At 53.6% G+C, this 57,671-nt stretch carries 45 protein-coding genes and 1 CRISPR repeat array (2 of these 46 only partly in view); of the genes, 22 read left to right on the top strand and 23 right to left on the bottom strand.

All coding sequences use genetic code 11. The features are described from left to right. From folC to F1E05_RS13035, 11 genes are all read left to right on the top strand, one after another. Nucleotides 1-74, top strand: partial view of a bifunctional tetrahydrofolate synthase/dihydrofolate synthase gene (gene folC / locus F1E05_RS13085; protein WP_150049151.1) — the 3' portion only. It extends 1,198 nt beyond the left edge of the window; 74 of the gene's 1,272 nt are visible here — the last part of the coding sequence; its start codon lies beyond the left edge, outside the window; the stop codon is at nt 72-74. 5 nt (nt 75-79) lie between these two features. Then, complete coding sequence (locus F1E05_RS13080) at nt 80-838, top strand: SPOR domain-containing protein (protein ID WP_150049149.1); 759 nt, start codon at nt 80-82, stop codon at nt 836-838. A 42-nt stretch (nt 839-880) separates the two neighbouring features. Next, nucleotides 881-1,399 carry a CvpA family protein gene (locus F1E05_RS13075; RefSeq protein ID WP_232056650.1) on the top strand — a complete coding sequence of 173 codons (519 nt, stop codon included), beginning with the start codon at nt 881-883 and terminating at the stop codon, nt 1,397-1,399. A 22-nt stretch (nt 1,400-1,421) separates the two neighbouring features. Next, complete coding sequence (gene purF, locus F1E05_RS13070; protein WP_150049147.1) at nt 1,422-2,921, top strand: amidophosphoribosyltransferase; 1,500 nt, start codon at nt 1,422-1,424, stop codon at nt 2,919-2,921. 12 nt (nt 2,922-2,933) lie between these two features. Beyond that, nucleotides 2,934-4,115 carry an O-succinylhomoserine sulfhydrylase gene (locus F1E05_RS13065; protein WP_150049145.1) on the top strand — a complete coding sequence of 394 codons (1,182 nt, stop codon included), beginning with the start codon at nt 2,934-2,936 and terminating at the stop codon, nt 4,113-4,115. Between the two features lie 392 nt (nt 4,116-4,507). Next, complete coding sequence (locus tag F1E05_RS13060; protein WP_150049143.1) at nt 4,508-8,107, top strand: hypothetical protein; 3,600 nt, start codon at nt 4,508-4,510, stop codon at nt 8,105-8,107. Further along, nucleotides 8,104-10,365 carry a LamG domain-containing protein gene (locus F1E05_RS13055; protein WP_150049141.1) on the top strand — a complete coding sequence of 754 codons (2,262 nt, stop codon included), beginning with the start codon at nt 8,104-8,106 and terminating at the stop codon, nt 10,363-10,365. Before F1E05_RS13060 ends, F1E05_RS13055 begins: the two co-directional genes overlap by 4 nt. Before the next feature lie 224 nt (nt 10,366-10,589). Next, nucleotides 10,590-11,897 (top strand): ComEC/Rec2 family competence protein, encoded by a 1,308-nt coding sequence (locus F1E05_RS13050; protein WP_150049139.1) that lies wholly within the window; start codon nt 10,590-10,592, stop codon nt 11,895-11,897. Nucleotides 11,898-11,988: 91 nt separating this feature from the next. Continuing rightward, a complete protein-coding gene (locus F1E05_RS13045; protein WP_150049137.1) occupies nt 11,989-16,656 on the top strand; it encodes a DUF6603 domain-containing protein in 4,668 nt (1,555 codons plus the stop codon). Nucleotides 16,657-16,687: 31 nt separating this feature from the next. Next, on the top strand, nt 16,688-18,532 hold the full coding sequence (locus F1E05_RS13040) for a hypothetical protein (RefSeq protein WP_150049135.1): 1,845 nt from the start codon (nt 16,688-16,690) through the stop codon (nt 18,530-18,532). A gap of 920 nt (nt 18,533-19,452) precedes the next feature. After that, nucleotides 19,453-20,391: a hypothetical protein gene (locus F1E05_RS13035; RefSeq protein ID WP_150049133.1), complete on the top strand. Its 939-nt coding sequence runs from the start codon at nt 19,453-19,455 to the stop codon at nt 20,389-20,391. Nucleotides 20,392-20,485: 94 nt separating this feature from the next. On the opposite strand, the gene F1E05_RS13030 is transcribed toward F1E05_RS13035, so the two are convergent. Next, nucleotides 20,486-21,442 carry an FHA domain-containing protein gene (locus F1E05_RS13030; RefSeq protein WP_150049131.1) on the bottom strand — a complete coding sequence of 319 codons (957 nt, stop codon included), beginning with the start codon at nt 21,440-21,442 and terminating at the stop codon, nt 20,486-20,488. Between the two features lie 604 nt (nt 21,443-22,046). Between F1E05_RS13030 and F1E05_RS13025 the strand changes: the two genes are divergently transcribed. Both F1E05_RS13025 and F1E05_RS13020 read left to right on the top strand, forming a co-directional pair. Continuing rightward, nucleotides 22,047-22,895, top strand: a complete 849-nt coding sequence (locus tag F1E05_RS13025) for a helix-turn-helix domain-containing protein (protein WP_150049129.1) — start codon at nt 22,047-22,049, stop codon at nt 22,893-22,895. A 44-nt stretch (nt 22,896-22,939) separates the two neighbouring features. Continuing rightward, nucleotides 22,940-23,806 (top strand): sugar phosphate isomerase/epimerase family protein, encoded by an 867-nt coding sequence (locus F1E05_RS13020; RefSeq protein WP_150049127.1) that lies wholly within the window; start codon nt 22,940-22,942, stop codon nt 23,804-23,806. 67 nt (nt 23,807-23,873) lie between these two features. On the opposite strand, the gene F1E05_RS13015 is transcribed toward F1E05_RS13020, so the two are convergent. Together F1E05_RS13015 and F1E05_RS13010 are read right to left on the bottom strand one after the other, a co-directional pair. After that, nucleotides 23,874-25,880: a M13 family metallopeptidase gene (locus F1E05_RS13015; RefSeq protein WP_150049125.1), complete on the bottom strand. Its 2,007-nt coding sequence runs from the start codon at nt 25,878-25,880 to the stop codon at nt 23,874-23,876. Between the two features lie 450 nt (nt 25,881-26,330). Continuing rightward, nucleotides 26,331-27,419 carry an IS5 family transposase gene (locus F1E05_RS13010; protein WP_150046768.1) on the bottom strand — a complete coding sequence of 363 codons (1,089 nt, stop codon included), beginning with the start codon at nt 27,417-27,419 and terminating at the stop codon, nt 26,331-26,333. 327 nt (nt 27,420-27,746) lie between these two features. Further along, nucleotides 27,747-28,795: a CRISPR direct-repeat array (repeat unit 28 nt; unit sequence GTCCGCCGCCGCACAGGCGGCTTAGAAA). A gap of 145 nt (nt 28,796-28,940) precedes the next feature. On the opposite strand from F1E05_RS13010, the gene F1E05_RS13005 reads away from it, so the two are divergent. Then, complete coding sequence (locus tag F1E05_RS13005) at nt 28,941-29,504, top strand: RebB family R body protein (RefSeq protein WP_190303135.1); 564 nt, start codon at nt 28,941-28,943, stop codon at nt 29,502-29,504. 145 nt (nt 29,505-29,649) lie between these two features. Here F1E05_RS13005 and F1E05_RS13000 read toward each other — a convergent pair whose 3' ends face one another. The 3 genes from F1E05_RS13000 to F1E05_RS12990 form a co-directional block, all read right to left on the bottom strand. After that, nucleotides 29,650-30,630, bottom strand: a complete 981-nt coding sequence (locus F1E05_RS13000) for a tachylectin-related carbohydrate-binding protein (protein WP_150049121.1) — start codon at nt 30,628-30,630, stop codon at nt 29,650-29,652. Between the two features lie 411 nt (nt 30,631-31,041). Next, on the bottom strand, nt 31,042-32,796 hold the full coding sequence (locus F1E05_RS12995) for an RCC1 domain-containing protein (protein ID WP_150049119.1): 1,755 nt from the start codon (nt 32,794-32,796) through the stop codon (nt 31,042-31,044). A gap of 424 nt (nt 32,797-33,220) precedes the next feature. Continuing rightward, nucleotides 33,221-33,922, bottom strand: coding sequence for a hypothetical protein (locus tag F1E05_RS12990; protein WP_150049117.1), 702 nt, complete (start codon nt 33,920-33,922; stop codon nt 33,221-33,223). Between the two features lie 498 nt (nt 33,923-34,420). On the opposite strand from F1E05_RS12990, the gene F1E05_RS12985 reads away from it, so the two are divergent. Then, nucleotides 34,421-34,654: a hypothetical protein gene (locus F1E05_RS12985; protein ID WP_150049115.1), complete on the top strand. Its 234-nt coding sequence runs from the start codon at nt 34,421-34,423 to the stop codon at nt 34,652-34,654. A gap of 335 nt (nt 34,655-34,989) precedes the next feature. Here the strand turns inward: F1E05_RS12985 and F1E05_RS12980 are convergent, their stop codons facing one another. Both F1E05_RS12980 and F1E05_RS12975 read right to left on the bottom strand, forming a co-directional pair. Continuing rightward, a complete protein-coding gene (locus F1E05_RS12980) occupies nt 34,990-35,502 on the bottom strand; it encodes a hypothetical protein (protein ID WP_150049113.1) in 513 nt (170 codons plus the stop codon). Between the two features lie 311 nt (nt 35,503-35,813). Beyond that, a complete protein-coding gene (locus F1E05_RS12975) occupies nt 35,814-36,203 on the bottom strand; it encodes a hypothetical protein (RefSeq protein WP_150049111.1) in 390 nt (129 codons plus the stop codon). 114 nt (nt 36,204-36,317) lie between these two features. On the opposite strand from F1E05_RS12975, the gene F1E05_RS20915 reads away from it, so the two are divergent. After that, nucleotides 36,318-36,629 (top strand): REP-associated tyrosine transposase, encoded by a 312-nt coding sequence (locus F1E05_RS20915; protein ID WP_408631318.1) that lies wholly within the window; start codon nt 36,318-36,320, stop codon nt 36,627-36,629. A gap of 184 nt (nt 36,630-36,813) precedes the next feature. Here F1E05_RS20915 and F1E05_RS12965 read toward each other — a convergent pair whose 3' ends face one another. The 6 genes from F1E05_RS12965 to F1E05_RS12940 all read right to left on the bottom strand — a co-directional run bounded on the left by F1E05_RS12965 (nt 36,814) and on the right by F1E05_RS12940 (nt 39,443). Continuing rightward, nucleotides 36,814-37,062, bottom strand: coding sequence for a hypothetical protein (locus F1E05_RS12965; protein ID WP_150049108.1), 249 nt, complete (start codon nt 37,060-37,062; stop codon nt 36,814-36,816). A 253-nt stretch (nt 37,063-37,315) separates the two neighbouring features. Beyond that, entirely contained in the window at nt 37,316-37,594 is a 279-nt protein-coding gene (locus F1E05_RS12960; RefSeq protein WP_150049106.1) for a hypothetical protein, read from the bottom strand. 592 nt (nt 37,595-38,186) lie between these two features. Beyond that, a complete protein-coding gene (locus F1E05_RS12955) occupies nt 38,187-38,519 on the bottom strand; it encodes a type II toxin-antitoxin system HicB family antitoxin (protein ID WP_150049105.1) in 333 nt (110 codons plus the stop codon). Then, a complete protein-coding gene (locus F1E05_RS12950) occupies nt 38,516-38,770 on the bottom strand; it encodes a type II toxin-antitoxin system HicA family toxin (protein WP_150049103.1) in 255 nt (84 codons plus the stop codon). Before F1E05_RS12950 ends, F1E05_RS12955 begins: the two co-directional genes overlap by 4 nt. Before the next feature lie 138 nt (nt 38,771-38,908). Next, nucleotides 38,909-39,211, bottom strand: a complete 303-nt coding sequence (locus tag F1E05_RS12945) for a BrnA antitoxin family protein (protein ID WP_150049101.1) — start codon at nt 39,209-39,211, stop codon at nt 38,909-38,911. Beyond that, nucleotides 39,165-39,443, bottom strand: coding sequence for a BrnT family toxin (locus tag F1E05_RS12940; protein ID WP_150049099.1), 279 nt, complete (start codon nt 39,441-39,443; stop codon nt 39,165-39,167). The genes F1E05_RS12945 and F1E05_RS12940 overlap by 47 nt, the downstream gene beginning before the upstream one ends. A 129-nt stretch (nt 39,444-39,572) precedes the next feature. Between F1E05_RS12940 and F1E05_RS12935 the strand changes: the two genes are divergently transcribed. Further along, nucleotides 39,573-39,833 (top strand): hypothetical protein, encoded by a 261-nt coding sequence (locus F1E05_RS12935; RefSeq protein WP_150049097.1) that lies wholly within the window; start codon nt 39,573-39,575, stop codon nt 39,831-39,833. A gap of 47 nt (nt 39,834-39,880) precedes the next feature. Further along, nucleotides 39,881-40,411, top strand: coding sequence for an REP-associated tyrosine transposase (locus tag F1E05_RS12930; protein ID WP_150049095.1), 531 nt, complete (start codon nt 39,881-39,883; stop codon nt 40,409-40,411). A 181-nt stretch (nt 40,412-40,592) separates the two neighbouring features. Here the strand turns inward: F1E05_RS12930 and F1E05_RS12925 are convergent, their stop codons facing one another. From F1E05_RS12925 to F1E05_RS12900, 6 genes are all read right to left on the bottom strand, one after another. Next, the gene (locus F1E05_RS12925) at nt 40,593-41,588 is read right to left on the bottom strand and encodes a DUF262 domain-containing protein (RefSeq protein ID WP_150049093.1); all 996 of its coding nucleotides are present in this window, start codon (nt 41,586-41,588) and stop codon (nt 40,593-40,595) included. Further along, entirely contained in the window at nt 41,572-42,198 is a 627-nt protein-coding gene (locus F1E05_RS12920; RefSeq protein WP_150049091.1) for a hypothetical protein, read from the bottom strand. Before F1E05_RS12920 ends, F1E05_RS12925 begins: the two co-directional genes overlap by 17 nt. A gap of 222 nt (nt 42,199-42,420) precedes the next feature. Then, entirely contained in the window at nt 42,421-42,837 is a 417-nt protein-coding gene (locus tag F1E05_RS12915; protein ID WP_150049089.1) for a type II toxin-antitoxin system VapC family toxin, read from the bottom strand. Beyond that, nucleotides 42,838-43,089, bottom strand: coding sequence for a FitA-like ribbon-helix-helix domain-containing protein (locus tag F1E05_RS12910; protein WP_150049087.1), 252 nt, complete (start codon nt 43,087-43,089; stop codon nt 42,838-42,840). It abuts the gene before it with no gap. Nucleotides 43,090-43,444: 355 nt separating this feature from the next. Continuing rightward, a complete protein-coding gene (locus tag F1E05_RS12905; RefSeq protein WP_150049085.1) occupies nt 43,445-43,768 on the bottom strand; it encodes a type II toxin-antitoxin system VapC family toxin in 324 nt (107 codons plus the stop codon). A 272-nt stretch (nt 43,769-44,040) separates the two neighbouring features. Beyond that, nucleotides 44,041-45,204 carry a Fic family protein gene (locus tag F1E05_RS12900; RefSeq protein WP_150049083.1) on the bottom strand — a complete coding sequence of 388 codons (1,164 nt, stop codon included), beginning with the start codon at nt 45,202-45,204 and terminating at the stop codon, nt 44,041-44,043. A gap of 268 nt (nt 45,205-45,472) precedes the next feature. Between F1E05_RS12900 and uvrB the strand changes: the two genes are divergently transcribed. The 3 genes from uvrB (at nt 45,473) to F1E05_RS12885 (ending at nt 51,638) form a co-directional block, all read left to right on the top strand. Then, nucleotides 45,473-47,572: an excinuclease ABC subunit UvrB gene (gene uvrB, locus F1E05_RS12895; RefSeq protein ID WP_150049081.1), complete on the top strand. Its 2,100-nt coding sequence runs from the start codon at nt 45,473-45,475 to the stop codon at nt 47,570-47,572. 237 nt (nt 47,573-47,809) lie between these two features. Then, complete coding sequence (locus F1E05_RS12890; RefSeq protein ID WP_150049079.1) at nt 47,810-50,206, top strand: phosphoketolase family protein; 2,397 nt, start codon at nt 47,810-47,812, stop codon at nt 50,204-50,206. A 526-nt stretch (nt 50,207-50,732) separates the two neighbouring features. Then, complete coding sequence (locus F1E05_RS12885; RefSeq protein WP_150049076.1) at nt 50,733-51,638, top strand: TOBE domain-containing protein; 906 nt, start codon at nt 50,733-50,735, stop codon at nt 51,636-51,638. A gap of 255 nt (nt 51,639-51,893) precedes the next feature. On the opposite strand, the gene F1E05_RS12880 is transcribed toward F1E05_RS12885, so the two are convergent. From F1E05_RS12880 to F1E05_RS12870, 3 genes are read right to left on the bottom strand one after another with little or no spacing between them, the layout of a single operon-like run. After that, nucleotides 51,894-52,787, bottom strand: coding sequence for a tungsten ABC transporter permease (locus F1E05_RS12880; RefSeq protein WP_190303133.1), 894 nt, complete (start codon nt 52,785-52,787; stop codon nt 51,894-51,896). A gap of 8 nt (nt 52,788-52,795) precedes the next feature. Beyond that, nucleotides 52,796-54,862 (bottom strand): TonB-dependent receptor plug domain-containing protein, encoded by a 2,067-nt coding sequence (locus F1E05_RS12875; RefSeq protein ID WP_150049074.1) that lies wholly within the window; start codon nt 54,860-54,862, stop codon nt 52,796-52,798. 13 nt (nt 54,863-54,875) lie between these two features. Next, complete coding sequence (locus F1E05_RS12870; RefSeq protein ID WP_150049072.1) at nt 54,876-55,769, bottom strand: hypothetical protein; 894 nt, start codon at nt 55,767-55,769, stop codon at nt 54,876-54,878. Between the two features lie 786 nt (nt 55,770-56,555). Between F1E05_RS12870 and F1E05_RS12865 the strand changes: the two genes are divergently transcribed. Then, nucleotides 56,556-57,671, top strand: the 5' portion of a protein-coding gene (locus tag F1E05_RS12865; RefSeq protein WP_150049070.1) for a hypothetical protein. Its footprint extends 351 nt past the window's final position; the window shows 1,116 of its 1,467 coding nt (coding positions 1-1,116); the start codon lies at nt 56,556-56,558; its stop codon lies beyond the right edge, outside the window.

Genomic DNA, 57,671 nt, shown 5'->3' with positions numbered 1-57,671 from the left:
CCGGCGAGCTGGTTCTGATTTTCGGATCTTTTTTTCTCGTATCGGAATATTTGTCTCAGTTTGATCAGAGGTGAGGACCATGGATCAAGAGCTAAAGCAAAGATTGATAGGCGCGGCGGTCATTACCGCGTTGGCGGCCATATTCGTGCCGATGTTGTTCGACGATCCGGTCGACGAATCGGGCAAAATCGTCAACGAATTGAAAATGCCGGAATTGCCGGGCAAAGCGCAGGATGTGGAAATCATGCCGTTGCCCGAAAAGGTGGAGGACGTGGTGCAAACCCCGCCGGCTCCTGAAGCGTCCGTAACCGAGCCCAAGCCACCGGTATCTGATAACGAGTCCGAAGAGGACGCTGAAGAAGGATTCGCGCCAAGGCCGCAGATTACCGCGAACGATACCAAACCGGCACCGCCGCAAAAGCCGAGCGGCGAACCCGCGCCGCGCTGGGTGGAACCGTCCGAGGACGACGATGTGGCCCCTCGCCCGCAACCGGAAGCGGTCAAACCGGCTAAATTGCCGCCGGCAACAGAAAATGCCAAGCCGGCTAAACCGGCGATTGCGGAGCCGATTGCCAAACCGGCGCCGGTTCAAGTCGAAAATGCTGCGGTGCGCTGGTATTTGAATGCCGGAACGTTTGGCCAGAAAACCAACGCGCTGGCCTTACAAGATAAATTAAAACAGCAAGGTTTTGCCGCTACGCTCAAAGAAGTTGCCGGCGAGAAGGGCACTGTTTATAAAGTGCGGATAGGTCCGATGCTGGATAAGGCCAAGGCGCAGGAAGTGAAAGCCAAGCTAAGTCGCATCAACGTCAACAGCTTCGTTTCCGGCGAAGAATAGGCGTGCATGGTAGTTCCTGCGGTGTCGCTTACGGGGGGAGTCATGCCGCAGCTGGCTATGTTCGAACAGATGATTTGGGTGGATTATCTGATCGCCGGTTTGATATCGGTTTCGGCCGTGATCGGCTTGATCCGCGGTTTTATCAAAGAGGCGTTTGCGCTGTTTACCTGGATGGCGGCGGTCGGCGTTGGGGTGCATTACAGCAGAACGTTCGCCGTGCTGTTGGAAAATACCATCAGCTATCCGTCGGCGCGTATAGCCGGGGCATTTGCCTTGTTGTTTTTCATGACCTTGCTGCTGGGTGGGGTGATCAGCTACATCTTGGGACAGTTGATCGAGAAAACCGGATTGAGCGGCACCGATCGTTTGATAGGCATGATGTTCGGGATACTGAGAGGCTCGGTATTGGTCGCGCTGACGGTGATGCTGGCCGGAACTACGCCGTTGCCCGAAGATCCTTGGTGGCAGCGTTCGCTGTTGATACCGCCGTTCCAAGCGCTTGCCCTATGGCTAAAAGGCCATATTCCGCCGGATTTGGCGGGATATATACATTTTCACTAACTTGCTGACAGCTCCAAATAGTATGTGTGGTATCGCCGCAATAGTATCCAACCAAAACGTAAACCAAGAGCTGTACGACGCGCTCACCGTCTTGCAACATAGGGGGCAGGACGCCGCCGGCATCGCGACTTGCGACGGCTCGCGCCTGCATTTGCGCAAGGAGAACGGCTTGGCGCGCGACGTGTTTTCCGCCAAGGAGATGCTCAAGCTCAAGGGTAATATGGGCATCGCTCATGTGCGTTATCCGACCGCCGGTTGCACCAGTTCCGAAGAAGCGCAGCCTTTTTACGTCAATTCTCCGTTCGGCTTGACGCTGGCGCATAACGGAAATCTGACCAATACCGAAGAGTTAAAGATTCAGGTGTTCGTCGACGACCAGCGGCACATCAACACCGATTCGGATTCGGAAGTGCTGTTGAACGTGTTTGCCCACGAATTACAGCAAACCGGCCGTCTGACCTTGACCGTGGAAGACGTATTCAAAGCGGTGACCATGGTGCATAAACGTTGCCGCGGTGCCTATGCAGTGGTGGTGATGATCGCCGGCTTCGGCGTACTGGGTTTTCGCGACCCGCACGGCATTCGGCCCATCATATTCGGCGAGCGCAAAAACGAGGAGGGCGGTTCGGACTACATGATAGCGTCCGAAAGCGTGGCGCTGGACGTGCTGGATTTTCGCTTGCTGCGCGATATTTCGCCCGGCGAAGCGGTATTCATCGAGGCTAACGGCAAGCTGCACGTCAAACAATGCGCGGAAAAAACCAACCACAGCCCTTGCATTTTCGAATACGTCTATTTTGCCCGCCCGGATTCCATCATCGACAATATTTCCGTATACAAGGCCAGGATGCGGATGGGTAAAAAACTGGCAAAAAAAATTCTTAAGGATTGGCCCAATCACGACATCGACGTGGTCATCCCGATACCGGATACCAGCCGTACCGCCGCGCTGCAAATCGCCCACGAACTAGGCGTTAAATTTCGCGAAGGTTTTATGAAAAACCGTTATATCGGCCGTACTTTCATTATGCCCGGACAAAAAATGCGTAAAAAGTCGGTCAAACAAAAGCTCAATGCGATTTCCTTGGAGTTTGCCGGCAAAAACGTATTGCTGGTGGACGACTCGGTGGTCCGCGGCACTACCTCCGAACAAATCATTCAAATGGCCCGCGACGCCGGGGCGCGCAAAGTCTATTTTGCCTCTGCGGCGCCGCCGGTGCGCTACCCTAACGTGTACGGCATCGACATGCCGGCCGCGCGCGAATTGATTGCCCATGGCCGTAGCGAACTAGAGGTTTGCAAAGCCATAGGCGCCGATAAACTGATTTATCAGGATTTGGAGGACTTGATCGATGCGGTCGGCAAGGGCAATCCCGGCATACGCCAATTCGATACCTCTTGTTTCAGCCGCGAATATGTAACCGGCGACATCGACGACGACTATTTGGCCCGCATTGAAGCGTTACGCAACGACGGCGCGCAGGAACTGCGCAACGGCTCCAACACGATTGCTCAAAAATAACGGCGGTAAACGATGACAGAATTCGAATGGCAAGATTACGCTCTGGAAACACAGGCAATTCGGGCCGGTCAGCGTCGCACGACGGAAGACGAACACAGCATTCCCATCTTCGCTACTTCCAGTTACGTATTCGACTCGGCCGAACAAGCGTCCCTGCGCTTCACCGGCAAGCAGCCGGGCAATATCTATTCGCGCTTCACCAATCCGACGGTATCGGCCTTTCAAGAGCGTTTGGCGGCGTTGGAGCAAGGCGAACGCTGCGTGGCGTTCGCTTCGGGCATGGCGGCCATCATGGCGGTAGGCATGGCCTTGCTGAAAGCCGGCGATCATGTGGTGTGCTCCCGGTCGGTATTCGGCAATACGGTTTTGTTGTTTCAAAATTATTTCGGCAAATTCGGCGTCGAAAGCGATTTCGTCGATTTGACAGATCCGTCTGCCTGGGAAGCGGCGATCAAACCGAATACCCGGTTTTTATTTTTGGAAACGCCGTCCAATCCGCTGATAGAAATCGCCGATATTCAAGCATTGGCCGACATTGCGCACTGCCACGGTTGTTTGTTGATCGTGGACAACGTATTTTGCACCCCCGCCTTGCAGAAGCCTTTGACCTTGGGGGCCGATTTGGTCGTGCAATCGACGACCAAATATATCGACGGACACGGCCGCTGCGTGGGCGGTGCGGTCATCGGCAGCGCCGAGCTGATCGACAAAGAAATCTACCCCTATCTGCGTACCGGCGGCGCGACCATGAGCCCGTTTCACGCCTGGGTATTCTTGTCCGGTCTGGAAACCTTGGCGCTCAGGATGCAGGCCCACTGCGACAACGCCTTTCAGCTCGCCAAATGGTTGGAGCAGCAACCCTCGGTGGCCAAGGTTCACTATCCGGGGCTGGCCTCGCATCCTCAGCACGCATTGGCGAAGCGGCAGCAAGGCCATTTCGGCGCCGTGGTCAGCTTCGAGCTAACCGGCGGACAAGGCCACGCCTGGCGCCTGATCGATTCCACCAAGCTGCTGTCGATCACCGCCAATTTAGGCGACGTCAAAACCACCATCACCCATCCGGCGACTACCACCCACGGCCGCCTGAGTGCACAAGCTCGGGCGCAAGCCGGCATCAAAGATAGTTTGGTCAGAATTTCGGTTGGACTGGAACATTTGGACGACATCAAAGCCGATTTGCTGCGCGGTTTGTAATGCCAGGCCGGTACAAAGTGGGCGCATCGCCCGGAAACTATAACCTTGCCGCTTTGTGCCGAACCAAGGGAAAGACAGCCCGGTAAAGTTTTTGTCTATTGACTAAGCGCACCCTTCTGGGGCCAAATATGTGCTGCTTATCCCGACTGTGAAGCGCTAGACAAAACTTTCCTGGTTGCGGGCCTGCTACTTGCTTGAGGCTGCGAATGCCGTTGCGGAAGCGAACCGGATAGTCGTTTAGGTTTGCACCGGAAAGTGAGGAACAAGCGCCGTTCGTGGAGGCTAGTTGCGCTGGTCCATAGTGTCGTTGCATGCGAGGCGGATGGCTACAGCGGGTAGCCGGCCTTGGTTTGGGTTTTCTGCGCAATGTGTTGCAAGGCGGTCTTTTCCGAATGAGAACAGTCGTTCTAGTCCCCATCCACCTGGATGCGCTTTACGTCAAGCAAGGGCGCCGAGTCGCCGAGCCGGGCGCCGATTTTTCCCGCTTGCCGTATTTCGACGGCACGCGCGACGTCAACAGTTCGATTGCCTGGCTTAGCGAAGCCGTCGTGACTCAACCTTTCCAGGACCGGCATTTTTTTCTGGAAAAAGGCATACACCTGCATTGGGCGTTTCCGGCGGCATTGACCCGAGGCGCCGACGGCGGCGGATTTCCGGCGTTGCCGGATCGCTGGCTGATTACCCAAGGCCGCGAACGCGGTGGACGTAGGCAAATCGAAAGCCAGTGGATCGTGGAGAGCAACTATCTGTTCCCCGAGGACGATTCATCGCAAGACCCTAAGCATCGCAGCATCGCTTACCCGTTTTGGAGTGAGCAAGACGCGCAAGCAACTCAGCAGCGACCGTTTCGCCGCATGGGCAGAGCGATACCGCTCAAGCAATGGCTGCAGCAAGACAGAAGCCGCAACGACTATCTGAATCCTCCCCCTAGCGCCGTCGGTTACGGCGAGCCGAGTTTCGCTGCGTTTTACCCCAACTGCCACAGCGTGTTCGGGTTTTACGATCCGCGCTTCGCCGCCGGCATGCCTGACGGCTTGTATTATCAAGTCATTGGTTGGTACGACGATGGCCGGCACGACTACTTGCAAATCTTGCTGCAGCAGGCCAGAGCCGGGCGCTCGCAGGACGAAACCGGCAAGGATTTGATGAGCAAGGTGCTGCGCGACAAGCTGGATTGGACGGTCGGCAACGACCCGCCGGCCGACGCCTTGCTGGCCTGTTGCGGTCAGCTGGATTTCAGACCGGACAAGGAGCAGGAGCCGGTGTGGACCCCGCAGCTGGCGGACCCTAAAGTCAATTTCGGCGCGACGCTGAGCGAAGCCTTATCCTGCTTCATCGCCTCCGAACTCGGGCGAGAAGAAAGTCAGGACCAACGGCCGTTCGACGCGATTAAAGCCGAAATCGAAGACCAGCTGGAAGCGGCGATGCTGGCGCCGCAGTTGGATTACCGCAAACTGGATTTGGCTGCGAAGTTTGCCGAAGCCCGCCATGCCGGCGGCTTTGTAGGTGTGCATGCCGGTTTCCATTGGTCGGTCAGGCCGCAATCGGCAGCGTCCGCCGCTACCGGTAACGACGAGGTGCAACCGGTAGCGCTCTGGCCGGACGTTGCCAGTAGCTTGGCCGAGTTAAACACTCTGCAGCGCGCTTACAACGCCGCATGTGACGAAATAGATGCGATGCGCCGGCAGTTGTATGCCGATTGGTACAAATACATGCTGAGCGTGTACCCGCCGGAGAACGACGAAGCCGATTATCCGCCCATCGCGCAAATCCGCTATTACATCGAGCACCAGTCCTTGCCGGCGCTGGAAAAAAAACTGGCGCAAACCGGACAGCTCGAGTTCGACAGCCAGTCTGCGATGCCGGTTAGAGCGAGTGGTGCACCGCACACCATCGCGATTCGTATACAACGGGCCGTTCTGGGTTTGATACAGCAACTGGCCGAACACCACGACACCAATCCGCAATCGCACTACGTGTTGCAACCGATTGCCGACCCGCGTTATTGGCGGCCGACCGAGCCGGTAGTACTGCTGACCGGGGAAATGGTGGATACCGAAGACTGGCATGCCCGTAGCGCCGAGTTGGATAAAGATAACAAACTGATCTGCCACACCCTGGACATCGGCCGGGAAACTTTGGGCGAAGTGGTCGAACGCCTGGCGCAAGACCTAGACGCCAGCGGCAAGTTGAAACCGGTCATTTGGAGCGAGCAGCCCTGGCATCCCTTTATGCTGCATTGGGAAGTGGAGCTGACGCCGTCCAAACATCTGGGTAATTTGACAACCTCCGGCAGAAATTATGCCCCTGAATTCATCAGGCGCAATTACACGCTGAAACGCAACGCACCCGATCTGACCCCTAAAATCGACGAGCCGGCGCTGGCGCAAGGCGCTTATCTGTATAGCGGCGCATCGCTGTTAACGCCCCAGGCTATCGATTTGTATGTGGAGCGGCTTAAAGATTATCTGGACAAGTTGGACCAACGCGAGCGCCGCGGCGAACTCGGCCGCACCGCGCTGACTAAGGCCACCCGCGACCGCTTGCACAATGCCATGGACCAGCTGAAGGCGCAACGATTTTTATGTCTGGCGCAATCGCTCAGCGGGTTTAACGACGCGTTGCTGATGCACAAACAAACGCTGCAGTTGCCGATAGACGATCCCATCGGTTTCGCAGATCAGCGCCGGTTTGCGGCGCGGGTTAGAGCGGCGGTCGGCGATCAGATTTTCAGCGCGCCTCAGCCTTACGACGATTTCAGCCCCATCCGCAGTGGCGAATTAAAAATTAAACGCTTGCGTTTGATCGGTACCTTCGGGCGGATCAAGGATTTTGATTGCACGGAATGCGGCAGCGCCAATGCTATGCCGGCCAAAACCCGCGACCGTTACGCCAGCATCGTTTTGCCGCCGCGACTGGTGCAGCCGGCCCGCCTGCAGTTTCGCTGGCTGGCGGCGCAAGACGGGCAAATGGAAACGAATGCGCATCCGGACAGCTCGCCGATTTGCGGCTGGGCCTTGGCGAATACCTTGGATAGCAGCTTGTTTTTCTACGACGCCGAGGGCAAGGCGCTAGGCTATCTGCAGCGCGACGCCAGCCGTTTCGTGCGCTGGCGTTCGGCGCCGGGCCTGCAGCCGGCCGTCGTGCAACTAGAGCAAATCGGCAACCCCCATTTGCGGCGCTTGATCGGTTTTTTGCTGGCGGCTTCGCCGGCTTTTTTCGATCAGTTGCTGACCGATCTGGTCAACGCGCAAATGCTGATCGAACCCGAACAGACCGCCGACGCCTTGCTGCTGGGCCGGCCCTTAGCGTTGGTACGTGCCAGCTTGAGCCTGGAATTGCAAGGGCCGTCGGCCACCCATCAAGGCTGGAACGAGTTTCGCACCAGCCTAACTCAGCACAGGCCGATCGACGACCAGTTTACCGCCGTTAAATTCCCGATCCGCTTGGGCGAGCAAGATCAATTGAACGACGGCCTGACCGTGTACTGGCTGGAGGACGAGCAGGGCGGTTATCAAGACAACGCCTACGTGATTCCGGTTTACGATCCGGCGACCGCGCCCGGTTCCGCACTTAAGTGCGATTTTTTGTATCAATCGGTAAACGACGTGCCGCTAACCGTCGGCATGCTGATCGATCCGCGCGGTCTGGTGCATGCCAGCAGCGGTATTTTGCCGGTCAAAGCCATCCAGATTCCGCCGCACCAGTATGCCGCCGCGCTGCAGCACATCGAAACCATGCTGTTGAGCGCGCCGGTGCTGGTCGATCAACGGGCGGACGCCAGTCGGCCAATAGGCTTGCCGGTGTCGGACGCGCCCGGCATCACTTGGTCGTGGATAGACAAACAAGGCCAGGATTGGACTAGCGTACCGATCAGCGCCGGTGGTTTGTACACGCCGTTTACCGCCACCCCGGAACTGCGCGAGGGCTGGCTGAAATTAACTCCCCATCCCACTGACGACGAAAAAACCCAAGGAGCTGAGCAACCATGACCGACCTGGATTTGTTGTTGCATTTACCGTTGGACGAAATTCACGGAACGGCGCTTTACGATACCACCGATGCCCGTCGCAACGGCGTGGTGCATGCCGCAGCCACGCTGACTGATCCGGAATTCGGACTGTGCCTGGAGTTGACCGGCAATCGCGACTGTTACGTGGAATTGCCGGTTCTGGGCGACGTTGCAGCCGCCAGTGAAGCGTTAACCTTGATGATGTGGATCAAGCCGTTGGCTGTAGAAAAAAATTTGTGTCTGCTGCAGATGCCCGATCCATTTGCCGGGCCGGACCGCATCTGGGCATTTAGCCTTAAGCGATTGGCGGACGGTGAATTGATGCTTTTGGCATTCGACGGGGTTACCGCTAAGGGTAGCGGCATCAGCGACAGCATCTACGACGTACGCATCAAGACCCGCGACTTCGAATGGATGCACGTAGCCTGGGTCAGAGCGCGCAACGGCGACGTCAGAGCGTATTTGAACGGAATCTCCGCGAGCGATTTGCAAAGCCAACGCTCGAATTTCGAATGGCAAAGCGCTGCGCCAGACGGCAGTGTTGCTAGCAAGCAGCCCGGCATGCTGGCGCGATCTACGCCGATCAGCGAACAGATTGGCGATGCCTTCGTCGGCCGCATGGCGCAGTTCCGGGTATACAAACGGGCCTTGTCGGCTGAGGAAATTAACTGGGACATGGAAGCCGACAGGCCGGTGGCATACCGTTACCGCATCACTCACCCGTTAGATTTCGTGCTGGAAAATCGCGATGCCGACCCGACCCTGTTCATGGACGATCATCCCGACGGCCAAAAAATGTATTTGCGGGTGCAAAACGTCTCCAGCGCCGAATTGCATTTGGTTCCGCTGCTGTCGGATGTGCCTAGCGCAGACAACTGCCACTTCGAATTGACTTTTCGCCCCGGCGCTATCGCCCCCGGCGAATTGGCCAAGATTACGTTGGAGGGCAATCCGCCGGACTGGAAAGTCGGCTACAAAACCTGGACCAGTCCAACCGACGGCGATTCGCTGTATTTTTTGTGCACAAAACCGGGGCCGATTCCGAAAGCCGGTTTGATACTGGGTTTGGAGCACGTACAGGCGGATTTTCGTTACGGCACCCGCAGCACGCTGGTCGACTTCGGCTACCGTAATTTGCAAAGCGGCGGCGGGGAAACCGTCGCCGGCGGAACGCAGCAAAACCTGAATTTGGTCAACCATTTGGGGCGGCGTAACATCCCACTGCACGTCGGTTTCGCCGGCAGCAACGTATTGCTGAACAATAGCGGCAGAAGCCAAACGCCGTTGCGCTTGCGGGTGACCAACGTGGTGCCGGATCAAGCCTTGTTCGACGACGCTCGCCCGCGTCCGGGCAGCGGCGTGATGCGCTTCGACGCAAATTCGCAATTCATACTCTCCTTCGACGAAGCCGAAGGCACCGATTGGGCGCTGACTACGCCGGACAAACTAGGCGCCATCGAGGTGCGCTACGACAAGGGCAAGGTCGGCGAGCAGTCGCCTATGGCGCAACGCATCGCCGGCTCGCAGCAAAAGCCGTGGCAATGGCTGTTGGATTTGGCCGATTTTCAACTGGAGCCGGGCGAATATTTGGAAATCCGCTTGGACAATGTCTCGGCGACCGGTGCTTACGGCCATTCCAACCTGTATTTGGATTACCGCAACATACCCGGCTATTGGGACGGCCGCTTCACCTGCGTCATCGATAAGGCGCCGTTCGCTTGGGTGGATAACAGAGTCGGCATAGGCGTGACCCCGCCCAGCGCGGAACTGGACGTTAAAGGCACGATCAAGGCGGACAATTTGTTCATTTCCCGCCGGCCACCGTTGTCGCCGATGCAACTGGAAGCGGGCTGGCAAATTGCGGACGAGCAAAAACCGCAGTATATGGTGGACGCATTAGGCATGGTGCATCTGTTCGGGCAGGCTTTTTATCAGTTGCCGACGAATTGGCCGGAAAAAGAGGAGTGGTTGAGGAAGTGGCAGAATTGTCTGACGCTGCCGGGGTTGTGCGCGCCGGGGCCCAACCGGCAATTGCGCTTTCCAAACCGGGTGCAATGCGTGATCGCCGGTAGCCCGACACCGACGCAAATATGGAGTCTTTTGTATTTGAACGGCGATCCGTTGCGGTCGGCAAGCTTGGGCGTCAGCATTAACTCCGTATTTTCACAGGCAATGCTCAATGCCATGTATCAAGTGCATGTGTTTTTAGACGGCATTACTTACCCGGTTGCGGGTTGAACCCCGATTGCGCAAAGGCCTATTTAGACGACTGATACCAAGTAGTGAGTAAGCGGATAATGAAAAGAAGTTATGACGACGGTGATGATGATAACTCGCAAGACAATCCTTACAAGAAATTTAAACCTCGCAGCTATAGTAAAACTGACCGATCTGCAAAACCGACAGGTATCAATCCTGCCGACTTAGGAACAGCGGACCGCGATGTTTATGACAAGCTTAAATTGGTAAACAAAGATCACCCGCTATGGACTTGGTTCGACGGTGATGGCAGAACGGCGCTTAACAATGTGGTAACGGATACGGTAGATGCCGACACGTTCAATAATTTGAAAGCCACTTATGTGAGAGCACAACAGGAAAAGGATGCGCGCGATGTCATCAAAAAAGCCAACGAGGATGTAATAAAGGCCGCTTTAGCCCGCAGTTCGTCGCCGAAAGCTAACGACAAAGACAGTTTTATCATCGCCTTCATGAGCATTGGTTCGGGCGATTGTATTTTCATGCGCACCCCGGCTGGAGATACGGTAGTCATCGATTGCGGCCAACGCAAATCGCCGTCAGATCCGAATTATCAGACCACGATTAGCGATGTGTTGGTTGGCCCGAATTTTTTGAATGGTCGGAAGAAAGAATTGCATACTCTGATCTTAAGTCATCCCGACTTGGATCATTACAACGAAGTAACGAGGATAATAGAACCGGTGGTCAGCAAGGTAAATAATTTATTTTTCACCATAAAGAAGAGCGATTATGCTGAAAATAAAACCTTCGACTATATGGACAAGGCCGGTATCGTCAATCGAGTGTCTATTAATACTGCTCAGGTCAGTTTGGAATCGAGTGCCGGAGACGACTGGAAAAAATTGTATCCGGTAACCGGAAAATCGATCCGAGTCGTCAATGAAAGCAGTTGCAGCATCGATTTGTTAAGCGGCGAGGTGGTCAAGGCTTATGCCGACACCGAAGCCAATGCCGCCAGCATCGTTACCTTGGTACAAGTCTATGGCCGAAAAATTTTGTTATGTGCGGATGCGACTTACTCCACTGAAGATTTTCTGACTGCAAACCATACCAACTTGCTTAAGAATGTCGACCTTATGGAATTGGAACATCACGGTTCCGGCACCGAGCACGCAGGGGATAACTTTGTGAAATTAGTGAATCCTTATTTGGCCGCTATTAGTTCCGGGCCGCACGAAGGCGATACCAACCCGCGTTGGAAGACCGTAGAAAAGTATGTAAACGCGACGAAATTGAGCGGCAGAACCACAGCGTATCGTTTGTGCAACAGCATGGATGAACACGATATCAAATGTGGAGGAGATGACGGCTGGCTTGACATGGCGGGTAGCGAATGGCGCAAAACCTATAAAGCCTTCGGGGTTTATTCAACCGACAGCAACGGCCATTTGTATTTCACCATCAATTCCGCCGGCGATTTGATCAGGGAAGTGACCGAAAAAAAGACTCGGACTATCTATAAAATTTCCAAAACCGGGGCGTTTAGCAAGGATGTCGTCAACATATGAGGTTGACCGGTCGAATGCGCGTTTGTAGCCGGGGTGTATCGACTCATCCCGACTCTATTTCATCGATTCGCGGCTGCCGCCGGGAGCGCTTATGAATACCGAGGAACTTTACCGGCGTTTGCTCGCCGACGGTAAATTGCCGGGGGGAGAGGCCAGCTTAACTTTGGACAAAGCCTATCTTGCCGGCTTATCCAGCGCGCAACTAAATACCGATAAAGTTCGCGATAGCGTCGCCGGCTATTTCCCGCGCGGTACGTTGCGTCTGAGCCGGCTTGCCGTCGTCAATCCGCCGTCGACCGGCGGGCGCATCAGCCTGCAAGGCTGGGGCAGCGAGCCGCCTGTAAACGGTATGGCAGTTAGTTTTGAACTTTGGTGCGAGCCGGTCGGCGGCGGTTACGAATTGCATTTGTCGCTGACCGCCGGTTTAAAACCGGAAGACAATTGGACCTTGGCCGGCGGTTTCCCGTTCTATCTGAACTCGCTGTTGGCCGATCTGGAATTTTCCGCGCCTAACCAACAATTTCCGTTTCTGGTGTTGAATTCGCACGATAACGACGAGGCGAAACGCCCGGCCGGCATGCTGTTCAACGGCTTGTTGGCGGCGGACTCGGTCAAGGGCAGCAATCCCCGCTTGTTTTTCAGTTCGGCAGCCGAGGGCAAGTACTTGCCTCTGTTCGGCAGTATCGCCGCGTTCGCGGAGGACGAGGACGTTACGGTTGTCGCGCCGTACGTGTCGTTGTACGGCGGCTTGCCGCAAGCGCCGGATGCGCCGCTGGGCGGTTTGTTTGCGGTCGAGAACGTGCAATACGTGCTGAAAGCCGCGCCGCGCTTCAGCACTGCGACCGGCCAGCGGGAGCCGTCCTGCAATTTGACCTGGACCGCCGATTTAGTGGTTGAGGTGCCGGCCGGCAATGGCGGCGAATCCCACCGTTATCAAATTCCGCTCGGTGCGGAGGTTTATCAGGCAGAAGGCGCGCTGCGTTTCTGGTCCGATCTCAGTGAAGGCATGGACTTGGCCTGGGACGTGGTGGCCGGTTTCGTGCCCGGTTGCCGCCTGTCGTTGCCGACCAGCGATTTTCAGCCAAAAGGCTTGGTCACTCTGACCAAATTGGAACTGTTGGCGGAACACAAAAGCGACGGAAGCTTCGAACTGGATTGGGTCAGCCTGAATATCGAAACCAACCAGGACACTAACCGCTGGGTATTGGTGGACAACGTGCTGGCGTTGAACGCCATCGACATCGATGTGGTGATCAGAAACCCGGCCACCCGGCCGGGGATTAATCTGGCCTTGTCCGGCTTGTTCGGCATAGGCAAAACCGGGGTGTTGCGCCTGACCGCCGATTTCGATTATGCCGGTGGGGAGACCGATTACGGTTTCAGCGGCCAGTTGATCGACAACAGCGAAATCGACATCATCGAAATTCTGGATCATTTCGTCGGCCAAAACCAACATCCGCAATTGGAAAAATTGGCGGTGCGGGATTTCGCCTTTTCGGTACGGCCCAAAGCCAAGCTCTATCAAGGCGAAATCCAACTGGAAGGGGTCTGGACTATTCCCGAGCTGCCATCCTTCGCCTTGCGCGGGGTGTTTTTCAAGCTCAACCACGCCGGGGAAACCCACACCGAATTTCAGGCCGTCGGCTCCTTCGATTTGGCCGACGCCCGCTTGTTCGTGGAGGCGGATTACGTCAGCAACGGCAGCGGCTGGAGCTTTGCCGGCGGTACTTACCAGCAGAGCAAGATTCCGGCCGGCCAATGGTTGGTGGGAATAGGCGAGCTGTTGAAGCTACCCGATGCTGCGCAGTTGCCGGGGCCGGTGCGAGAATTGCAGCTGTACAACTTGGGCGTCAAATTCAACACCGCAACCCAAGATTTTTCATTTCACGCCACCGCACAATTCCCGATAGACGGTCAGGTGGGTAGCACTAGTTTGGCCACATTGACCGTGCGCGCCGATCTGACCAAAGTGCCGGAACAAACCGCGCACAACTTGACCTTCGGCGGATCGCTGCACGTGTTGCAGCGCGATTTCGAAGTCGGCTTCGGTAGCTACGCCGATGGTACCAGCCTGCTGGTGGCGTCTTACAGTAGCGCCGGTGCCGATAAAGTGTATTTGCGCGCCTTCGTCGCCGAAATTTCCGAATCCGTCTCCAAGCTGATTCCGGCCGACATTCATATCGGTCTGGATCACGTGCAACTGGCTTTCGGCAAAACCGGCGAGGTCAGCAAGTTCTTGTTCGGCATGGAATTGCAAGCCGGCTTGGAGCTGTCACAGTTGCCGCTGGTCGGCGCCGCGTTAGGCCGTAGCCAAACCTTGAATGTGGTGTTCCAGCTGTTGGCTGGCAGCGCCGATTTCGAGGTCGCCGAAATCCAGCGCATCAACGCGCTGAGTGCCGATACCGCCACCAAGCTGGCGGAAACCAAGTTCGATACCGCCAGCGGCAAGGTCAAAGTCAATGCCGCCTTGCGGATGGGCGAGATTTCCGAGCAATTGGATTTGCCGCTAGCCACCAACATCGAGCAAGCCGCCGCCAACGGACAACCGGCCGGCTCGACCGCGCCAGCTATCGCGGCTAGCGGCGCGCAAGCGCAGTTGGTGGTTAAATGGTTCAATCTGCAAAAGAATTTCGGGCCGGTGCATTTTCAGCGCTTAGGCATAGGCTTGTCCGGGCAAAACCTGGATTTTCTGCTGGATGCCGCGCTGATGGCCGGCGGCTTGAGCATTAGCTTGCAGGGCTTGGCCGCCGAGTGCGCGCTGAGTGCGCTGAGCAGCGGCGAGTTCAAACCGACCTTCCATTTGAACGGGCTCGGCGTGGATTTCAGCGCCGGCGCCTTGAAAATAGGCGGTGCGTTGCTGCGTATGGCAGAGGGCGAATACGACGGCGCACTGAGCATAGGCTACAACAAACTGGCTATCGAAGCTTTGGGCGCTTATCGTACGTTGAAAGACCCGGCGACTCAGCAAGAACATCCGTCGTTGTTCGTTTACGCCTTGATCGATTATCCCTTGGGCGGCACGGTGTTTTTCTATGTGGAAGGATTGGCTGCCGGTTTTGGCTACAACCGTACCCTGAACATACCGCAGATCGATCAAGTGGCTGAATTTCCGCTGGTCAAGCAAGCCATTTCGCCGCCCAGCCCGCCGAGTACGCCGATGCAGGTGGTCGAGCAGCTCAGCGCCGCGATTACCCCGGCCATCGGCGAGTATTTTCTGGCCGTCGGCGTGCGCTTCAATTCGTTCAAGAATATCGAAGGTTTCGTGCTGCTCAGCGTGTTGTTCGGCCAGCATTTCGAAATCGACGTGTTGGGCAAGGCTACCTTGATTGCGCCGCCGCGTCAGACCAACACCGGCAAGCCGCCGCTGATTTCGGCCAGCTTGGCCTTGATCGCCCGTTTTGTGCCGGACGACGGCGTGCTGATGGTGATGGCCAAATTGCTGCCGGATAGCCATGTGTTTTCCCCCGATTGCCACATCACCGGCGGCTTTGCCTTTTATTGCTGGTTTGCTAATCATAAAAATAAAGGCGATTTCGTATTGACGCTGGGCGGTTATCACAAGGATTTTAAGGTACCCCCCCATTATCCGCTGGTGCCGCGCATTGGCATGAACTGGCAAGTCGACGCCAATTTGTCGGTCAAAGCCGACGCCTATTTCGCGCTGACCCCGTCAGCTTTGATGGCCGGCGGGCATTTGCAGGCTGTTTGGCAACGCGATCACCTGAAAGCCTGGTTTATTGCCGGGGTGGATTTCCTGATCGGCTGGCAGCCTTACTTTTATAAAGGCGAAATCGGCGTCTCGATAGGCGCTTCCTACACCTTTAAATTCTTCGGCTGGCACACCGTCAGCGTGGAACTGGGCGCGCTACTTATTGTGTGGGGACCGCCGTTCTCCGGGGTCGCCAAGGTGCATTGGTTCGTCATTTCGTTTGACGTAACCTTTGGCAACCAGCAGCGTCCGGTGCCGCAAGCTTTGACATGGTCGGAGTTCCAACAATCGTTTTTACCCGCCACTGCCGACATTTGTGCCGTGACGGTGACGGCGGGCAAAGTGGCACGTCCGGCTCAAGCCGACCAGCAAACTAACAGCAATTCGGCGACCGATTTAGGGGCGATCAATCCGCGCCAATTGGTCATCACGGTTAATTCGGCGATACCGATTACCCAGCCGGAAGGGGCTTTGCTCGGCGCGCCGGTTGAGGCCCCCGGCGTGGTTGAGCCGGTGTTGGGCATAGCGCCTATGAATAAAGCGCGGGTGGCGTGGGATATGCACCAAGAGATCATTATCAAGTTCGGTAGCGACGATGTCAGCCGGAAATATTTTCAGGCCGTGCCGATTCGGCAAGCGGTGCCCGCCTCGCTATGGGGCGAGAAAATGGACCCCGCCGAGCGGCATCAAGACCTGTTGCAAAACGCGATTTGCGCTTACGAAATTCGGGTGATCAATCCGATCAAGGCACACGCCGAAGAGGTCGAAGTCGCCGGCGGCACCGCGGACCCGCACCGGCAACGCTTGGTTCCGGCAAGTTCGAACGTATCCCAAAGCTTTATTCCGGCTGAGGATCAAAAAGGCCGGCTGGATAAGGTGAAGACTACTTTGCAAGCTCCGACGGTGAGGCAAGCGCGGCAAAACGTGCTGCAGGGCCTGTATGCCGGCAACGACGGCGATTGCAGCAGCGTGACGGTAGCGTCTTGGCTGAGCGAGCCGGTGTTGATGGAATGGCAGAAGGCTGGCGCGGTTTCGCGTCCAGCGGCATAGGCAGATTGGCTTAGAACAGGAGGATCAAAGTATGGCGGAAACGACGTTCACCCAAGATGCCCAAACCCAATACTTTTTACGCAAAGAGCACCGGCCCACACTGCCGGCAGGTGCTTACACACTGGTCGCAAATTGGCGGGTGGCCGTCGACCAAAAAACCGAAGTTCAACACGACAGCAAAGTCGAATTTTGGGTGGCCGGCGAGCGTTTCAGTTTGAATCCTGCCGACATTCATTCGGTGTACCCGCCGCAGGGCGGGCGCGGCAGTTACGAAAACAGCTTGCCGCACGTGATGTTAAGCCGGGACACGCTGCCGTGGGAGCGCAGCGCCGAGCGCGGCAGTCACGCAAACAATTTGCCAGCGACGGGCAAGCAGGCCGACGACGACGGCAAAGCGCCTTGGCTGGTCTTGTTGTTATTGCACGAAGCGGAAGCCCAACAGAGCAAGGTCTACACCACCACCTTGGGGAAGCTGCCGCCGCAGGCCAGAGAGTCAGAGACAGGCGAGCATCTCTCCGGCCAGCACGATTCCGATCCGGTTCAGGCCATTGATGTGCCGGCGCAGATTCTGCACGACTGCATGCCGGACCTCGACGAGCTGAAGCTGCTGTGCCACGTGCGCGCCCGGCAGGTCGACGGCCAGGCGATGGAAAGCGTGGCGGTTGTACTTGGAAAACGCTTGCCGGCCAAGGGCCGCAACACCGTGCATCTGGTTTCGGTGGAAAATCGCTATCGCAGCCACGATTTCGACAGCGGCGGCCAAGCCGGCAGCACCTTGGTGGTGCTGCATAGCTGGAGTTTTAGCTGCGAATGCGCCGACCACCCGGAGAGCGAAACCTTGGCCGGTTTGTTTTCACGGCTGGGTTCGGGCTGGTTGCAATTGCCGCCGGCCTTGAATCCGGATGCCGAACGCTATCTGAATCGAGGCTTGGTGCCGCTGCAGCACACATTTCGCAGCGGCGAGCGCGGTGTCTCCTGGTACGCCGGTCCGCTGATTCCGCCGCGCTCTTTGCTTGCCGCGCCGCTAGCGGTGAAATTGCCGGCGGCCTGCGCCGATAGTCTGCTGGCTTACGAAGCGGAAATCGGCATGCTGACGGTCGGATACGCCGCGGCATGGGAACTGGGCCGCTTGCTGGTGTTGCAAAACCGGCGCATTCTGGGCGCGTTGCAAAAGTGGCGCCGGCAGCAAATTCACCACGCCCATGCACAAGCGGCGGCGGCCCCTGGCAGACCCGGCAGCCACTTGCCGAGCGTGCAATGCGCTTGCGTTTGCGAATGTCCGCAGCCGCCTGAGGAATTGACGCAATGGTTACAGGATTTACAGAAATTCAAAGGCGTACCTCTGAACTATTTGTTGGCGGACGAGCGCATGCTGCCGCCGGAGTCCATTCGGTTTTTCACGGTTGATTCGCTGTGGATGCAAGCCCTGATCGACGGCGTTTTCGGCGCGGCGCGGGTGCCGTCCACCCATCAAGCCTGTTGCGAAGACGGCGAAGCCGCGCTGTCGGAGCAGTTCGCCAATAAGAAACTGACCGGCTTTTTATTGCGTTCCAACATCGTGGCCGGCTGGCCGGGGCTGCAAGTCTTTGTGACGGCTGCCGATCAAACCCGCTTGCCACCTTACCACTACGCGCAGCTGTCGCCGGCCGTCGCTCTGTACTTGTTCGAAGACGAATTTACGGCTTTGACTATTCAGCAGACCCCGGACATCTTGCATATGTCGGTGGAAGGACAATTGCAAAACCCGCAAATATGGAAGAACTCGTCCCTGCGGGTACTGCAATTGAAGACCTTTAACCAAGATTCCTCGCATTTACTGGCGCGCCAATTACTCGGAAGGATGCAAAAATTCGAGGTGGCGGTGCAGTGGCGCTAACCATCGGTTTGATAAGCAAGTTTGCCCTTTGTTTACCGGCAACTATTTAGCCTTGGCACAAATTCCCGTCGGAGGGGAATGCCGCCTCTTTCTTTGTAGGCGCTGAATAGTTGTTTTGCTATCGATGCGGCTGCGGCTAGAGCTTAGGGAGCATGCAGAGGTTCGGTCGAAGCGCACGGCGTCAATCTTTCGCTAACTGCTACTGCGGTGAGCTACCGGCTTTTGCTCTCGCTTTTAAGAGTTGCGACTAAGGCGTCGAACCGATTCGATGCCTTGTCGTCGGTCAATTCCACGCAAGCGGAGAATTGATTTTCCGTGGCGTCGACCAGGATTCCGCGGGCACTGGACGGCACTTGATCAATGGCCGGCGCGGCTTTGAAATACTCGTCGTCGCGATGGTTTTCGATGGCTTCGAAATCGCTTTTGCCCAGGCACAGTGTGCCAATAATGCTTTTGATAATATCGACGTGAGAAATACTTTAGATCAATTGTGTGTTAGATGACTTAAGCGTTTTTGGTAAATAACATAGTTTTTCGATATTTTATACTCCTCTGTCTAGCCATGTGTTTGCACTTTTTGTGGCGTCCGCAATTACGCACACTCGACGATGAAATAGCTTCATAGTTCGCACTTCAATTTTCTGTTTTGATCAACATCTCTGCGCCTTGCGCTCATATTGATTGATCGGCTCCAAATCAGATTGCCGAAATTTGAGGTGCGGCGAGTATGGTTTCACCAACACGCACGATATAATCCGAAAAATACCGCTCATTCGGTCGTCCGCTGTAATTCAATGTAATCATCCGTAATGGATATGTTGTTCAAGGCAGATAACAATAGACTCTAGTTATACGGAGTCTTTATTGTCTAGGTAAATTTATAGCCTTGATGTAAACAATATACCTATTTGGAGTAAATAATGAAAATAGATAAACTTGCAATGGCATTACTTGCAGCTAGTGCTTCTTTACAAGCGAATGCAACCAATATTAATGACTTACTTTTAAAGCAGTCACCCGCATTGCTTTCCGATAACAGTGCCGAATATTTAATTAACGTCGATGACAGTGTTAATGCGGCGGGCGGCGCTACCTTAACAAAAGGCGATATTTTGTTCGCAATTGTAGGTTTCAATAGCATAGGTGGAACGAATATCGGTTCCGGCACCAGTATTAACGAACTCACAGCATTTGCCGCGGTAAAAGTGATGGATGGGCGAGATGTTGATTTAGGACCGTTAGGCCCTGACGATCAGGATGGCCCGCAAAATGTCGACCTTTGGCAATACCGGCTCGGTGCTTTGGAGGCTAACGATAGGGCTTATTTTGATTGGTCTACGGGCAACATATTAGGCGGTATGTATACGTTCGATGCTGCAAAGTTAGGCGCGCAAAACGACGGAATTTTTGTCGGGGCCTTATACGAAGACAGCGCGAACGACTATGGCCGGGACGGTTTCGTGCAAGATGGCATCAATAGCGCCACCAACGGGGAGCTTAGGCTTACGCTTGGCTTATCCGGGCCTAACGATTATTTCAGTTCAATTGCGCCGCTGAATGTGGATGAATTTTTGTCTGTCGCCTATGCAACCGCAATTACTAACACCAATCTCGGTTTTCAAGTCACCGTATTAAACGCCACATTCCCGGGGCTTGATATTGGCAAATTTGTGACCGGCGGCAACGGTGGTCTATCCAGACCTTCCGGCGATAGCGAGTTTCCGATTTTCGATAACCTTGATTGGACTATTATCGCCAGTCAACCCAATCCGCCGCTTCCTGAACCGACTTCCTTGGCTTTGTTGGTGATAGGCGTTTTGAGTATGGCCGTATATTCTCGGCAAACATCGGTGGGATAAGCGCTTTTAGTTCAATAGGCCTTTTTTATAAAGGCCTATTTCCGGTTTTTAGACATTTAGAGCGAAATATTTAATAAAAATAGGTTAAGGTATTCTATTCTGGAGGGAATAATGGTGAGTATTTTCCTTCCATACGTTCTCCTCGATAAATATCGAAAGAAAACGGAGCTAGGCGAATGCTGCCGCGCCGGCGTTCAATAATTTCGACGGATTTATTTTTATATAATAAGCGAGAAATTTGTTGTCTGGCCCTGAATATGTAAATGTTTACATGCTGGATATTAACGCCTAACATTTTTGCTAGTTGTTCTACCTCCAGCCAACCTTGTGCGGTCGAGTCTATTTTTGCCGAAACATCGGTAAGACGTTTGCGGGCTAAGGTTACGAGTAAATAATGGTGTACGTATTCTCCTAACTGATATAGCTTGCCGGCATAATAAAGCTTGACTTTAGTATGCTCTTCGTCCGTACTAATAAAAAACGACATGTGTAATTTTTCTGGGACTGGGCTTTTTATGGTGCCGTTATTTTTTTCGGCGATTTTATCAATCTGAATATTAAATTTTTCACCTTCAATATTTAATACAATGTTGTTTTTGACGCTTCCGGTTTCTGTAATTGTCTTCAATATCAATTTTAATTCTGTTTGTAACGCCGCATTTTGAGATGTAAGCGTATCGTTGCGCGTTTCTATAATCTGTTCTTTTACGTCGCTATCAATCAAGCTCACGGGCGTGAGATTTTTAGCTTTAGGGCCGGAGAGGTCTGTCACGTGCCACACGTGATTGTCCGTAGAACCAAATTGCAACTGTTGTCCGCTTCGCAAGGCGATGCAATTACCCTTCGGGATTCGTTTGCCGTCCAGGTAAGTTCCGCATTCACTTAAATCAATTACCGACCAGTTTTTCCCATTCCAGTGGAGTAATGCGTGCGAAGGACAGGTTGTGTCTTCGTAAAGAAAGGCATTCGAAAGATTCGCATTGCAGCCAAACAAATGCGTTTGTAATAACTCGACATTTTCACCAGTTTCTTTATTCAATAAAATTGCCATTGTGAAATCTATTCGTTAGGGTTATCAAGATCAGGATGTGACTGTCAATATTGGGTCGATGTTTAATATAGTCCGCGCCGGATTCTGTTTAGTTTTAGCGTTTCCACATTTCATCCGGAACAATTTTTATAACTATTCAGCTAACGAGAATTAGCCGGTAAGTATGTCAATATTCACGCATCGAGCGGGTGACATAAAAAGCGTGCCACCTTTGCTCAACGGAGGAATTCGAATAGTGCCGACTTTTAATTAAAGTATATTGAATAACAGCGTTCCCAGGCACAATAGTGTTGCGGAATCCGGCTTACGGTTTCAGCGGCGTTTACTATCCGTTCAATCTTACGGCCAGCATGGTGCGCTATTACCGGACGCAAGGTTTCAGCGCAACATCGGCTTCTCGTTCGCTAATTGCAAATTTGTTGTTATATCGCTATTTTAGCGAGCATATTGGCCGAGGTGCTGTATCGCAGCGACATGCTATAGTGAAATCGACTCAAGCCGTTTAGCATTTTGTGCACCTGCTTTAAGATGTTAGAATTTAAAGTATTGACCATCCTCAACAAAACCTTTCGTGCTTGCTTGTCAATTTAAGGGATTGCCGAACATGGAAAAATTCATCAACCAGATTATCTCCCGAGTTGAGCAAGACATTTACATTCAAGCCCATGGTCAATCGGATCATAGAGCGTATATCCAACAACTGGCGGAAGAATACGGGTTTAGCCGTTTTAAATTGCAGCGATTATTCAAACAGCAAACCGGTTTGGTCCTCGTCCAATTTATTTTGCAAATGAAGCTGGAGTTAGCCGCGGTATTTGTTTGCCATACCCGGATGTCGTTGCTGGACATCGCCATTAACATGGGGTATTCCGGGCAGCAAGCGTTTACTCGCGCATTCCGCCGCCGTTGGGGGCAAACACCGCAACAAATGCGCTTGGCGGCAACGCATAAGTATCTGCAATTACTCAATGAAACGGAGATCGGCTCTATACCGGTTCGCATCGTGCCTGTGAAAAAAAACCGAATATTGTGGTACAAGCGCTATTTCGGACCTTACGAGGCGTCGCTCAATCATTGGCCGAAATTTCGTGCGGAACTCGAGCGCTTGGGAATCGATGGTTCCGGTCAGTGTTATGGGTTGGTATTCGACGACCCCGATATAACTGCGCCGGAAAATATCCGTTACGGCTGCGCCATCGACCCGGTTCCCGGTATGAAATTGCCCGATTGTTGGTCGGAATTCGAAATGCAACCTTCCCGCTTTGTGGTTTTTACTATTCGCAGTACTTATTTGGAGTGCTTGATTCGCTTAAGACCCAGAGTCATTGCTTGGCTGGTCGACAATCGGGAAAGCTTCGGCACTTCCGGCGCGTATCAATGCTTTGACGCCATGCCTTCCGGGGACTATACGCAAGTGCGCGATATGGAGTTGCACATCTCGCTCGCCAATTAAAGGCAAGGGCTTTATGCTTCGCTCATTTGTGGAGGAATCAGGCTATGGCAAACGGTAAAGCATTGGAGTTCGGCGGCCACGCCTTGGTGTGGTCCGGAGACTGGACGCCGGCAGGCGCGCGCAAGGCGATTGGCGGCGCGGCGCGCTCGGGCTACGACTACATCGAAATTGCCTTGCTGGATCCGTGGAAAGTCGACCCCGTGCTAACCAGGGATTTGCTGCAGGAGCACCATCTGCGGGCGCATGCGTCCCTGGGCTTGTCCGCCGCGACCGACGTGAGCAGCGCCGATCCGGGCGTGGTTGCCAAAGGCGACGAACTATTGCGCAAGGCCACCGACGTGTTGCATGCGATCGGCGGTACCGAGTTGTGCGGAGTCATTTATTGCGCGCTGGGCAAATATCCCGGCCCGGCGTCCGGGCAAAACCGGGCCAACTCGATTGCCGCCATGCAACGTCTGGCCGATTATGCCGGCGAGAAAGGCATCAACATCAATCTGGAAGTGGTCAATCGCTACGAAACCAACATCATGAATACCGGACTGGAAGGCTTGGCGTTCTTGGACGAAGTCGATCGGCCCAATGCTTATCTGCATTTGGACACCTATCATATGAACATAGAGGAAAACGGCATGGAACAGTCGGTGCTGGCCGCCAAGGACCGGCTGGGTTACGTGCACATCGGCGAAAGCCACCGCGGTTATTTGGGTACCGGCAACGTCGATTTCGATAGCTTTTTCAATGCGCTCAAGCGGATCGATTTTCGAGGACCCATCACGTTCGAATCGTTCTCGTCCGAAGTCGTGGATCCCAAGTTATCCAATACCTTGTGCGTATGGCGCAACTTGTGGCACGACTCGGACGATCTGGCCGGTAAGGCCCTGGCATTCATGAAACAACGTTATCCGGGCTGAGCGGGCTGTCGCTTAAACCGGCGTCCGCCCGGCATTGATTATGCCGGGCAATCTCGATTGAAAGCGTTTACCAAACTTGGCATTTGCGGTTGGGGTTCATAGCCGAATTTTTCGGGCAATTGAACGCCGCGGCGAATTCCGGCCGGTTGCTTATCGGGCCTATCACCCGCTGACGGGGCGGAGCATAGCGCTGCCAAGACCGGGAATACGTGTATTCGTCCATTTCCGGACGGCTAATGTTGCAAAAACTTTGCGCGAAGCTGACGAAAAACAATTGTTGCGCCGACAGGGTCAGATTGCCGATGGTGTATTGGCTGGTGGAGTCGCCGGAAGTGATGAACGCTTGATAGGCCAGTTTTAGGCCGTTGACGTCGGACAGATTTTCTTCCAGGGTCGGTTTACCTTTAACCTTCAGCGTTAGGTCGGGGACCCGGTAAGCGTTGTATTGACCAACCAGACATTGGCTGCGCTTGTTAAAGCTTTTGTTGACTTTTTTCGGCCATAAATAGCCGGCGCGTCCGTCCTCCAGAAAATAGCGGCCTTCGTCGTCGTAGCCGTGCATGACTTCATGGGCGGCGACGAATCCCACTGCGGCATAGTTGACGGCATCCGGATACTCGGCATCGACGAAGGGTTTGCGCAGCAACCCGGCCAACAAATGGATTTGGTTTTTCAACGGTTGATAAAACGCGTTGACCTGCTGTGGGCCCGGACCATTGTATTCCCAACTGTTTCTATCTACCGTTTGGCCGTATAAGGCGAATTCGCGTTGAGCGAGATCGGCACGCGCGCTGATGACGTTGCCGAGAAAATCGTTGCTGTCAAAGCCCAATAGCGCATATTCCGGCCATTCGGTCGGATAGGCGAATTGGGCCGTCAATGCATCCAGCTTGAGCTGTGTGGCGGTCAACGCATCTTCGTTCAACCAAACAACCGTAGGCAGTCGGCTGCGGAATTGGCTTTTGATGTTGTTGAAAATCGACTGGGTCAAATTGGCTGTGGTCTGATAATCCTCGGTTGCCTTAAGCAGTTGCCCGGTTTTGTCGCTCAGTATCGTGGAGGTGATGCGCAAACAGGTTTTCCAGCGCGGAACGCTGATCAGGTACTGAAAGTACGGACTAATCGAATAGCTTTCCGGCAGATAGGGACGGTAACTTGAGATCAGCGTCCAGCGCAAATAAGCCTTAAGGCCGTCCAGCGGGGTTTTGCGCAGCACTTTGGCCAAGGCTCTCAATAAGCTGGGCGACGAATACAAATGGGTGATGCCTTGCATTTGCGTAGCTTCGAAATAAGCCGACCACGGAAAATAAGGAGCGGATTGATCCAATACCTGCGGCGCGCCGTAATAATCTAAATCTTTAACTGTGCCGAACAACCCGTGGTGTTTGCTGAGCACGGTTTCTATCGCCATGATTTGCCGGGTGTGGCGCGCCGCCTGTTCCGCCGTTTCGCCCAGCAGCAGCAAAATGTTTTGAATGTCGTTGGCATTGGCTGTTTTTAGCTTGTTGTTGGTTGGAGATTTACGGGTATAGATATCGCCGTCGTAAAATCCGGGATCGCCGGCCGTAACCAACACGCTGTAGCGGCTGGCGTCGAAAAGATCGGGAATGACGGTTGCGTTCAACAAACCCAGGACGCCGATCTCCCGCAATTGCCCGGCGACTTGCATGAACTCGGTTTGGTTTTTGATGTGGTCTATCGCGTCCAAATAAGGCTGCAAGCCGGTTATTGCGCTGCTTTGCAGATCGTCGTCCAGGCAGGATTGAAAAAACGGGCCGACTTGGTCGTTGAGGCTATCGCCGCTGGGATACAGCTTGGCAGCGGTTTGAAACAGCGCATACAGCTTGTCTTCGACAGCCTGGTTAGCCAGGTCGAAGCCTTTGATCAATTGCAATTCGTCGTCCGCCAGTTGATGATTGTCCAGCCAGCCGCCGCAGGCGTAGCGATAAAAATCCTGACAAGGATCGGCATGGGGATCCATCGTTTGGGCAATCGACGTTTCTATAGTCTCCGCGCTAGGTTGGTTGCCGATAAAAATTGCAAGTAGGCCCAAAGCCAAAATCCATGGTTTCATTGTGATGCGCTATTTTGTTGAGTTACGGTGGGATGTGTATGATTTGTTGCGTTTGGCGGACAAGTTTGCGGCAATTGCCGATGGCGAATATTCTACCGGCAAAGTTATAGTGTCAGGTTACATTTTCTCGCTTTGGGCGTGCGGAGTGTAATGCGGGCTGCGCCGATTCCATAGATGTGAGTATTCCGGTTTTTCAATCACCTATCGGTTTCAATGAGGATTGTGAGTGACAGCATGCGCGGTAAGATTGATGGATACTATATCTGCACAAGAGGCTGTCGTTAGCAGGGTGTTGAAATTTGCCTATATGCCTTCGGCTTCAAAACCATTTTTTGGTTTTGTTGGGCTTCTGGAAGCCCGATCAGGCCTCAAAAACCGGTTTTAGCCGGTTATATTCGCCCCGAAGGGCGTTAAATTCCGCCTTTTGGCGGATTTCAGGCGCACCACCGCCTAGGCGGTACTGTATCGCCAGCCGAAAATGGTACCCATGCGCGTCAGGTTATAGGCGGCAAAGGTAAAAATCGTTTGCGCGGCGACCTTCTTTAACCCCCGGAACTTGGTTTGGCGTAGCGGGCCGACCGTCTTGGCCCAACCGAAGACTTCTTCGATCCGCTTACGGATTTTGAGACTTTTACGGTAACCGTCGTGCCGGGTTGTGCGACCGTCAATGGCGGAGCCTTTGTCTTTGCTGGCGACATGCGGCGTGACTTTGCGCTGGCGTAACTTGGCGACAAAATCCTGCGTATCGTAATTTTTGTCGGCGGCCAAGGTCGCGCCCGGTTTGTGGATCGTGCGTTTGACCATGGCATGGGCCGCCTCGCGTTCTGCGGTGCCGGTGGCCTGGGTGACTTCGACGTCGACGACCAAGCCATTACGGTTCTCCATCAAGGCATGACCGAGGAAAGCCAGCTGAGACTTGTCGCCCTCGCTCTTTTTGTACAACCGGGCATCGGGATCGGTGCGTGATGCGTGGGTTTCGTTACTGCGTTTCTCGCCTTTGAAGTTGACCGTGGGATTGCGGCCGCCGTCTTCCGGCGGCGGGGTCGAGCCGTCTTTCTTGACGAAACTCTTGTGCGAGGCCCAAGCTTGAATCAGCGTGCCGTCCACCGAGAAATGCTCGTCAGAGATCAGCTGTTTCCACTCCGCCAAGGCCAGTACCCGTTCGAAAAACAAACGACTGATCCGTTCGTTGAGCAAACGGTCGCGGTTGGCGCTGAAGGTCGAGTGATCCCACACCTCGTCATCTATCGTCAAGCCGACAAACCAGCGGTACAAGAGGTTGAAGTCGATATGCTCCACCAGTTGCCGTTCCGAACGGATGGAAAATAGCACTTGCAACAAACTGGCGCGCAACAAGCGTTCCGGCGGAATGGAATCTCGACCGCGACGAGCGTAGAGCGCGTCGAACTCGTCGTTTAGCGTGGCGAGCAACAAGTCGACCACTTGACGCAGCTTGCGTAGCGGATGCTTTTTGGGAATCCGGCTTTCCAGGGTTCGGTAACTGAACAGGTCTTCTTGAGTAATGTCGGCGCCGCGCATGGGGACAGTGCAATATATTGGAGATAGAACTATTTTATCATTTAGAACAATACTTTATGATTTGCCAACACATCTGACTCAACCAGCCAATGCGGGTTACAGGGGAGATAAAATCAACAGCCTGTTAGGGTTATCGTTTTTAGCGCAACCGTACCTAGCGGGTGGCGTAGCCTCGCCGCCGAGCCTGAATTTTGCACCCAAAAAAATTTTCGCTTTAACGGTGCGAATAAAATCCACTAGTTATGGGTAAGTGGTTTACGGATGGTAAAAATACCCAAAACAACCTGCAGCCTTTGTCGCAACCGGCTTCCCGTTTATTTATAATCAGTCCGCCGCCGCACAGGCGGCTTAGAAATGAACGAATTTTATGCTGTGGATGTCGGCGAAGTCCGCCGCCGCACAGGCGGCTTAGAAAGTGCTGTGGCTGGTCAACTACATCGCGGTCACGTCCGCCGCCGCACAGGCGGCTTAGAAATTGGGCTGCGGCCGCGGTTTCCGCTTGTTCGGGTCCGCCGCCGCACAGGCGGCTTAGAAAAACTAAAACAACCGATCAAAATCGGCGACGAAGTCCGCCGCCGCACAGGCGGCTTAGAAAGCTATTCGTTTTCTGCCGAGTTCGACATCACCGTCCGCCGCCGCACAGGCGGCTTAGAAATTTGGCGGCGCTGGCGGACAAGGCGCTGAAAGGTCCGCCGCCGCACAGGCGGCTTAGAAAAACATTCGATTGTGCCGTCACCGGCGCCAAAAGTCCGCCGCCGCACAGGCGGCTTAGAAAGGTTACGATTACCCGAGCGCTGCCGTCGCCGCGTCCGCCGCCGCACAGGCGGCTTAGAAATCTCTAAAACCGCTGGCCTGGTCAACGACAACGTCCGCCGCCGCACAGGCGGCTTAGAAATCTCTAAAACCGCTGGCCTGGTCAACGACAACGTCCGCCGCCGCACAGGCGGCTTAGAAACAAGGCAAGTTGCAGGAATTGGCGGATGCGCGGTCCGCCGCCGCACAGGCGGCTTAGAAAATGGCAAGCCAAATTGTTCCGCTTGTCGCGAAGTCCGCCGCCGCACAGGCGGCTTAGAAAAAAAACGACAGAATGACCGAGGTATCGGTGAAGTCCGCCGCCGCACAGGCGGCTTAGAAATTTTCACGCTCTTGCTTCAGCACATCATACGGGTCCGCCGCCGCACAGGCGGCTTAGAAATAAACTCGGATACGTGTTGCTTGATTCGCGTGGTCCGCCGCCGCACAAGCGGCTTAGAAATATGGTTGAAAAAATGTTTACGGCTTATCTGGGTCCGCCGCCGCATAGGCGGCTTAGAAAATCACGTAGCCGCTGACGATACCGGCCTCCTCCGTCCGCCGCCGCACAGGCGGCTTAGAAAATTACCCGAGCAAACGTGGTTTGAAATGTTTCCGGCAAAATCCGCGCCGCTGGCTTTGTAACGAATGTGCGAGTCGTTTAGGGCAATCTCAAAAGATAACCTATGCTCTATCGTCGACAACCATCATCTTACGGAGACCGCTTTTATGACCATAACGACTTTCCATCAAGACCGCGATGCCGGCGTCGCCGGCGATTTTCAACACGCGTTAGAAGGCAAAGTGCTGCAGGGCCTTGGCTTGGCGATCGAGAATGCCGTTACCGCCCAAAGCCAACTTTATCTGGTAGGGCAGGCGGCGTTTACCCAAGCGATACAAATGCGACTGAGTCGCCCGGTAACATCGTCGCCAGCCGAGGTGTGCGACACCGCGGCAGCCACCAGCACCGACGAATTGGCGGCGCAGTTGCAGACCATCGCAAATGCGGGTCTGGGGGCGCTGGACAATTCGCTTGCCGCAGGCGATTCGGCCGAATCCGCGACTCGGCTGATGACGGCGTTCTCGGCAGCTTTAGCCATGCTGAACGAAGTCAACACTCAACAAATGTTAGGCTACGTGTTGGTGGTGTTGGCTGCCGGCATTGACATTGACAGCACGCTAGGTCCTGCCCAGGCGCGCACGATGGAAACGTTGCTGTCCAACAACCGTTTGATCCAATTCATCAGCGAATTAAAAGCCGCAGAAGGGGATGAGAACCGGCAAGGAGCGTAATCGAAGGCATGCGAATCTCCAAATGTGCGATTACTTAAGCTAATCGCACCAGGATTCAAGGCAAACGCTCACTGAACCGCGTTTCTCCTCCGATTGAAAGTGCCGAAGATAGTGTCCAGGCACAACGATGTGGACAACCCGCTTGTTACGGCCGGGCAAAAATCACCCCGTGCCCGCCGGAAAACACCTGCTTAAAGTTCCAGCCGTTGCCGATCGGGTTGCCTGTCGCATCCCAGGACGACGACCCGTCGCGCAAGCCGAGATATTTATAGTAAAGCAAATCCCCGGCGTCGGTGACCGCAAAAATCGCCCCGTTGCCGCCGTAAAACACCTCGCGGAAATTCCAGCCCTCGCCAATCTTATTGCCGGCGACTCCCCAGGACGACGACCCATCGGCCATGCCGAGATACTGGTAATAAAATAACTCCCCGGACTGGTTGATCGCGAAAATCACCCCGGCATCAGCGGCAAACACCTGCTTGAAATTCCAGCCGTCGCCGATTTTGTTACCGCTGGCGACGCCCCAGGACGACGACCCGTCCCGCATGCCGAGATACTGGTAGTAAAACAGTTCCCCGGCATGGTTGATCGCAAACAGAACCCCGTCACCGCCGGAAAACACCTGTTTAAAGTTCCAGCCGTCGCCGATTTTGTTAGCGCTGGCAGCGCCCCAGGACGACGATCCGTCCCGCATGCCGAGATACTGGTAGTAAAACAATTCCCCGGCATCGTTAACCGCAAAAAGCACCCCGTTACCGCCGGAAAACACCTGCTTGAAGTTCCAGCCGTTGCCGACTTTGATGCCGGTCTTGCCCCAGGACGCAGAACCGTCGCCGATCCCCAGGTACTGGTAATACAACAAATCGCCCGCCGTTTTTTCCGCTTGAACGGCATGCGGAATCAGAATCAGCCGATCCGAGACCTGCGGCTTGGGTGTCGGCGGCTTGGGTTTGGGCTTGGGCGGTGGAGGAGGCGGGGGCGGATTATTCTGCGGGCGTCCGGCGGGTAGCGGAACCGCCGAAGTTCCCACCTCGTAATCATCATCGTCCGCGACCGAAGAAAAACAGGTAAAGGTCATCACCAATAAAACCGCGACAAAACCATGCCAAGGTGTACGCTTTGACATAAGAGCTCCTTTGCATACATCGAAAGGACCACAAGCGGCGAAACACCCCTCGCGTATCGCGGCTTATGGGATCAGACGTAGGAGGCGGACACAAAGCCATGGCGTCTACGCCGCTATAACTGTAGTCCGAGTAGCGCGGATCGGTGCGACTAAATCCAATCGTCGGCATGAAATCGATGGTACGTCCAAAACAAGGCGGCTTGCGGCAATCCGGATATTCGGCGATAGCCGTGCATCCTTGGACCACGCTATGACCAGTCGCCGCGCAGGTTGCTAAACGGCGCATTGACGAATTTAGCGCATTCTGTGCGGAAAAATCGCCCGGTTTAAACGCAAGCTAACAATCTCAACGCCTGGTTTGGTGCAACCTATACCGCAACGCCTCGTAGCCCGGTCGCGATGGCGGGCCTGTCAGTGGCCTAGGTCGACGATGGGCAAATAGTCTCCCATTTCGTTAGGCTGATCCCCCCGAGTCTCGGTGTCGCCAAGGCCGAGTGCTCCGTAGGCAGCCCAGGAGCCGAAACACTTGATGGTGGCGTCGTCGAGGAGGGCACAGCTATGACCTATGCCTGTTGAGATGGCCTTGGCCGTGCGCCCCGTGCCCAAATTAACAACGGGCAGTTGATTTCCCATGGTGTCCGGAGAGCCGCCGCGATTCATCGAATCACCCAGACCTGTAAGACTACCTGATCCCCAGCATTTCAGTTGATCGTTATCCAGAATGACGCAAGTTTCGTAGCCTCCTACACTGATTTGCTTTGCGGTCCGTCCCTTGCCCAAATTGACGTAAGGCAGTTTGTCGCCCATCTCGCCCGCATTCGTGCCGCGGTTGCGGGTGTCGCCGAGTCCCAATTGGCCTATGTCGTTATATCCCCAGCACTTGACTCGTCCGTTGTCCAAGATCGCACAGGCGCTATAACCGCCGGCAGCGATGGCTTTTGCGGTGCGTCCGCTGCCCAAATTGACCGGTGGCAAGTTATCGCCCATTTCCTCGGCATGCGAACCGCGGTTGGCCGTATCGCCGGTTCCCAAACAACCCGCCACGTTGGCACCCCAGCATTTGATGGTGTTATCGTCAAGCAGCGCGCAGGTGTGGGAGTTTCCGGCAGCAAGTGCTTGGACTGTTCTGCCATTCCCCAAATCGACGTAAGGAAGATGGTCGCCCATTTCGTTCGCTTCGTCGCCTCGCGCCACGATTTCTTCAATGCCCAGGCGGCCGTCATAATTCAAACCCCAGCATTTGACTTTTCGATTTTCCAATACCGCACAGGAATGAAATAGTCCAAGCGCCAACGACGTCGCGAAATGACCTTCGCCAAAATCCACGTGCGGCAAGAGTCCGCCCATTTCATTGGGATTGTCGCCGCGATCCTGTTGATCGCCTATGCCCAGCAAGCCGGCGTCGTTGCGCCCCCAGCATTTGGTTGTGTTGTCGTCCAGAATGGCGCAGGTATGGTAAACGTTGACCGCCAATGCCTTGGCCGTGCGCATCCCAATCGGCACAAAATCCGGAAGATTGTCGCCCATGTCGACGCGCGGCAAGTTATCGCCCATGTCTTCGGGTTTGCTGCCACGATTTTTGGTGTCGCCCAATCCGAGCTGGCCTCGTTCGTTGAAGCCCCAACACTTGACCGAGCCGTCGCTGAGCAGCGCGCAATTGTGTTGCCCTGCATGCACGCTTTGAGCGGCATAACGCGCGACACAATTGCCGTTTTGCAAGGTTTTTGGCGGTAGGCAATTGGCCAAGGTCACCGATACAACGGCACTGGCCGATGCGCTACGCTTATCGGTCACCGTTAATTTGAATCTCAGCACGACGGGCTTACGTTTCTTTAACGTGACAGGACTCAAGAATGTCGGGGTTGGGGTTGACGCGCTTTTTAGCCTGACTCTCGGTCCTTTGGTTTGCGTCCAGCGATACGTGAGCGAGGAACCCTCGGGGTCGTAACTAAGACTGCCGTCCAAGCTTACGAGAGTAGATAAGGTTACGGTTTGGCCGATACCGGCATTCGCTATGGGTTTTTGATTTTTTGCCGCCAGCGCGGGACAAGTCATCAGTGCCGCCACGATGATTAGCGCGCAATTCAGAATGCCGCGATCGATGCGGATTAGGTCTTGCAGCACGGCTTGCGCCACGTGGTTGTTCCGATGTCGTTCCAAGTTCATTCGCGACCCGGCCGAACCGTTCTCGGTTTGTTGAAACTGTTCAAGTCCATACTGACCTCCGTCCAGCGGTTTTGACTTTAAATAAGAAGACGAAACGTCTCAGTCTACTCGCCGCCATCCAACCGGCAAAGCCTCCGCTTCAGGCCGGCTCGGCAACCGTCCGGCATGTCTTGAGCAATCTTGCTGCGGTAGCCGTTCCCGGCGCGAGATGGTTGTTTTTGAGCGGTTCATTGCTGACCGTGCCCGGCAAGCAAATAACCGTGTTGCTCGGTGGCGAGCCTTAACATTCAAGCCCATCCAGCGACAGCCATACGAGGTCGGCGCTTTGACCTAATCCACCGGATATCAGCCGAGCCACATGTCGGTCGATGCAGCGTTCCGATTTTTAGCGGTATGCCGAGCGTAACTCGGCATAGCGAATACCTCATTGATAAAAAAATCGATTGCCGGTTATCCAGCCGTACTCGTAGTTGCTGGTGCAATTGTAGGGCTGGCCGCGCTGAATGTCGCGGGGAATGAATTTGATGTGGCGCATGCCGGCAGGTTCGCTGACGCCGACGCTTTGAACGCCCTCCACCGGAATGTAGTTGCCGATAGGCGCGCCGTCGATTTCAATTTCAATTTCGGTCAGCGCGCCGTTGTTATAGATTTCCATGCTGAATTCCGTCAGCGGCGCGTTGGCCAGCACTTCGATCGGCCGCCCTTGCGGTTGCGGGAACGGTAGACCCAGATCCGGCGGACAGAACAAGGACAACGGCGCGTTACGGTTTACCAATGCATTCAGAAAATACTTCTGTTTGAGGCCGTCGACTCTGGGGGTTGTGGTCTTCACCCGGCCTTTGCTATCGACCGTCGTTGTCGTCACCTCCGGAAAGCCGACTGGCGCAAAGTCCAGGGTATTGATGCCGGCGATGGCGATGCCGGGGCAGTTGATGGGGCCGTTCAGATCCGCAAACGAGGTGCACTCCTTGCCCGGCCAGGCGACCAAGGCCTGGGCCAACGAGGTTTTCAGTTTTGCGGAAGTGATGGTGACTATGCTGTAGGCCGGTGCCTCGGGAGCGGTGATGATTTCGGCGGCAAGAACCGAGCCGGAAAAGGTTAAGGCAATAGCGGCGATTAATTTCATGATTCATTCCTTGTTTGCTGAGTAACGATAAATAGCGCCCGGTTACTGGCGCTAACCCAGTGGGTGAATGTGCCGAATGCTGCCAAAGGTTCAATGTTGTTCGCCGGGGAGTGTTTTTATCACTGTTCCGCTTCCCCGGTTCGAAGCTAACGTTCATGAAAAAGCGGCATCACCCCAGCAAATAAAAGTTTTTCTGTGGGAGCGACGCCCCCGTCGCGAGGAGGGCGTCGCTCCCACCATGACTTTCAGAGTAACAGTGGAGTTGGTAACGGCACTCCAATGACGGAACCGGCGTTGCCGTGGCCGGCCAAGGTTTTGAGCGGAACTGGCTTGGGCGCATTCGTCAACCGCAGTGCTGCCTCCATTAAAGAATCGGGCCTTGTTTGTGTAAGCTAAAATCGGATTTGCGGGAAGAGCGGTGGATTGGATCGAACACCAACTCGATCCGGTCGCTGATAACCTGCGTAATCTGGCGGTCGAGCAGTCCGGCGGCATTGGTTGCACGACACCGGACTCACGCTGCAGCAAGCCGCCGAGGCTTTGGGGATTTCGCGCCGGATGCTGATTTATTTCCGCGACGGCGAAAAACCGATTCCCTGCGCGATCTGGCTGGCCTGCCTGGGCTGGGAAGCCGTGCGCCCCACCGGCGTCAACTTTGCCGCAACATATTCTTTCGGCCAAGGAATACGCGGCGTTGCACGCTTGAGTAAGTCGAAAAAATTGGGCCGGTAAGTTGTATAAGTCGAATAGGTTTTGCTATTCGAATGCGAAGATAAGATGGTGCCGACGCAAGTAGGCGCATCATTTGCGACTGTTGCGCCTCACGTTGTTCAGCGCATCCTATGGCCCTAGGCAGTCGCCGTAAATTGGTATCGGAAGGCGGCAAATCAGGGCGATACCAGCGCTCGAAGCAGTCTGGCGTTCATGCGCCCCGGCCCCGACCCTTACATCCTCGCAAATTTTGTGAGAGTTCGGAGAGCCATACCACAGCCAAGACCCGAAATCCGACCGAGCCGTTATTCGATCAGCTCGTCGGCGGTCGCGGCCTCGGCTTTCCAAATCATGATCTATCCCGACCATCCCTGATGTCCACTACCGGCCGCCGGTATGGCCCGCCAAGTTGACAAATGATCAGTATTGACTTCGTCTCGCTCGATCCACGCACCGCATTGTCCGGTGCTGCTATAATCCACGAGTCCGGTTGTCTTGCCGATGCGGCTGCCATTGCTGGTAGGATGGATAACAGGGCTCAAGAGCACACCTATGATATTGGGAACAGCGATGTTAATGGTGCTTGAATAGGTGTCGTGAATATCTAACGTTCCACTGCACTCGATATACTGGATGTTCAGGGTGCTTGTGTATGAAACATTCAGCTTCCCATTCTTACAGATGAGCCTTCCGATAGTGACATTTGCAGTGTGGTCGACAGAGATAACTGCGTTCTCCTCGCATTGTAGTTCACTCACATACAAGGTCGCCGATTCCGAGCAGGAAACGTCAGCATTCTTGCAAGTAACTGGGTTGTCGACACTCTCCGTTCTGCCTAACTCCGTACGCTTCTGGTAATCGGTAGCCATCATTTCTCTCCGCTCAATAATTAATAAGTTGGAAGCCAGATAGGCGCGAGGTGCATCAGAAACCCGCTCGTCCCTGTCGCACGTCAGCGCCGTATTATTGACGGAACGCGCTTTGCACCGCAATGGCCTGCTCGCAGATCACTGCCCGCTGCCCACCCTGTCCATTCGACGCGGTTTCTTCGCCAAACCGGGGACCGCCAACGAGCATGCGGGGTGGTTCCACGAGACCGCAAGACGGATTCGCAATAGCAATCCGCCAACACAGGTGTTTTGCTATTGCGAAAACAGCCTACGGCCTTATGAGCGCCATGTTAGGCCGGAAGCCGATACAAGTCCGCCATTTGTAGGCCCGTTAAAAGAAGTCCTATCAGCGCATAGAAGCCAATAACCTTTAAGGCAAACACCAATATAACAACAAAACCTTTAGCAACCCCTCTGGTTATAAAAATGTAGATTGGGACGAATACGATGGGCAGCCCCACGACCCCAACTTTGAACGGAGGACTAAGTAACTTGCCGACAGATTTACTGTCATAGTGCACCCACAAAAAAATTAAAAAAGAGCCAATTAGCGTGGCCGAGATGTTGAGGGCGTCGCGAAGATGCTCCATTTCGTGGCCAGCTACACCTACCACGACGACTAATGACAAATAAATCCAGAAGAGTCTGGCGACAGTTTTTACTTTGTCGATATCCTTCATATTTTCTAGGCCTAATGAGTGATTAGAGAATTTCATCTATCTACCATAAAAGATGAGTTGCTCCAATAAGCTTGTAGTCACAACGATTTATTTTTTCCGTATATCATCCTTTCTTTGTCGGCCCGATGGAATTTGTTGAAAGGCTGGTTTTCCAGAACAATCGATCCTGGCGAAAGAGTTTCGAAAAGCCGGCAAAAACGCCGGGAACGCGGCATATGGCAACGCCGATTTTGGGCGCATTTAATGACAGACCAAGACGACTTTAATCGGCATTTCGATTATATTCATTGGAATCCGGTAAAGCATGGCTTAGTAACAAGGGTTGTGGATTGGCCGTATTCGAGTTTTCACCGATATGTCGAACAAGGCGTTTATTCGCGGAATTGGGGGAGCAACGAGCGGTTTGAGCTTGAAGGTGTCGAATAACTCGATAAGCGCCGCACAAATAGGATGTGCCGACGTTAGGAGGCGCATCGGTCGCGGACGATGCGCTTCACGTTGTTCAGCGCATCCTATTTAGCGCACGTTATCGCGTTGGATGAAAATGGAATGCGCGTATTATCCAAGAATATATCTTATAAATCAATATGATATATTCTTGTGCGCCTTGTTAAGTCACGGATTCAGGTAGATATTTCAGCAAAAAAATGACAGTAAGAATAATTTCAAATACGAACAATATAGCCATGACTGGAAAAACAAATTTTAAAGTAAAAATTAGCTTCGGTGATATATTATTAAATTTGTGATAGTATTTGCTATTTACATCAAATAGCTGTTTAAAGGCAAATATTACTCCCCATAAAAGCCAAGAAAAGAAGATAAACGCCAGTAAAGAAAACAATACTTCAATAGTCATTAATTACCTCCTTTTTCACTATATGTACTTGTGGGGTTTTGCGAATTTATGGTATCAATCGTATCCCCCATATATCAATAGTAGAAGTAGTTGTTTCTTTTGCCGTACTTGTCATAAATAACTGGGGTCAGAGCAACCTTAAATTTACTTTACTCTGACCCCCGTTATCTCAATAATCCGCCGTCGGTCGTAGGCGATCGGCAATCCAAATGCCACCATACGGCGGAACCGCGATGCGTTTCGCCTTACAGCCTTAAAGAATTAATGCGCTCAAATAGCATCCACCAACCAAAATGATCCCAATTACACTAGGCACCAAGTAAGCGACATAGAAATAAAAACGATCACCTCGTTTGAACATTATTCTATAACCTACAATGGAGGTAACCAAAATTATTCCAGTTTCATCAAATAAAGTGCCATTGCACGTCTTTATATTAGGTCCAGTTAAAATCCAAATTCCAGTACCGAATAGCCATAAAAACATTAATAACGGAATTAGCATCAATGCCAAACGATCGATATATTTCATTTTTCGGATTCTTTACAAGATTCGCATGCGCTACCATTAAAGCCATCTCGTTATACACAAGTCACTTAGCAGGCTGTTGATTTTATCTCCCCTGTAACAGGGTGTTGAAATTTGCCTATATGCCTTCGGCTTCAAAACCATTTTTTGGTTTTGTTGGGCTTCTGGAAGCCCGATCACACCTCAAAAACCGGTTTTAGCCGGTTATATTCGCCCCGAAGGGCGTTAAATTCCGCCTTTTGGCGGATTTCAGGCGCACCACCGCCTAGGCGGTACTGTATCGCCAACGCGATAAGATGCGCCATATAGGATGTGCCGACGTTAGGAGGCGCATCGGTCGCGAACGATGCGCTTCACGTTGTTCAGCACATCCTATTTAGCGCACGTTATCGCGTTTGATTGCAAGAGCTCTGAGCTCCGATCAGCGAAAGCGTTATCGGAGGTATGGAGTCGAAACATTCGTACGATTACGCAGAGCTAATCGTACCTACGCGGGCTGGGTTAAATGCAATGAAACCCAGCGACTTGGCTTCAATGCTGGGTATCGCTTTTGCTCAACCCAGCCTACGAGCTTTGGTTCAGCGCATTCTACGGGCTAAAGGCTGACTTCGCGGCTCAGTGCCTCGGTGGCCCACTGGTTCAAACTCTTGCCGACCGATTGAGCCTTGACCAAAGCGGCAGCGTGCAATTCCGGCGACACTCTGAGCAACAGTTTGCCGCTGGCGGGCTTTTCGGGCTTTTTGCCAATCGCCGCGCAGGTTTCAAGATAATCGGTCACGGCCTCTTCAAACGCCGCACGTAATTCGGCCACGCTATCGGCGTGAAAAGCAATCACGTCGCGAATGCCCAGTAAACGGCCGACAAACAGATTGTCTCGATCGTCGAAATCGATACGGGCGGTATAGCCTTGATAGGTCATGGTATTCATGGTTTAACTCCAATCACGGTTAAAAAGTCGCGGGCTTGCTCAACCTGGTACGGCTTCGCTTCTTTAGACGGGTGAGGACGATGGAAGGTCGCCACCACGCCATTGTATGCAAACCTCACCCGCGATCCGCGCCCTTCAATCACTTGGCAGCCGATTGCAATAAAAAGCGCTTCGACTTTAGCCCATTCCAGTGTGGATGACGTCGGTTTGGCGAAAATAGCCTGCAAGGTTTTGCTATGTTTTGAATTCATTTGATGATGCTATCAAAATATGATAGCGCAAACAAGCCATTGCTACCTGCTCGCTCGTCGCTAGTTCGTGATTCGCTAGGGTACAGATCACATCTGTCGCGAACGATGCGCTTCACGTTGTTCAGCACATCCTATGGACTACACCGACGCCGGATGTTCGCGTAGCCACTCTTTCAGCGCGTCATCCATGCGCGTTTGCCAACCCTTTCCAGTAGCCTTGAAGGCTTCGACGACTTCCGGGCTGTATCGCACAGTCAGTAACACTTTTGGGCGTTCTGCCTTTGGCCTGCCTGCACGAATGAGCTTTTCGCCTTCATACAGATCAGCATGCTCGAAAAACTCATCGGTCAGTTCCGGTATTTCTTCATACTCCTCGGCGGTAATGTCATGCGCATCAACCTTGCTCAAGTCGCTGCCGATATTTGTTGATTTCGCGTTCATTGGCTTTCCTCATCGTAAAAACATGGCGGCATTCGCCGCGTTGAACCCAGCCAACCACTATCGTTCGCCCTTGCAAAAAGCCGACGGTGATTTGACGGATTTCCCCGTAATCCTTGCGATCATCCGTCATGGTAAAGTGCCGATCGGCAAACACATACGCGGCATCCATGAAATCCAGCCCTCTATCTTCAAGAGTTTTGGCTCGCTTAACAGGGTCGCAAGTAATCTTCATGGATATTATTGTAGTTACAGAAACACAGCGGAGCAATTTGTTTTTGTAACTACATTTGGCTCCCAGTCAACGCGATAAGATGCGCCATATAGGATGTGCCGACGTCAGGAGGCGCATCGGTCGCGAACGATGCGCTTCACGTTGTTCAGCACATCCTATGGCTGCTTCTGGCATCAGCACGCCGGCTGTAAAGGCGGTCATCTGCCCAAGTCCAACCAGGAATACTGGCTGCCTAAATTAAACCGCAATATCGAGCGGGATAAAAAAGTGAAGGCCGGATTGACTGAAATGGGCTGGGAGGTGCTGGTGGTTTGGGAATGCGAGGTAAAGGATCAGGACGCTTTATTGGCCAGGATAAATAATTTTCTTTTGGCGGACATAGCCAAATAGGATGTGCCGGCGTCAGAATGCCCATCGTTTGGATATAAAATCCCGTCATGACCGACTACCGCCGATTTTATATTCCGCAAGGCACCTGGTTTTTTACCGTCAATCTTGCCGAGCGGAAAAACAATCAGTTGTTAGTCGAAAAGACGTGCGAATTACGCGATGCCTTTCGATATGTAAAGCGGCAAAAGCCCTTTCGAATAGAGGCGATAGTCGTCTTGCCCGATCATTTGCATTGCATTTGGACATTACCGCAGGGCGATGGCGATTATTCAACCCGATGGAATTTGTTGAAAGGCTGGTTTTCCAGAACAATCGATCCTGGCGAAAGAGTTTCGAAAAGCCGGCAAAAACGCCGGGAACGCGGCATATGGCAACGCCGATTTTGGGCGCATTTAATGACAGACCAAGACGACTTTAATCGGCATTTCGATTATATTCATTGGAATCCGGTAAATCATGGCTTAGTAACAAGGGTTGTGGATTGGCCGTATTGGAGTTTTCACCGATATGTCGAACAAGGCGTTTATTCGAAGAATTGGGGGAGCAACGAGCGGTTTGAGCTTGAAGGTGTCGAATAACTCGATAAGCGCCGCACAAATAGGATGTGCCGACGTTAGGAGGCGCATCGGTCGCGAACGATGCGCTTCACGTTGTTCAGCACATCCTATGGACTTCAATTGCAACCGTAGGGTGGGCAAATTTGCCTACCGTTTCAATCCGCGTGGGCACAAATCCGTGCCCCCTACCTCGCTCTATGATTTAAATACCTTTCCCAAGAATGTACCTTTGAAAATTCTCGGAACGGATAATTCTGTTTTTTCTATCATTAGTGCCTGAATACATTGCGTGGTAAAAAACTCCATGGTCGGTGTTTTTTTCGTTTTTTCTAGCGAGTACCGTTGCGTCAAACTCGTTTAATCGTTCAACAATATTGTCCGGTAGGCTATCCACTTCAGACAACTCTACTACCATTGTGAAAAAACAAGACTTTCTGAACCATATAGAGTCAAGAGGAAGATTGAAACTCTGTATAAAAGATATTGATTTTAGTATCTTAGATTTCACTTTATGAGCATTAGGGTATTCTTCGTTAAATTCTGCGATACAATTTTCAACTTCATTATCTCTAGGGAAATAGCCTTGACGTTCAATAGTTGACATTACTAATAAAAAGAAATGCACATCGGCCATTCTTGTGAGTTCTGATTCGTAGAAAATCTCAAAGTCTTCAAGCGATACCTCATTCGCAAGCTCTTTTGCCACTTGGATAAAATGACCGTCGTAAATTGCATTGTGTATTTCAATATCTTCAAGCTTGAATTTAGTAAGATTTATTCGTCTAAATATTTCTCTTACCAAGTCATCATTAACCCTTCCAATGTCGCGCACAACAACCTGATAGGACAGAAAATGATCTCGTTCGTTCTCATCTAACGAATCAAACGGACGGACAATTTTTAGCTCTTTTTTGAAATTATTTTCTATATAGTTTTTTATCGTGGTAAGGCGCTGCTGTCCATCGATAACTTTTTGTGATGTTCTAAGTTTTTTAGTGTCGGTTTCTCCTTGGCAAACATAGATCTCAGGAAATGGATAACCATTCAAAATGGTGTCTAGGAACTCTTCTTGGTGCTCTTGGGTCCATACAAACTTTCTTTGAAATTCCGGGGAAATAATCAATCGGTTGTTATCAATTTTTTCGTAAATATCAGCAATTGTAGGATTAGTTACAGATGGTTTAATTTGATGTGCCATTGGCTCTCTCGATGGACCGTTGCCCTTTTAAATCTTTGATACCTAAAAATGTGTATGTTTCTAAGTGGTGATAACTTTTAAATACTCCGGCGTTTACTTGGTAATTGCCAACCTCTGATTTTCCATTAGATATACTTCTGAAAAAATCAAACCAGTCATCCTTGAACGTTCTCATCTGAAATGAGACAGGAAGTTTATCTGGTCTTATCCAACCTAAAGCTACGTACTCTAGAAACTCATGATACATTCTCAATTCTCTCTCACGGACTACTGCTCTATTTTTTCGGAATTGCATTTGATAATAACCAATGTCAAACATTATTCTTTCAAATAACTGAGGAGAAACTAGTGCAACATCAATATCTGAATCGTAATCAAATATCTTATCCTTAAAAGGACTGAAACCAAGTTTTGCTGACCCAGTGATGTATATTTCGTAGAAAGGAACGTTAAATTTTTCGCCAATTCTTTTACGAAATTCATAAAAGTCTTCATCTTTTGATCCGAACACATAAGGGGTTCCATGCAGAATGAACTTTCTACAAAAGTCTAGTATTTCTTCTTCAGATGACTTCTTATGTAAATCTTTAAAGAACGAGTCTATGTCCATCGATTATCTCTACAGGATGATTCTTGGCGTTATCTAGCGAGCCCACGCAAAGACCGGGGTCAGGTCTAGCATTCGAGCAACTTATCAACCCCATTAAGCCCGCGTAGATCCAAATAGCGAGCGTATTCGGACGCATGTGATTAGAACACCGCCTGACCAGCACCAGAGCCGGAGGCAAATCCTGATCCACTAATAAGCCTCGGCCGGTATCGCATGTTAGCTCTATGTTTCCCATGGGTTGATAACCGACACGCCAGCTGCTTTATAGGGCGCGGTGTCGCGTGATGCCACCACGAAACCGCGTGAAGCTGCAATTGCAGCGATATAGCCGTCAGGCGTTGGAAATCCTTGTCCGCCGGTCCTGGCTGTGATGGCAAGCTCGGCATATTGCCTTGCGGCGTCGGTATCGAAAGGCAGCACCCGATCCCCGAATAGTTGCAATAAACCCTCCAAGATTTTTGTCAGCATGTCTTTGCGTTTACCCGTAGGCAGCGCGGCGATGCCAAACAGTAGTTCGGCCAGTGTGATGGCGGGTAGGTACAGTGTTTCCGCAACTTGTTCATTCAGCCAAGCCAGCACCGCCGGGTGTGGTTCGGGCCTCATCGCTTCCGAAATGACGTTGGTATCGAGGACGATCAATCAAACCTCAACAGGGTCGGCTGGTGCCTTGTCTTCTATCTGTTCGAATACCTCGACATCCTCGTCGGTTAAACCGATCTGACGACCCAATGCCATCAGCGCTTCTCCCATACGAATACGTTCTTCAGGCTTGACGCTCATCGTCAATATCTCGCGAACCTCGGCTTCCGTGCTGCGCCCATGTTGAGCGGCGCGTACCCGTAATGCTCGGTGCACGTCGTCGGGCAGATTACGTACTGTCAGCATTGCCATGAAATCACCTCGCTATAATGCATGTTGTGCATTCATTATAAGGAATTGAAGGCACACCAACAACGCCAACAATTACGTGCAGCAAACTGTCATTGCCAATGTCCGGGGCAAATTCACCAGGCAAGCCTGCGACGCCGGCAACCGCGTCACCCAGACCGTCTACAACGGCGACGACAGGGAAGACCGGAGTCAGGTTGAGCATTCGAGCAACTTATTCAACCCAATAAAGCCAGCACCCCACATAGGTTGTGCGAGCCGGCGGCGAGGCGTGACGGTCGCGAACGATGCGCCTAACGGCGGCATCCTATTGAGTGCGCAGGCAAATACAGAATAACCCAAGAACGCAGATAGTCTATCACTGCGGCCAAAACACCTGAACCCACTGTTTGTAAAGGGCGAAATGATTGTCCGCGGACAACAGAATCAAATTTTTCTGGTAAGCACTTGCCAACAGCAACCGATCAAACGGATCACGATGTTGTTCGAATAGCGGAATTTTGTGATAGCCAAACAGACGGGCGTTTTGGATGGGCAAGAACCGAAAACCGGCACGTAGCGATTGACGATAAATCGCCTCTAACTCAGCGGTAAAGTCGGGCAGTTTGCCGATTTTTTGTTTAATCGCAATCTCGAACAAACTGATTTGACTGAAAATGACATCGTATTCTTGTCCGTGCAAGTTACGAAAGCATCGCTAAAAAATCATCTTGAATCAGCCGGACGGTTGTCTTGAAAACCGCCGTTGAACATATCACGCCAAACCTTTGCCAGGGATGCCATGACGAGCGCTGTTACAGACAGTGGCACCTAAAGCCGCGCTTATCCGCCTCACAACCACCTCGCTTCCCGTTTCAAGCGCTCGGCAATCAAATCGATGAAGCTTCTGACCTTGGTGGAGGCGTAGCGGCCTTCGCGGTAACCGCCCCAGGGTAATACATCCGGTTTCTCTAACTAACCCGGCGCACTGTGCAAAGAAGCCGGAACAAACCCTTCGTTCGACAACGCCAATATCACGCCGCGTATCAAAAAACTGCTGCTGAAGCCTATCGTGTATTGTCTTGCGCCGGGTTTGAGGGGTTGCAGCATTTGGCGTTCGACCAGCTTTTTGATTTGATAGGTGCGTTGCATGCCGGTCATGTTGGGCATGGCACTTTCGAAATCCGCGGCTTTGGCTGTTCCGGCTTTTGCCGCGATATGCAGAATCTTTTCTTCCTGCGCCGTGATCAATTCCCGCTCGCGGGCGTAGGCTAATGCCGGGGCCAGGATTTTGGCGCCCAAATAGCCGAAGTCGGCCAATTGGTCCAGTTTGCGCAATTCGTCCAAAATGCCTTGCAGTACGTAGACGCACCAGCTTTCCAAACCCTCGACTGTGCCTTTATCGGCTTGTGCGAGCATGGCGTAATAGCGGTCGCGGTCGTTGCAAAATACGGCGGTCGGGTTTAGTACCCGGCCGCCGGTATTGACGTTAAATCCGTATTTGATCAGCAGCGCATAGGTTAACAATCGGACGACGCGGCCGTTGCCGTTACCGAACGGGTGTATCCAGCCAAAGCGATGATGAGCTAAGGCGACTTTAATCAAGTCGTATTTTTTGGGATCGCCCGCGTTGATAAAAGTCACTAGCTCCGCCATGTAACCGGGCACCAACAGTGCTTCGGGCGGTAAATGTTCCGCCTGTGCGATTTGTACCGGCCGTTGCCGATATGCGCCGGGCGTGGCGTCGCCTTCGCGTTCCAGGCTATCGACCGTCATCGCGTGCAGTTCGCGGATCAAGTATTCGGTCAGTTCCTTGCCGGGATCAAAGTGTTCTTCGATGAAGTCCATCGCGGTTTCGAGGTTGACCATTTCGCGCAACTGGTCGCTCGGCGGTTGCGGGCCGCCGCCCAGCTTGCTCTCCACGTAATCGGCCAGGGTTGTGTGATTGCCCTCGATCCGTGCCGAGCCCAAACTTTCCAGCATGTGGAAAATTCGTTTCAGTTGAAAAAACACCTGTGGTGGCGTGGTGCCGCTCAATTGCAAACGCCGCAGGTATTCGAGCTCCGTCAACACGTCCACCAACGGCGAATCGAACGCCGGATTGAGCAGAGCCAAATCGTAGTGGTTAAATGCGGGCATGGTATCGGTTTTCTTGAAGTGACGTTTCTTATATCTTTAATATCGTTTGTATTGACAAACAATATCAAAAAGTTACGGTTACGTCGCTGACATATTATCTTGAATCAGCCGAAATATTATCTTGAAAACCGGTTAGGCGGATACATCAATACTTGGCATCAGTCCGGCGTGGAATTGCGTTTGTACTGAAGCTGGTGGCGATTGCGGCTTGCAGAAAACCCTAACACTCAGTAAGTTTTCAATTCTTGCAACCTTATCGAGAACGACGATGGCAGTCAGGCGACGCATGGAAATCAGTCAGACGGCGATTACCGGGGTTATTCCGGAGAAAAAGCCGCAACCGGCCCCGCGCCAACCCGCGCATAAAGAGTTCAAAATCGAATCGCGCTATCAACCGGCCGGCGATCAGCCGACCGCTATCGCCCGGCTGGTGGAAGGTATCCACGACGGCGAGGTGCATCAAACCTTGCTCGGAGTCACCGGTTCGGGCAAAACCTTCACTATCGCCAACGTGATTGAACGCACCCAGCGGCCGGCCATGATACTGGCGCCCAACAAAACGCTGGCGGCGCAGCTGTACGGAGAGATGAAGGAGTTTTTTCCGGAGAACAGCGTCGAGTATTTCGTCTCGTATTACGACTATTACCAGCCGGAGGCTTACATTCCGTCCTCCGATACCTTTATCGACAAAGACGCTTCGCTAAACGAACACATCGAGCAAATGCGTTTGTCGGCTACCAAAGCCTTGCTGGAGCGGCGCGATACAGTGGTAGTAGCGACCGTGTCGGCGATTTACGGCTTGGGCGAGCCGGAGTCTTATTTTCGGATGGTGCTGCATTTGGTGCGCGGCGATTTGATCAAGCAGCGCGACATCCTGCGCCGTTTGACCGAGATGCAATATACCCGCAACGACACCGAATTGCGGCGCGGCACCTACCGGGTGCGCGGCGAGGTGATCGACGTGTTTCCTGCAGAATCGGAAGAACAGGCGGTGCGGATAGAGTTGTTCGACGACGAAGTGGAGCGGCTGTCCATGTTCGACCCTTTGACCGGCGAAGTCACGCAGCGCATGGCCCGCTATACGATTTATCCGAAAAGCCATTATGTGACGCCGCGCGATCAATTGCTGGAAGCGGTGGAAAAAATCAAGCTGGAACTGGCCGAACGCTTGGAGTATTTGCGCGATAACAATAAATTGGTCGAAGCCCAGCGGCTGGAGCAGCGCACGCTGTTCGACATCGAAATGATTTTGGAGGTCGGCTATTGCTCCGGCATCGAAAATTACTCGCGGCATTTGTCCAGCCGCGGTCCGGGCGAATCGCCGCCGACCATGTTCGATTATTTGCCCAAGGATGCGTTGGTGATCATCGACGAAAGCCACGTGACCGTGCCGCAAATCGGCGCGATGTACAAGGGCGACCGCTCGCGCAAGGAAACCTTGGTGGAATACGGCTTTCGCCTGCCGTCGGCCTTGGATAACCGGCCGTTGCGCTTCGAGGAGTTCGAACTGATTTGCGGTCAGCGCATTTACGTGTCGGCGACGCCGGGGGCTTACGAAAAGCAGCATGCCGGCGCAGTGATCGAGCAGGTGGTGCGGCCGACCGGCTTGGTGGACCCGCAGGTGCAAGTGCGTCCGGCAAGCACGCAGGTGGAAGATTTATTGTCGGAAATCACCAAGCGGGTCGCCGTTCAAGAGCGGGTGTTGGTGACCACCTTGACCAAACGCATGTCCGAGGATTTGACCGATTACTTGATGGAACACGGCGTTAAAGTGCGCTATCTGCATTCGGATATCGAGACCGTGGAACGGGTGGAGATCATCCGCGATTTGCGCCTGGGCGTATTCGACGTGTTAGTCGGGATCAATCTGTTGCGCGAAGGGTTGGACATACCGGAAGTATCGCTGGTAGCGATATTGGATGCGGACAAGGAAGGCTTTCTGCGTTCTTTGACCTCGTTGATTCAAACCATAGGCCGGGCCGCTCGCAACGTCAACGGCACGGTGATTTTGTACGGCGATAAGATCACTCATTCCATGCAGCAAGCCATAGAGGAAACCGAACGGCGGCGCGACAAGCAAATTCGCTTTAATTTGGAGCACAACATTCAACCGAAAACGATATTCAAATCGGTCAAGGACATCTTGGAATTGTCTATCCCCGGTGCCGGTGGGAGCTCTATTGCCGGTACGCGGGCTAAAGTGGCCGAACCCGCGGCCCAATACAAGGCGATGAAGCCCAAGCAGGCAGCGAAATTGCTGAAACAATTGGAAGAACAGATGTATCAGCACGCCAAAAATCTGGAATTCGAGGACGCGGCGCGCATTCGCGATCAAATTAAATTACTGCAGGCGGAAATGGTGGTTTAGCCGAGCCGGGTCGACGCGCGCCCGTTTGAGCGCCGACATGCCACTGTCATACATTGTTAGCGGTTAACGGCTACTATTATCGGGTTATCGTTACTATTCGACCGGCGACTCTTCCGGCCTAGGGGAATGTCGTAAAAGCAATGATGCAGGTTGGGCGTTGTTGCGTTCAGCCCGACCTATCTTTTGCGACTACCGCGCCTGGCGGGATGAGGACGTATTGCAGAAAGGAGACCCCGAATGTTAGAACATGCGACGCCTATTTCCCCCGACTCCGTAACCGTGCCCGACGTGGGCGAATTGCAGCGCATAGATGCATTTTGGCGCGCCTGTAATTATTTGGCGGCCGGAATGATTTATTTGCGCGACAACCCGTTGTTGAAAGAGCCGCTTCAGCCGGAACACATCAAACAGCGATTGCTGGGGCACTGGGGATCCAGTCCGGGCTTGAGTTTTATGTATGTGCATTTGAACCGCCTGATCAAAAAATACGATTTAAACGCCATCTTCTTGGCCGGCCCCGGTCACGGTGCGCCCGGCGTTTTGGCGCCGGTGTATTTGGAAGGGACTTATGCCGAAGTCTATCCGAACAAGGGGGAAGACGAACAAGGCATGCTGGAATTTTTCAAGGAATTTTCCTTTCCGGGTGGCGTAGGCAGCCATTGCACGCCGGAACTGCCGGGTTCGATACACGAAGGCGGTGAATTGGGGTACAGCATTTCGCACGCTTACGGCGCGGCCTTCGACAACCCCGACTTGCTGGTTGCCGTGGCGGTCGGCGACGGCGAATCGGAAACCGGGCCGCTGGCGACATCCTGGCACAGTAACAAGTTTTTGAATCCGCTACGCGACGGCGCGGTGCTGCCCATCCTGCATTTGAACGGTTACAAAATTAACAATCCGACGCTGCTGTCGCGCATTTCCCACCAGGAATTGGAGCAGTTGTTTTTAGGTTACGGCTACCAGCCGTATTTTGTGGAAGGCAGCGAGCCGGCCGCGATGCACCAGCGTATGGCCGTCGTTTTGGAGGCCTGCGTATTGGAAATCCGCCGCATTCAGCAACAGGCCAGGATGAGCGGGATAGCAAGCCGGCCGCGCTGGCCCATGATTGTGCTGCGCAGCCCTAAAGGCTGGACCGGCCCCGGCGAAGTGGACGGGCATAAGGTGGAAGGATTTTGGCGGGCCCATCAGGTGCCTTTGGCCGGGGTGCGCGACAATCCCGCCCATCTGCAGCAGTTGGAGCAGTGGCTGCGCAGCTACAGACCGGAAGAGTTGTTCGATGTCGGCGGCAGCTTGCATGCCGAACTGAAAGAGTTGGCGCCGCGAGGCAATCGCAGAATGAGCGCCAATCCGCACGCCAACGGCGGTTTGTTGCGCAAGGCCTTGAGGATGCCGGATTTCAGAGAGTATGCGCAAATCGTGCCGGCGCCGGGCAAGGTATCGGCGGAAAACACCCGGCCCTTGGGCCAGTTCTTGCGCGACATCATGCAGGAGAACATGCACAATTTCCGGGTGTTCGGCCCGGACGAAAATACCTCCAACAAACTCGACGACGTGTATCAGGTCAGTAAAAAGGTCTGGTTGGCTGATTACCTGCCGGAAGATGCGGACGGCGGCGAGCTGGCGGCGGACGGCCGGGTGATGGAAATGCTGTCCGAGCATACGCTGGAAGGTTGGTTGGAAGGCTATTTGCTGACCGGCCGACACGGCTTTTTTTCCACTTACGAAGCCTTTGTGCACGTAATCGATTCCATGTTCAACCAGCACGCCAAATGGCTGGCAATGTCCAGGGCGGCGTCCTGGCGGGCGCCGGTGGCTTCGTTGAATTTATTGATTACTTCCACCGTTTGGCGCCAGGATCATAACGGTTTCACCCATCAGGACCCGGGCTTTCTGGATGTGGTGGTCAACAAAAGCCCGGAGGTCAGCCGCATCTATCTGCCGCCGGACGTCAATTGCTTGTTGTCGGTGGCCAACCATTGTTTGAACAGCGTCGATTACATCAACGTGATCGTCTGCGACAAACAAAAACATTTGCAGTATCTGGACATGGACGCGGCGATCAAACATTGCACCAAAGGCATAGGCATCTGGGCCTGGGCCAGCAACGACGGCGGCAGCGAACCGGATTTGGTCATGGCCAGCGCCGGCGACATTCCGACTAAGGAAGCGTTGGCGGCGACGGTGTTGTTGCGGCAAAACTTTCCGGATCTGAAAATCCGTTTCGTCAACGTGGTCGACTTATACAAACTGGTGCCGGCCGGCGAACATCCACACGGCTTGTCCGACCGCGATTTCGACAGCCTGTTTACCTTGAACAAGCCGGTGATATTCAACTTTCACGGCTACCCGTGGTTGATCCATCGGTTGGCGTATAGACGCAACAACCACAAAAACCTGCACGTGCGCGGCTACAAGGAGAAGGGCAGTATCAATACGCCTTTGGAACTGGCGATACAAAACGAGATCGACCGTTTCAGTCTGGCGATCGATGCGATCAATCGCATTCCGGCCTTGCAAGTGTCCGGCGCCCACGTCAAGGAAAAATTGCGCGACCGGCAAATCGAATGCCGCAATTACGCGTATGAAATGGGCACCGATTTGCCGGAAGAAGATCAATGGCAATGGCCTTGGTAAACAGGTCGGCCGGGTTTTGAACGATTGCGCGGCCGTCCCGCGCTCCGCTATTGATTCGCCAATTTTTCAAACTTACCGATACGCGGCTTGGATTCCGCGTTTGCCGCGCCGAGTAGCGAAGGATTTGAACGGGCAAATCGGCAGGGCGGCCGATTTGCCGGCACAGCAACCGCGCATGCAGCCCGCTGTCTTCGGTTGTTTCGGCCTAGGATCTATGTCCGTTTATCCTTCAAAGGTTTCAGTGCGCGTTGACGACCTTTCGCTATGAGGTTCGCGCATGTTTGTCGCTAAAATTGATGTTTTTCTTTAAAAATCATAATGTTATTTTTTTATGGCCGATGAGAAGCTGTTCGGGGCGACTTGTTTATGCGGCGGAGCGATAATATGGCGGTCGGCCGAGAGGTTGAAGACCATGGCGCTTCAATAAGGTGGGCTAGGCATTCGTCTCAATCGGCCATCGTTGGGGGGGGACGATTAAAGGGGGAGTTTGATCTGTGCGGTCAATTTGACGAGATAGGAATTCAATATGGGAGAACAGTCGCAATCCAGTGACAGACTGCCGACATGGTTAAGCGCCGATTTGCGCTTAGTGGGGGCGCTGGATAGGCGCATCATCGGCTTGTTGGCGGCTATCGAAGAAGTCGGCTCGTTGAACATGGCGGCTAAGCGGGTAGGCTTGAGCTACAAGGGCGCTTGGCTGATGTTGGAACGGGCCAATAACTTAGCGCCCACGGTGTTGGTGTCGGCGGCCAGCGGCGGCTTCCGGGGCGGTAATTCGAAATTGACTGCGGCCGGCAAGTATTTGGTTAGCGTTTTCAAGCAGCTGGAACAAGAACATGCCGAATTTATCGACCATTTGAATAGACGCTTAGCCGAAGACCCGCAGTTGTTGCGACTGTTAAAACCTTTAGCGATTAAGACGACTGCGGCTAACCAATGGTTTGGTACGGTCAAAAGCATGCGGGCCGGGGAGATAGACGCAGAAATCGATGTGATCTTAAAAAGCGGCGCCCGCATCGTGGTGACCTTAGCTTTAGCGGAACTCGCGCCGTTGCAAATCGGCTTGAATCAAGACGTCGTGGTATCGGTTAATGCCGCGGAAATAGGCGTCATTGCGGATTGGAGTCTACAACACGTTTCGGCGCGCAATTGTTTAGTCGGACAGGTCGTGCGAATTCGCGACGATGGGGTTGACGCCGAAGTATTGATTCGTTTGGATTACGCCGACAGTGTGGTTGCGACGATTACCCAAACCAGCGCAGGGCGAATGGGGTTAAAACCCGGCGTCATTGTCGGTGCCATGTTCAAAAGCAACGCAGTGATGTTGGCCGCGCGAAACGAAAGCGAGGTACGGACTAGCGTAGGTAACCCGTTCGAAATGGGTAAAACGGACGATAGTTCGGATCGGCATATGAATGCACCCGAGTATTAGCTCCCCCGGAAAACTTCGTTCAAATCCTTTAGGTTCAGGATCAAGTAGCGGCCGGGTGTCGGTTGACTCGGGCATTCCAGGCTCTCGCGCTGCGGCGGCGTCGGTGCGAGCCGACGTTAAATGAAGCCGACGCGACAGCAGCTCAAAAAGCGGCAGCCTTTCAACTTGGGGAAGTAATTTGTGATGGCTAAGCGCTATCCCCCCGGCCGGGCTCGAACGGGAAGACCGGAAAATCAGCGAATCCTGCCGCCAGTCTCATTCTTCCCCGCTGCTTGTTTGCCTGCGGCCTTGGTCGCTGCCCGGTCCGCCGGTGTCCTTGGCGCCGGCCAGCGAGAACAGCCAAGGACCGCCTGCTTCGGCATCGGCACTGACCAGCGCGGCCTGGCCGGCCGGCGATACCAGAAAGTCGGCGACTTTGGCGGCTTGCTGTCTGGTTTGCGGCGAAGCGGAATGGATTTTTCCGGGTTCCATGACAACGTAGGCTTTACGCAGGTTGGCGTCGCCCTTCAGCAAGACTTTCAGGCCGTCGCCGCGCAATTTACCGAAAGCGACCGGGATGTGGCCGACCACCACGTAGGCACGGCGGGCGGAGGCGAAAGTCAGGATGTCGTGCGGGTCGGCGGTTTCGTCCGGTAGCACCCAATCCGGCGTCGGCCGAATGCCGGCACGGCGCCAGATTTTCTGTACCATCGCGTGGCTGCCGGGGTCGCGGAACGCAAGGAACGGCGCGTGGGCTGCGGCGATTCGTTTAAACGCGGCTGCGGCATTGGGTGCGGCGCCAATACCGGCCGGGTCGTTTTCCGGCCCGACCACCACGTGTTCGTTAAAACCCCAAACTTGCTGGCGGCCGCCTATGCCTAAGGCTTGCAGTTGAAAGGTTTCGTCACCGCCGTGCACCAGTAACAAATCGGCTTTGCCGTTGCTGAAGTCCGGCAGAATGCCTTCTTTGTTATCCGCGGAGACGGTGACTAGTTTGATAGCGGTGGCCGCTTCGATCCGCGGCGTGAGTTTGTCCCAAACACCGCATAACGCCAGACCGCCGACCACCGCAACGCGTAGTGGGTTCGGGTCGGCGCCGGCGGGGAGAGGGCAAGCCGAAAAAATCGGTAGCAGCAAGGGTAGCAGGTGGAGCAGTGACTTGATTTTCATGGTAAGTCCTACAGGTCTAGTCGTAATTCGATGCCAAGCATCGCACCGGGATCGCGGAAACCGAGCTGGGTTTCGTAGTTTTGGCCGAGCAAATTGCGCCCGTACAATGACAGCCGGGTAACAGCCGGGCCGGCTTGAAAACTGCGGGACAGATTGGCGTCCATGCGCAAAAAGTCGCCGATGGGATGCAAGCGGCCGTCTACCGCTTTCCAATTGGAAAAAAACTTCTCCACTCGCAATAAGGACAGATTGATTTGCCAGGGATCGGCGTCGTGTTGCAGGCTGAAGGTATAGGTGTTGGGCGGTGCGGTGCGGCCGTAGTCTTGGGTGGTGGTATCGCCGCTGATGTACGTCCAGCCGAATCGGTAACGGCTGTTGCCTAAGGCCGAACGGAATTGGCCGTTCAGCATGAACTCGAAACCGTAGCGGTTGGTGTTGGTCTCGTTCCACTCGGTGGTGACGATGCCTTCGCGGTCGCGTACCGAGCGGGCCGGGTATTTGACGTTTTGGATACGGACGAAAAATCCGGTTAAGGCCGGATGAAATGCGGCCCAGCGTTCGTAGGTCAAACCGAGTTCGGCCTTCTTTTGCCCTTCCGGATGCAGTTGTATGCCGGGAAGCGGAATCACGGTTTGTACCGCACCTTGTTGGGCGTAATAGGCGCGGCCGTTGAATTTCAGATAATCGCCGGGTTGCAAAGAGAAGCCTAACGTTGCGAAACGGCTGGCCGGCAAGTTGCGGTTGACAATGTCCGGCAGAGAATAGCGCATCGGATCGGCGTAATAATGGTCTACCCCTTTGATGATGAATTGATCGTCCAAACGGCCGGCTAAGTCGATAGTCAGCAAGCGGTCGAACAAACCCTGTTCCAAGGTAGCGAATGCACCGCGGATGATTTCCTCACGCGGAAAATTTTCGTAATAGGAGGCACCGGTCGGCGTATCCCAATGCATGTGTTGGCCGCCGATGCGCAGCAACGTGTCGCCGAAACGGACGGTGTGCTTCAGATCGTAGCCGGCCAAATCTTCCAGATTGGGAATCATGCTGGGCGCAATGCCTGGCAAGAGGGTGCCGTTAATCTGATTGGCGTCCACGTGAAAACCGGATGCCGTAAATACCGTGGAATGCTCTTCGCCCCAGATGCCGTTGAATTGGCTGCTCAAGGTGCCGCCCCAGAAGGTGGTGCGCAGCGGCGCCAGTTGCCAGCGCTGCAAGCCTAATAGCGTTTCTTTCGGGTCGCCGGCTTGGATTTGCTGGCGGGTTTCGTCATGGTAGGCGGCGAATTCGCCGCGCAGGCCGAATAAATCCAAGCCGGCGCGCAACATGCCGGAATTGGACTCTTTGGCCATGTAATAGTCGGTTTTGCCGTCGGTTTGGTAGTGATTCAGACGGGCGGAGGCATAACCCAAGTCGCCTGCGCTGCCGGCGTGGACCGATTCCGAATCGGTCTGGAAACTTTCGGTGCGGGCCAATGCGCCGGCTTCGGTTTTCAAGGGCCGCCGGGTGCGGACGATGATGAAACCGTCGTTCGGTGCGCCGGATGGACGGCCGAAATCGACCATGGGCCCTAAGGTCAGCGCGGTCGAGTCGCGCACAACTTCGACTTGTTCGATTGCGGCGACCGGCAGGTTTTGCAAGATGCGGGCGCCGGCTTCCGACGGCACGTAGACGCCGTCGATGATGTAGCCGAAATACAAATCGCCGCGAATACGCACCGAGTATGGAATTTTGCGGCCCTGATACAGCGTCAGTACTCCGACCGCGTGGTTCAGCAAATCGAAGATGTCGGTAGGTTTCAAGGCTTCGATCTGTTCGGCGCTGAATTTTTGTACCGATAAGCGGCTGCTGGGTGCAACCCGGTAAGGATTGAGTCCGCTGTCTTCCTGTAAGTCGGGGTAACGCTGCTCCATCTCGCTGAGCCGGTTCGCGGTAACCACGAATTCGGGCATCATGGTTTCGGCTTGTACTCGTAAGGCTATGCTGAACAGCGCTATTCCAGAGAAACGCCGCTTGGGCGTTGCCGCCGATTGCACCGCATTGCGCGGTTGGGGGCAGGAAGCAACCGGCGGCAACATAACTGCAACCGGCTTAAGCCGAAACCGCCGTGTACGGGGAACGGCGGTGTTTGTTGTAGCTCAACAAGCCGGTTATCGCGCTTAAAAACAGCCAAGCCGAGGCCGGCAACGGGACTTGCGCCGGATTGACGTCGGCGGTGATGTAAATTTGCGGGTGTGCGCCGGGCTTGGTCAGTTGGTTGACCAGATATACGACTTGATCGTCGGCGGCGTAACCGTGGAAAGACAAAAAGTCGCCGGACATGATGTCGTTCACTAGGGCGGTCGCTAAATCCAAATCCCAGAAGCGCGGTGCACAAGGCGTGCTGACGCAGTCGGTCGTGCCGTTGGTGGTGCCGGTCGGATAATAAAACGTGCCTAAGGCTTCCTCGCCCGAAAATAAATCGCTGTAGGTGCCGCCGCTACCGTAAACCGAATTCCAGGTCAGATCGCTGTTGGTTAAACCGGTTAATCCGGCGGTTGCCGGGTCGAACCAATCGTCGTCGTTGAAATAGGAAATGCCGAAGTAGCCGGCGTGGGGTACGTTGAATTGGTTGTTGTTAGCCGGTACGCCTTCGATGTCGAAATTGGTATACCACTTCAGTTGTACGTCGGTAACGTGCCAGTTGCCGCTGCCGTAGGCGCTGTCGAAGCCGGACTTGATGGCCGCCGTATCGTAAGACACCAGATTTTCCATGCTGCGCACCTCGCTGATGCCTTGCACGAGATCGGCCTGCGGCGAGGAAATCATCATCGCTCCGTAACTGGACATATTGGAATTGGCTTGCACCGAATAGCTGGTAAGAAAGGTGTCGGCGGTGGCTTCGGTGCTCAACGTCAGCGAGGCGAAAGAAGCGTCGGCGTATCCTGCCAGAGTAGCCGCTACGGCTGCGGCGACGGCGGAAGGGATGTGTCTGGTTTGGTTCATTTGAATGTCTCCTATGGAAAATGGAGCTTAAGGTCCGGCCGCAGTGCCGGTCCTAAGCGAGATGTCGCAACAACTTGGCGATATTGATTCGAATTAAGTGGCTCCGTATCGCCGTCAGACTGAATAAACCGAGCCGACATCGGCTGCTGCCAGTGTGATCTGTCTCACATTCAGTCTTCGAAATGAACATTAATACATAACTAGACTGGCGGTCAATCGGCTAAAAATTGGGCCGTCCGGCGCGAGTGCTGTTGATGTGCCGACTAGCAGCAAAGCACCTCTGCTAATGTTCCAGGTGTTATTGTGTATTTAATTTAATAAATACAATAATTTATGTAAAATAAATTCAGTTTTTCACAATGTCATTATGCATGGTAAGGAAATGATCATTTTCTATTCGTGTTGCAATAGGAGGAAATTCTCGCTAATGAGAGGGCGTCGTCATACTGCAAATGTGAACCGGTAATTGAGAAGGAAATTTATAAAAAATCAATTTAAAACAGTTTGTTAAAAATTTTTGCCATTGTGCTGCCATCGTCCGGCGCTTAGGGGGTAGTCCGGCTCGGATTGGAAGGGATTTCGGGGTGAAAAGTTGTTCATAGGGTAATTTATGTATAAAAATACATAAAATGCTTTTAGTCAGACTTTGCCGAATGCAAGATCGGAGCGGAGGTTGCGGTGATACAGACAATATCGGTGCGGAAACGCAGATTTATAAGTTGCGGGTATATGACAAGCTCGGGCCGCATGTGTGCGGTGGCCGCGCTATTCGGAGCGATGTTGCCTATGCGTTCCGTTGCGGCCGAGACCACGCTTGGCGTCGAGGCCATTGCCGATACTTTTTTGAGTTCCGATCCGGGAACCGGCAGCGGCGGGGCGGGCGCAAGCAGCGACAATTCCGGTTACGGGGCGATGATGATCTCCGCCGACGTCGCCAACCCGGTGCAAGGAGTGAGCTATCCCAGGACGATGTATGCCGTCGTGGCTTACGACATGGCCGGCATCAAGGCCGGTTTCGATGCGCAGTTCGGGGCCGGGCAATGGGATGTGACCGACGTGACGGTAAGGTTCTATTCCAACTTTTCCATCACCGGCGTACCGGCGAACAATGCCCAATTCAACGTGCCGAATCCGGGATATTTCAATTTGTCCTGGCTTAGTAACGACGCTTGGTTCGACCCTTCCGCCGCCGGCGCTACCGGCCGCAGTCGGCCGGACTTTACCTGGAACAACCGCGAAAGTTACTTCAACGGTGCGACCATAGAAACCGTTGCACCTGATTCCGGATTTTACTGGGCCGGCGGCGATTACAACGGCACTACGGCCTGCGGGGGCGGCAGTTTTGCTCCGACTCAGCCGCCCTGTTTTTCGGCGACGTATTCTTTGATCAAAACCGTAAATCTGCTCAACGACATCAAAGCGGGCGGCTATCTGTCGCTGTTGGGAACACCGGCTGACAATCAAGTGGTGTATCTCATCAATCAACTGACTAAGCCGGACGCGCACCCCGGCATTTGGGTGACTGCGGATCTTAAACCGGCCGGCGGTGACGACGACTCGAACGGCGAGACCCCGACGCCGGTTTGGTCTTGTAGCGATAAACGACCGTTGGAAGATGCCATTCAAAATCAATGGCAAGTACGCGCCGGGCAGGCTGTAGGCTTTTACGTAACGGGGTACGATTGCCAAAACCGCTCGGTGGAAATTCGCGCGGCGGGATTGCCTAAAACCGCCAGCTTTACTCAGGACTTCGATGACGAACTGGGCAAACAGAAAGCGTTGTTCAACTGGACGCCGTCTTTAGCCGACGTGGGTAAAAGCAAAAGTGTGCGCTTTAAAACCGTGCTTAAAACCCAAACCGGTAGCAAATCATCGCTGGTCCGGCAAAGCAAAATCAGCGTA

The sequence above is a fragment of the Methylomonas rhizoryzae genome (genome assembly GCF_008632455.1).
Classification (GTDB): domain Bacteria; phylum Pseudomonadota; class Gammaproteobacteria; order Methylococcales; family Methylomonadaceae; genus Methylomonas; species Methylomonas rhizoryzae.
The sequence above is the reverse complement of the archived record's forward strand: the minus strand, read 5'-3'. Positions and strand labels throughout refer to the sequence as shown.

Bases quoted from the DNA above. Each gene is read 5' to 3' on its own strand.
- F1E05_RS13075 (WP_232056650.1), top strand. From the start codon at position 881: ATGCCGCAGCTGGCTATGTTCGAACAGATGATTTGGGTGGATTATCTG.
- F1E05_RS12955 (WP_150049105.1), bottom strand. From the start codon at position 38,519: ATGAATACCATGACCTATCAAGGCTATACCGCCCGTATCGATTTCGAC.
- F1E05_RS13030 (WP_150049131.1), bottom strand. From the start codon at position 21,442: ATGGCAATTTTATTGAATAAAGAAACTGGTGAAAATGTCGAGTTATTA.
- F1E05_RS12870 (WP_150049072.1), bottom strand. From the start codon at position 55,769: ATGAACCAAACCAGACACATCCCTTCCGCCGTCGCCGCAGCCGTAGCG.
- F1E05_RS13015 (WP_150049125.1), bottom strand. From the start codon at position 25,880: ATGAAACCATGGATTTTGGCTTTGGGCCTACTTGCAATTTTTATCGGC.
- F1E05_RS12950 (WP_150049103.1), bottom strand. From the start codon at position 38,770: ATGAATTCAAAACATAGCAAAACCTTGCAGGCTATTTTCGCCAAACCG.
- F1E05_RS12960 (WP_150049106.1), bottom strand. From the start codon at position 37,594: ATGAAATATATCGATCGTTTGGCATTGATGCTAATTCCGTTATTAATG.
- F1E05_RS12925 (WP_150049093.1), bottom strand. From the start codon at position 41,588: ATGGCACATCAAATTAAACCATCTGTAACTAATCCTACAATTGCTGAT.
- F1E05_RS12975 (WP_150049111.1), bottom strand. From the start codon at position 36,203: ATGAAGGATATCGACAAAGTAAAAACTGTCGCCAGACTCTTCTGGATT.
- F1E05_RS13000 (WP_150049121.1), bottom strand. From the start codon at position 30,630: ATGTCAAAGCGTACACCTTGGCATGGTTTTGTCGCGGTTTTATTGGTG.
- F1E05_RS13020 (WP_150049127.1), top strand. From the start codon at position 22,940: ATGGCAAACGGTAAAGCATTGGAGTTCGGCGGCCACGCCTTGGTGTGG.
- F1E05_RS13055 (WP_150049141.1), top strand. From the start codon at position 8,104: ATGACCGACCTGGATTTGTTGTTGCATTTACCGTTGGACGAAATTCAC.
- F1E05_RS13005 (WP_190303135.1), top strand. From the start codon at position 28,941: ATGACCATAACGACTTTCCATCAAGACCGCGATGCCGGCGTCGCCGGC.
- F1E05_RS13035 (WP_150049133.1), top strand. From the start codon at position 19,453: ATGAAAATAGATAAACTTGCAATGGCATTACTTGCAGCTAGTGCTTCT.
- F1E05_RS12900 (WP_150049083.1), bottom strand. From the start codon at position 45,204: ATGCCCGCATTTAACCACTACGATTTGGCTCTGCTCAATCCGGCGTTC.
- F1E05_RS12965 (WP_150049108.1), bottom strand. From the start codon at position 37,062: ATGACTATTGAAGTATTGTTTTCTTTACTGGCGTTTATCTTCTTTTCT.
- F1E05_RS12875 (WP_150049074.1), bottom strand. From the start codon at position 54,862: ATGTTGCCGCCGGTTGCTTCCTGCCCCCAACCGCGCAATGCGGTGCAA.
- F1E05_RS12910 (WP_150049087.1), bottom strand. From the start codon at position 43,089: ATGGCAATGCTGACAGTACGTAATCTGCCCGACGACGTGCACCGAGCA.
- purF (WP_150049147.1), top strand. From the start codon at position 1,422: ATGTGTGGTATCGCCGCAATAGTATCCAACCAAAACGTAAACCAAGAG.
- F1E05_RS12940 (WP_150049099.1), bottom strand. From the start codon at position 39,443: ATGAAGATTACTTGCGACCCTGTTAAGCGAGCCAAAACTCTTGAAGAT.
- F1E05_RS13065 (WP_150049145.1), top strand. From the start codon at position 2,934: ATGACAGAATTCGAATGGCAAGATTACGCTCTGGAAACACAGGCAATT.
- F1E05_RS13060 (WP_150049143.1), top strand. From the start codon at position 4,508: ATGAGAACAGTCGTTCTAGTCCCCATCCACCTGGATGCGCTTTACGTC.
- F1E05_RS13045 (WP_150049137.1), top strand. From the start codon at position 11,989: ATGAATACCGAGGAACTTTACCGGCGTTTGCTCGCCGACGGTAAATTG.
- F1E05_RS12980 (WP_150049113.1), bottom strand. From the start codon at position 35,502: ATGGCTACCGATTACCAGAAGCGTACGGAGTTAGGCAGAACGGAGAGT.
- F1E05_RS12880 (WP_190303133.1), bottom strand. From the start codon at position 52,787: ATGAAAATCAAGTCACTGCTCCACCTGCTACCCTTGCTGCTACCGATT.
- F1E05_RS12935 (WP_150049097.1), top strand. From the start codon at position 39,573: ATGCGCTTCACGTTGTTCAGCACATCCTATGGCTGCTTCTGGCATCAG.
- F1E05_RS12885 (WP_150049076.1), top strand. From the start codon at position 50,733: ATGGGAGAACAGTCGCAATCCAGTGACAGACTGCCGACATGGTTAAGC.
- F1E05_RS12945 (WP_150049101.1), bottom strand. From the start codon at position 39,211: ATGAACGCGAAATCAACAAATATCGGCAGCGACTTGAGCAAGGTTGAT.
- F1E05_RS13040 (WP_150049135.1), top strand. From the start codon at position 16,688: ATGGCGGAAACGACGTTCACCCAAGATGCCCAAACCCAATACTTTTTA.
- F1E05_RS12995 (WP_150049119.1), bottom strand. From the start codon at position 32,796: ATGAACTTGGAACGACATCGGAACAACCACGTGGCGCAAGCCGTGCTG.
- F1E05_RS13010 (WP_150046768.1), bottom strand. From the start codon at position 27,419: ATGCGCGGCGCCGACATTACTCAAGAAGACCTGTTCAGTTACCGAACC.
- F1E05_RS12930 (WP_150049095.1), top strand. From the start codon at position 39,881: ATGACCGACTACCGCCGATTTTATATTCCGCAAGGCACCTGGTTTTTT.
- F1E05_RS12920 (WP_150049091.1), bottom strand. From the start codon at position 42,198: ATGGACATAGACTCGTTCTTTAAAGATTTACATAAGAAGTCATCTGAA.
- F1E05_RS13025 (WP_150049129.1), top strand. From the start codon at position 22,047: ATGGAAAAATTCATCAACCAGATTATCTCCCGAGTTGAGCAAGACATT.
- uvrB (WP_150049081.1), top strand. From the start codon at position 45,473: ATGGCAGTCAGGCGACGCATGGAAATCAGTCAGACGGCGATTACCGGG.
- F1E05_RS12990 (WP_150049117.1), bottom strand. From the start codon at position 33,922: ATGAAATTAATCGCCGCTATTGCCTTAACCTTTTCCGGCTCGGTTCTT.
- F1E05_RS13080 (WP_150049149.1), top strand. From the start codon at position 80: ATGGATCAAGAGCTAAAGCAAAGATTGATAGGCGCGGCGGTCATTACC.
- F1E05_RS12890 (WP_150049079.1), top strand. From the start codon at position 47,810: ATGTTAGAACATGCGACGCCTATTTCCCCCGACTCCGTAACCGTGCCC.